This window comes from Pseudomonas sp. LW8 (assembly GCF_041956865.1).
Lineage (GTDB): Bacteria > Pseudomonadota > Gammaproteobacteria > Pseudomonadales > Pseudomonadaceae > Aquipseudomonas > Aquipseudomonas siliginis.
Window position 1 is genome coordinate 3474733 of record NZ_CP168138.1, and the last position, 56310, is coordinate 3531042.

At 59.6% G+C, this 56310-nt stretch carries 55 protein-coding genes and 1 pseudogene; 31 read left to right on the forward strand and 25 right to left on the reverse strand.

Annotated features, from left to right (window positions below; genetic code table 11):
• Position 1: 1 nt before the first annotated feature.
• Both AB9L16_RS15730 and AB9L16_RS15735 read left to right on the forward strand, forming a co-directional pair.
• Positions 2-1105, forward strand: a complete 1104-nt coding sequence (locus tag AB9L16_RS15730; RefSeq protein WP_315436158.1) for a polyamine ABC transporter substrate-binding protein — start codon at positions 2-4, stop codon at positions 1103-1105.
• Positions 1106-1178: 73 nt separating this feature from the next.
• A complete protein-coding gene (locus AB9L16_RS15735) occupies positions 1179-2303 on the forward strand; it encodes a P1 family peptidase (RefSeq protein WP_375122365.1) in 1125 nt (374 codons plus the stop codon).
• Positions 2304-2520: 217 nt separating this feature from the next.
• Here AB9L16_RS15735 and AB9L16_RS15740 read toward each other — a convergent pair whose 3' ends face one another.
• A complete protein-coding gene (locus AB9L16_RS15740) occupies positions 2521-3153 on the reverse strand; it encodes a TetR/AcrR family transcriptional regulator (protein ID WP_095182036.1) in 633 nt (210 codons plus the stop codon).
• A gap of 158 nt (positions 3154-3311) precedes the next feature.
• Between AB9L16_RS15740 and AB9L16_RS15745 the strand changes: the two genes are divergently transcribed.
• Positions 3312-3752: a hotdog fold domain-containing protein gene (locus AB9L16_RS15745; protein WP_252878494.1), complete on the forward strand. Its 441-nt coding sequence runs from the start codon at positions 3312-3314 to the stop codon at positions 3750-3752.
• Positions 3753-3814: 62 nt separating this feature from the next.
• Here AB9L16_RS15745 and AB9L16_RS15750 read toward each other — a convergent pair whose 3' ends face one another.
• The 4 genes from AB9L16_RS15750 to AB9L16_RS15765 all read right to left on the reverse strand — a co-directional run bounded on the left by AB9L16_RS15750 (position 3815) and on the right by AB9L16_RS15765 (position 7681).
• On the reverse strand, positions 3815-4501 hold the full coding sequence (locus AB9L16_RS15750; RefSeq protein ID WP_110600861.1) for a GNAT family N-acetyltransferase: 687 nt from the start codon (positions 4499-4501) through the stop codon (positions 3815-3817).
• An 87-nt stretch (positions 4502-4588) separates the two neighbouring features.
• The gene (locus AB9L16_RS15755; RefSeq protein ID WP_236168589.1) at positions 4589-5146 is read right to left on the reverse strand and encodes a YceI family protein; all 558 of its coding nucleotides are present in this window, start codon (positions 5144-5146) and stop codon (positions 4589-4591) included.
• A gap of 62 nt (positions 5147-5208) precedes the next feature.
• Entirely contained in the window at positions 5209-6234 is a 1026-nt protein-coding gene (locus AB9L16_RS15760; RefSeq protein WP_375122366.1) for an acyltransferase family protein, read from the reverse strand.
• A gap of 88 nt (positions 6235-6322) precedes the next feature.
• Positions 6323-7681, reverse strand: coding sequence for an MATE family efflux transporter (locus AB9L16_RS15765; RefSeq protein WP_095182040.1), 1359 nt, complete (start codon positions 7679-7681; stop codon positions 6323-6325).
• Between the two features lie 198 nt (positions 7682-7879).
• Between AB9L16_RS15765 and AB9L16_RS15770 the strand changes: the two genes are divergently transcribed.
• Complete coding sequence (locus tag AB9L16_RS15770) at positions 7880-8449, forward strand: chorismate mutase (RefSeq protein ID WP_375122367.1); 570 nt, start codon at positions 7880-7882, stop codon at positions 8447-8449.
• 124 nt (positions 8450-8573) lie between these two features.
• On the forward strand, positions 8574-9131 hold the full coding sequence (locus AB9L16_RS15775) for a phage infection protein (RefSeq protein ID WP_375122368.1): 558 nt from the start codon (positions 8574-8576) through the stop codon (positions 9129-9131).
• Positions 9132-9205: 74 nt separating this feature from the next.
• Here AB9L16_RS15775 and AB9L16_RS15780 read toward each other — a convergent pair whose 3' ends face one another.
• A complete protein-coding gene (locus tag AB9L16_RS15780) occupies positions 9206-9541 on the reverse strand; it encodes a hypothetical protein (RefSeq protein WP_095182042.1) in 336 nt (111 codons plus the stop codon).
• Positions 9542-9718: 177 nt separating this feature from the next.
• Here AB9L16_RS15780 and AB9L16_RS15785 point away from each other — a divergent pair, with 177 nt between their 5' ends.
• The gene (locus tag AB9L16_RS15785; protein ID WP_252876550.1) at positions 9719-11374 is read left to right on the forward strand and encodes a diguanylate cyclase; all 1656 of its coding nucleotides are present in this window, start codon (positions 9719-9721) and stop codon (positions 11372-11374) included.
• A 532-nt stretch (positions 11375-11906) separates the two neighbouring features.
• On the opposite strand, the gene AB9L16_RS15790 is transcribed toward AB9L16_RS15785, so the two are convergent.
• Together AB9L16_RS15790 and AB9L16_RS15795 are read right to left on the reverse strand one after the other, a co-directional pair.
• Complete coding sequence (locus AB9L16_RS15790; protein ID WP_375122369.1) at positions 11907-12284, reverse strand: c-type cytochrome; 378 nt, start codon at positions 12282-12284, stop codon at positions 11907-11909.
• Positions 12285-12324: 40 nt separating this feature from the next.
• Positions 12325-13658 (reverse strand): annotated as a pseudogene (locus tag AB9L16_RS15795) (PLP-dependent aminotransferase family protein).
• Positions 13659-13747: 89 nt separating this feature from the next.
• Here AB9L16_RS15795 and AB9L16_RS15800 point away from each other — a divergent pair.
• Complete coding sequence (locus AB9L16_RS15800) at positions 13748-14641, forward strand: DMT family transporter (protein WP_305381069.1); 894 nt, start codon at positions 13748-13750, stop codon at positions 14639-14641.
• Between the two features lie 3 nt (positions 14642-14644).
• Here the strand turns inward: AB9L16_RS15800 and AB9L16_RS15805 are convergent, their stop codons facing one another.
• Positions 14645-15460: an AraC family transcriptional regulator gene (locus tag AB9L16_RS15805; protein ID WP_150741130.1), complete on the reverse strand. Its 816-nt coding sequence runs from the start codon at positions 15458-15460 to the stop codon at positions 14645-14647.
• 131 nt (positions 15461-15591) lie between these two features.
• Between AB9L16_RS15805 and AB9L16_RS15810 the strand changes: the two genes are divergently transcribed.
• Positions 15592-16110, forward strand: a complete 519-nt coding sequence (locus AB9L16_RS15810; protein ID WP_095182048.1) for a carboxymuconolactone decarboxylase family protein — start codon at positions 15592-15594, stop codon at positions 16108-16110.
• 186 nt (positions 16111-16296) lie between these two features.
• Positions 16297-18528 (forward strand): response regulator, encoded by a 2232-nt coding sequence (locus AB9L16_RS15815; RefSeq protein ID WP_375122370.1) that lies wholly within the window; start codon positions 16297-16299, stop codon positions 18526-18528.
• On the opposite strand, the gene AB9L16_RS15820 is transcribed toward AB9L16_RS15815, so the two are convergent.
• Positions 18496-19941 carry a SulP family inorganic anion transporter gene (locus AB9L16_RS15820; protein ID WP_252867857.1) on the reverse strand — a complete coding sequence of 482 codons (1446 nt, stop codon included), beginning with the start codon at positions 19939-19941 and terminating at the stop codon, positions 18496-18498. The genes AB9L16_RS15815 and AB9L16_RS15820 overlap by 33 nt on opposite strands.
• A 160-nt stretch (positions 19942-20101) precedes the next feature.
• On the opposite strand from AB9L16_RS15820, the gene AB9L16_RS15825 reads away from it, so the two are divergent.
• The gene (locus AB9L16_RS15825) at positions 20102-20416 is read left to right on the forward strand and encodes a hypothetical protein (RefSeq protein ID WP_150741133.1); all 315 of its coding nucleotides are present in this window, start codon (positions 20102-20104) and stop codon (positions 20414-20416) included.
• A 156-nt stretch (positions 20417-20572) separates the two neighbouring features.
• Here AB9L16_RS15825 and AB9L16_RS15830 read toward each other — a convergent pair whose 3' ends face one another.
• From AB9L16_RS15830 to AB9L16_RS15850, 5 genes are all read right to left on the reverse strand, one after another.
• Positions 20573-21106 (reverse strand): cysteine hydrolase family protein, encoded by a 534-nt coding sequence (locus AB9L16_RS15830; protein WP_095182052.1) that lies wholly within the window; start codon positions 21104-21106, stop codon positions 20573-20575.
• A 64-nt stretch (positions 21107-21170) separates the two neighbouring features.
• The gene (ggt, locus tag AB9L16_RS15835) at positions 21171-22898 is read right to left on the reverse strand and encodes a gamma-glutamyltransferase (protein ID WP_095182053.1); all 1728 of its coding nucleotides are present in this window, start codon (positions 22896-22898) and stop codon (positions 21171-21173) included.
• A gap of 148 nt (positions 22899-23046) precedes the next feature.
• Complete coding sequence (locus tag AB9L16_RS15840; protein WP_252867859.1) at positions 23047-23634, reverse strand: NUDIX domain-containing protein; 588 nt, start codon at positions 23632-23634, stop codon at positions 23047-23049.
• A 98-nt stretch (positions 23635-23732) separates the two neighbouring features.
• Positions 23733-24368 carry a lytic polysaccharide monooxygenase auxiliary activity family 9 protein gene (locus tag AB9L16_RS15845; RefSeq protein ID WP_095182054.1) on the reverse strand — a complete coding sequence of 212 codons (636 nt, stop codon included), beginning with the start codon at positions 24366-24368 and terminating at the stop codon, positions 23733-23735.
• A 207-nt stretch (positions 24369-24575) separates the two neighbouring features.
• Positions 24576-25016, reverse strand: coding sequence for a hemerythrin domain-containing protein (locus AB9L16_RS15850; RefSeq protein WP_016775257.1), 441 nt, complete (start codon positions 25014-25016; stop codon positions 24576-24578).
• A gap of 152 nt (positions 25017-25168) precedes the next feature.
• Between AB9L16_RS15850 and AB9L16_RS15855 the strand changes: the two genes are divergently transcribed.
• Positions 25169-25594: a GNAT family N-acetyltransferase gene (locus AB9L16_RS15855; RefSeq protein ID WP_315435882.1), complete on the forward strand. Its 426-nt coding sequence runs from the start codon at positions 25169-25171 to the stop codon at positions 25592-25594.
• Between the two features lie 102 nt (positions 25595-25696).
• Here AB9L16_RS15855 and AB9L16_RS15860 read toward each other — a convergent pair whose 3' ends face one another.
• Positions 25697-26047, reverse strand: coding sequence for a hypothetical protein (locus tag AB9L16_RS15860; RefSeq protein WP_041477055.1), 351 nt, complete (start codon positions 26045-26047; stop codon positions 25697-25699).
• 133 nt (positions 26048-26180) lie between these two features.
• Here AB9L16_RS15860 and AB9L16_RS15865 point away from each other — a divergent pair, with 133 nt between their 5' ends.
• The 8 genes from AB9L16_RS15865 (at position 26181) to AB9L16_RS15900 (ending at position 31425) form a co-directional block, all read left to right on the forward strand.
• Positions 26181-26510 (forward strand): DUF6388 family protein, encoded by a 330-nt coding sequence (locus tag AB9L16_RS15865; protein WP_041477057.1) that lies wholly within the window; start codon positions 26181-26183, stop codon positions 26508-26510.
• A 349-nt stretch (positions 26511-26859) separates the two neighbouring features.
• A complete protein-coding gene (locus AB9L16_RS15870; protein ID WP_150638880.1) occupies positions 26860-27855 on the forward strand; it encodes an IS110 family transposase in 996 nt (331 codons plus the stop codon).
• A 102-nt stretch (positions 27856-27957) separates the two neighbouring features.
• Entirely contained in the window at positions 27958-28350 is a 393-nt protein-coding gene (tusD, locus tag AB9L16_RS15875; protein WP_041477377.1) for a sulfurtransferase complex subunit TusD, read from the forward strand.
• Between the two features lie 2 nt (positions 28351-28352).
• The gene (gene tusC, locus AB9L16_RS15880) at positions 28353-28709 is read left to right on the forward strand and encodes a sulfurtransferase complex subunit TusC (protein ID WP_375122371.1); all 357 of its coding nucleotides are present in this window, start codon (positions 28353-28355) and stop codon (positions 28707-28709) included.
• A complete protein-coding gene (gene tusB / locus AB9L16_RS15885; protein ID WP_056788919.1) occupies positions 28709-29002 on the forward strand; it encodes a sulfurtransferase complex subunit TusB in 294 nt (97 codons plus the stop codon). Before tusC ends, tusB begins: the two co-directional genes overlap by 1 nt.
• The gene (locus AB9L16_RS15890) at positions 28999-29334 is read left to right on the forward strand and encodes a TusE/DsrC/DsvC family sulfur relay protein (RefSeq protein WP_016770652.1); all 336 of its coding nucleotides are present in this window, start codon (positions 28999-29001) and stop codon (positions 29332-29334) included. The genes tusB and AB9L16_RS15890 overlap by 4 nt, the downstream gene beginning before the upstream one ends.
• A complete protein-coding gene (locus AB9L16_RS15895; RefSeq protein WP_375122372.1) occupies positions 29331-30332 on the forward strand; it encodes a glycosyl transferase family protein in 1002 nt (333 codons plus the stop codon). The genes AB9L16_RS15890 and AB9L16_RS15895 overlap by 4 nt, the downstream gene beginning before the upstream one ends.
• Before the next feature lie 91 nt (positions 30333-30423).
• Complete coding sequence (locus AB9L16_RS15900) at positions 30424-31425, forward strand: glutathione S-transferase family protein (RefSeq protein WP_150634945.1); 1002 nt, start codon at positions 30424-30426, stop codon at positions 31423-31425.
• Positions 31426-31519: 94 nt separating this feature from the next.
• On the opposite strand, the gene cysG is transcribed toward AB9L16_RS15900, so the two are convergent.
• From cysG to ftsK, 6 genes are all read right to left on the reverse strand, one after another.
• The gene (cysG, locus tag AB9L16_RS15905; protein ID WP_041477064.1) at positions 31520-32914 is read right to left on the reverse strand and encodes a siroheme synthase CysG; all 1395 of its coding nucleotides are present in this window, start codon (positions 32912-32914) and stop codon (positions 31520-31522) included.
• Positions 32915-34195, reverse strand: coding sequence for a serine--tRNA ligase (gene serS, locus AB9L16_RS15910; RefSeq protein ID WP_375122373.1), 1281 nt, complete (start codon positions 34193-34195; stop codon positions 32915-32917).
• Between the two features lie 15 nt (positions 34196-34210).
• Complete coding sequence (gene crcB / locus AB9L16_RS15915) at positions 34211-34585, reverse strand: fluoride efflux transporter CrcB (protein WP_016775261.1); 375 nt, start codon at positions 34583-34585, stop codon at positions 34211-34213.
• A complete protein-coding gene (locus AB9L16_RS15920; protein WP_051600478.1) occupies positions 34585-35907 on the reverse strand; it encodes a replication-associated recombination protein A in 1323 nt (440 codons plus the stop codon). Before AB9L16_RS15920 ends, crcB begins: the two co-directional genes overlap by 1 nt.
• A gap of 195 nt (positions 35908-36102) precedes the next feature.
• A complete protein-coding gene (gene lolA, locus AB9L16_RS15925; protein ID WP_016775262.1) occupies positions 36103-36723 on the reverse strand; it encodes an outer membrane lipoprotein chaperone LolA in 621 nt (206 codons plus the stop codon).
• 67 nt (positions 36724-36790) lie between these two features.
• The gene (gene ftsK / locus AB9L16_RS15930) at positions 36791-39199 is read right to left on the reverse strand and encodes a DNA translocase FtsK (protein ID WP_041477069.1); all 2409 of its coding nucleotides are present in this window, start codon (positions 39197-39199) and stop codon (positions 36791-36793) included.
• Positions 39200-39720: 521 nt separating this feature from the next.
• Between ftsK and aat the strand changes: the two genes are divergently transcribed.
• From aat to infA, 3 genes are all read left to right on the forward strand, one after another.
• Complete coding sequence (aat, locus tag AB9L16_RS15935) at positions 39721-40401, forward strand: leucyl/phenylalanyl-tRNA--protein transferase (protein WP_353187553.1); 681 nt, start codon at positions 39721-39723, stop codon at positions 40399-40401.
• A 58-nt stretch (positions 40402-40459) separates the two neighbouring features.
• Positions 40460-41167, forward strand: a complete 708-nt coding sequence (locus tag AB9L16_RS15940; RefSeq protein WP_041477071.1) for an arginyltransferase — start codon at positions 40460-40462, stop codon at positions 41165-41167.
• Positions 41168-41279: 112 nt separating this feature from the next.
• Complete coding sequence (gene infA, locus AB9L16_RS15945) at positions 41280-41498, forward strand: translation initiation factor IF-1 (protein ID WP_002553999.1); 219 nt, start codon at positions 41280-41282, stop codon at positions 41496-41498.
• An 806-nt stretch (positions 41499-42304) separates the two neighbouring features.
• Here the strand turns inward: infA and clpA are convergent.
• On the reverse strand, positions 42305-44575 hold the full coding sequence (clpA, locus tag AB9L16_RS15950) for an ATP-dependent Clp protease ATP-binding subunit ClpA (RefSeq protein ID WP_016775266.1): 2271 nt from the start codon (positions 44573-44575) through the stop codon (positions 42305-42307).
• 30 nt (positions 44576-44605) lie between these two features.
• Positions 44606-44989 carry an ATP-dependent Clp protease adapter ClpS gene (clpS, locus tag AB9L16_RS15955; protein ID WP_011334948.1) on the reverse strand — a complete coding sequence of 128 codons (384 nt, stop codon included), beginning with the start codon at positions 44987-44989 and terminating at the stop codon, positions 44606-44608.
• A gap of 224 nt (positions 44990-45213) precedes the next feature.
• Between clpS and AB9L16_RS15960 the strand changes: the two genes are divergently transcribed.
• Positions 45214-45495, forward strand: coding sequence for a cold shock domain-containing protein (locus AB9L16_RS15960; RefSeq protein WP_236168574.1), 282 nt, complete (start codon positions 45214-45216; stop codon positions 45493-45495).
• Positions 45496-45573: 78 nt separating this feature from the next.
• Here the strand turns inward: AB9L16_RS15960 and icd are convergent, their stop codons facing one another.
• The gene (gene icd, locus AB9L16_RS15965) at positions 45574-46830 is read right to left on the reverse strand and encodes an NADP-dependent isocitrate dehydrogenase (RefSeq protein WP_024013414.1); all 1257 of its coding nucleotides are present in this window, start codon (positions 46828-46830) and stop codon (positions 45574-45576) included.
• A gap of 481 nt (positions 46831-47311) precedes the next feature.
• Between icd and AB9L16_RS15970 the strand changes: the two genes are divergently transcribed.
• The 8 genes from AB9L16_RS15970 (at position 47312) to AB9L16_RS16005 (ending at position 56211) form a co-directional block, all read left to right on the forward strand.
• Positions 47312-49537, forward strand: coding sequence for an NADP-dependent isocitrate dehydrogenase (locus AB9L16_RS15970; RefSeq protein WP_375122375.1), 2226 nt, complete (start codon positions 47312-47314; stop codon positions 49535-49537).
• A 203-nt stretch (positions 49538-49740) separates the two neighbouring features.
• The gene (locus tag AB9L16_RS15975) at positions 49741-50187 is read left to right on the forward strand and encodes an NUDIX hydrolase (RefSeq protein ID WP_016775271.1); all 447 of its coding nucleotides are present in this window, start codon (positions 49741-49743) and stop codon (positions 50185-50187) included.
• A 59-nt stretch (positions 50188-50246) separates the two neighbouring features.
• Positions 50247-51371, forward strand: coding sequence for a tRNA 2-thiouridine(34) synthase MnmA (gene mnmA / locus AB9L16_RS15980; protein WP_375122376.1), 1125 nt, complete (start codon positions 50247-50249; stop codon positions 51369-51371).
• Complete coding sequence (hflD, locus tag AB9L16_RS15985) at positions 51368-51991, forward strand: high frequency lysogenization protein HflD (RefSeq protein ID WP_039763308.1); 624 nt, start codon at positions 51368-51370, stop codon at positions 51989-51991. The genes mnmA and hflD overlap by 4 nt, the downstream gene beginning before the upstream one ends.
• 126 nt (positions 51992-52117) lie before the next feature.
• Positions 52118-53488 carry an adenylosuccinate lyase gene (gene purB, locus AB9L16_RS15990; protein WP_095182064.1) on the forward strand — a complete coding sequence of 457 codons (1371 nt, stop codon included), beginning with the start codon at positions 52118-52120 and terminating at the stop codon, positions 53486-53488.
• Positions 53489-53574: 86 nt separating this feature from the next.
• Complete coding sequence (locus AB9L16_RS15995; protein WP_016775274.1) at positions 53575-54744, forward strand: cupin domain-containing protein; 1170 nt, start codon at positions 53575-53577, stop codon at positions 54742-54744.
• Positions 54737-55162, forward strand: coding sequence for a GNAT family N-acetyltransferase (locus AB9L16_RS16000; protein ID WP_375122377.1), 426 nt, complete (start codon positions 54737-54739; stop codon positions 55160-55162). The genes AB9L16_RS15995 and AB9L16_RS16000 overlap by 8 nt, the downstream gene beginning before the upstream one ends.
• Positions 55163-55449: 287 nt before the next feature.
• Positions 55450-56211, forward strand: coding sequence for a secretin N-terminal domain-containing protein (locus AB9L16_RS16005; protein WP_150634939.1), 762 nt, complete (start codon positions 55450-55452; stop codon positions 56209-56211).
• The last annotated feature ends 99 nt before the right edge of the window (positions 56212-56310 follow it).

Below are 56310 nucleotides of genomic sequence, written 5' to 3' on the forward strand. Positions count from 1 at the left end.
CATGCGTCGTCACCGTGGATCTATCAACCCGGGCCTGCTGGCCTGTTTTTGTCTCTCCTCGGTCGCCATGGCGGCAGACATACCGAGCGTGCATGTCTACAACTGGTACGACTACATCGGGCCGAACACGCTGCACGATTTCCAGCGCGACAGCGGCATCCGGCCGGTGTACGACACCTTCGACAGCGCCGAAGTGCTCGAAGGCAAACTGATGACCAGCCGCAGCGGCTACGACGTTGTCGTGGCGAGCAACTTCAGCCTGCCGACCCTGATCAAGGCCGGAGCCCTCGCTCCATTGCCTCGCGATCAACTGCCAGGCTGGCAAAACCTCGACCCAGAGCTGTTGAAGAAACTCGCGGTCAACGATCCGGGCAATCAGTACGCCGTGCCTTACCTGTGGGGTACCAACGGCATCGGCTACAACGTCGAAAAAGTCCGCGCCGCGTTGGGTGACAAAGCGCCGGTGGATTCCTGGGAGTTGCTGTTCGACGAAGCCAATCTTGCCAAACTGAGCGAGTGCGGCGTGGCGATGCTCGATTCGCCGTCGGAGATGCTGCCGGTCGCCCTGCATTACCTGGGTTTGCCGCCCAATAGCACCGATCCCGAGGACTACAAAAAAGCCGAAGCACTGCTGCTCAGGCTGCGCCCGCACATCGCCTACTTCAACTCTTCGAAGTTCATCAGCGATCTGTCCAACGGCAATATCTGCGTGGCGGTTGGCTGGTCCGGGGCGATGCTCGAAGCCAAGACCAACGCCGAGCAGGCCAATAACGGCGTAAAGATCGCCTACAGCCTGCCAAAGGAAGGCGCGCCGGTGTGGTTCGACACTCTGGTACTGCTCAAGGACGCGCCCAATCGCGCCCAGGGCCTGGCGTTTATCGATTACCTGCTGCGACCGGAGGTGATCGCGCCGGTCAGTGATCACTTGTCGTACCCGAATGGCAATCGGGCCGCGACAAAGCTGGTGGCAGCAGCAACTCGCGACAACCCGGCGGTCTACCCGTCCCCCGCCGCCATGGCCACCCTCTACACCCTCGAACCCTTGCCCAAAGCCGCCGAACGCGTGCGTACACGGGTGTGGAGCAAGGTCAAGAACGGCCAGTAACCCGCGCAAGAAATCTGCCTGCCTCATCCGAGCGGTAAGCCGCCCGACCTTTTCAATGAAGAGACTGAACCTTATGAATCCGCGTGCCCGTGATCTCGATATCCTGATTGGCCAGATGCAACCCGGCCCGCTCAACGCCATTACCGATGTGCCGGGGGTGCGCGTCGGTCACAGCAATGTACGTGGTCGCAGCAGCAGCGGCCGTGACATCTGCACCGGCGTCACGCTGATCGAGCCGCGCCCCGGCTCGACCTGCCAGCAACCGTGCTTTGCCGGCGTGCATGTACTCAATGGCAACGGTGATGCGACCGGCCTGGAATGGATTCGCGAGGCCGGTCTGCTGACCAGTCCGATTGCCTTTACCAACACCCACAGCCTGGGTGTGGTGCGGGATGCGCTGATTGTGCTGGACCGTGAGCAACAGCCGGATGATGGGCGGCTTTACTGGAATATGCCGGTGGTGCTGGAAACCTTCGATGGACTGCTCAATGACATCAACGGCTTTCACGTCAAGCCCGAGCATGTCGCCGAGGCACTGAACGGCGCCGTGGATGGGCCGGTAGTCGAAGGTGCGGTGGGTGGTGGCAGCGGCATGATCTGCCATGAATTCAAGGGCGGTATCGGCACCGCATCGCGCCGTTTGAGTGCTGCCCAGGGTGGCTGGACCGTTGGCGCGATCGTGCAGGCCAACCACGGCATTCGCAGTGAACTACGCGTCGATGGCTACCCGGTCGGACGCTATATGGAACTGAAGAATTCACCGTTCCTGCGGGCAGCGCTGCCGCACCCGGGCATGGGCTCGATCGTCGTCTGCCTGGCGACTGATGCGCCGCTGCTGCCCCATCAATGCACGCGCCTGGCACAGCGTGCCAGCCTGGGCCTGGCGCGTACCGGCGGCGGTAACGAAGACCACAGCGGCGACATCTTCATTGCCTTCGCCACCGGCAATGATCACGTCCCGCCCGCCGCTTATGAGGCTAAACGCGCAGCCACCTGTGACGGTTTGCGCATGGTCAACAACGACCACATCAGCGAGCTGTTTCTGGCCGCGACCGAAGCCGTTGAAGAAGCGATCATCAATGCCCTGCTCGCCAGCGACAGCAGCGAGGGCAACGGCCATTCGGTGCCGGGCCTGGATGCGCAGACGCTTCTGGCAGCGCTGAAAAAATCCGGTTGGCCGGGGTCGCGCCCGGCATGAACCGGCATTGTGCAAGGACGACTGGCGGTACTTGAGTCGTCCATTGCACGCTCCCAGGATGAAGCTACGCGGTGCCTGGATTGATCCGGCGCTGCGTAGGCGTGGGTGTACTGACTCCCAATCAAGCCCAAGTTCTGCTTCACACGCCTCTTGAGCCTCACGGGCTCTACTTCCTCCCCATCAAAGAGCTTGGAGGCTCTTTTTTTGTCTGCGTATTTCAGTTCTCGGCGAGACCTTCGGCGCGAATCGACCGCCATGCCGCCTGCGCAAGCACTTCGCGATAAGCCATCGGACTGCCCTTAACTCGCCCTGCCAGCCAGGCCCGGCAGTAACTGTCCGCCTGGCCGATGATCAGCGATGGCAGCAACTCCGCAGGCAAATCCTTAAGCTCAGCGGCGCGACCCGATTCGGCCAACCACTGGCCCAAGCGCAGGTTGCGCGTCTTGTTGCGCTCGGCCAGCTCTTCCTTGAACGGGCCTTTGGTCACTGCGAATCGTGCGTGGTACTGAAAACGCGCCCACTGCGGCTGCTGCTCGACCCAGTCGACATAGCTGAAGACCAGCGCCTGCACTCCTTCCTCCGTGGTAATGGCCGCGTCCAGATACGCATCACGCAGACGCGCCTGATCCTCCAGCGCGGTGAAAAACAGCGCCGCGACCAGCCCTTCCTTGTTGCCGAAATGGTGGTAGATCGCGCCAACGCTGGTGTCGCACTCGGCACGGATCATTTCGATGGTGGTGGCTTCGATCCCCTGTTCATTGAACAGGCTCAGGGCCTTGCGAAAGATATCGCGTTTGAGTTCGGCGCGGCGGCCGGGGTAGCTGCGTTCCAGTAGATCGGCGGTGTCCATGCTGCTCGGGTCCAAAAACGGAGATTGAAAAAGGCATCAAGTGCCCGTGAACAAATCGCGCCTAGGTTGACAGATTTGCCGCGAACAGAATACCGTTCCGTTACAGAACATTATTCTGTAACGGAACATAATTCTGCAAACCACCCAGTGAGGCTTCCATGAGTCAATCTCTCAGCATGTTCAACAGCGTCGGCGCGGATGCATTCAGCAAAATGGCCTGTCAGTTCGCCCCGTACTTCAGCACCATCAATCCGCTGATCAGCGAATTGCGCCCGAACGCCGCCACCGTACAAGTGCCGTTTCGCAAGGAAATTACCAATCACCTTGGCACGGTGCATGCGATCGCCCTGTGCAACGCGGCGGAACTGGCCGGCGGAATGATGACCGACGTCTCGATCCCGTCCGGCGCGCGCTGGATTCCAAAGGGCATGACCGTGGAATACCTGGCCAAGGCGAAAACCGACGTCACCGCCGTGGCCAGCGCCGAAGGTGTGGATTGGCAAAGCGATGGCGACAAGGTGGTCAACGTCGACATTCACGATGCCGAGGGCAAAAAAGTCTTCACCGCGCGCATCACCATGAACGTCAAGATCGGTTGAAATTGCAGGCACAAAAAAGCCCTCGTTGCGCAATGCGCAGCAAGGGCTTTTTACTGGCCGGGTCAGTGCAGAGTCAGGCGCTGACGGACAAATTCTTCTACGTGGCGGCTGGTCTGGTCCAGATGGCGGTCGCGTTGTTTTTCCGCATCGAGCATCGCGCGCTTGCCGTTTTTCTGCAGCAAGTAAGTATGAATCTGCTGCACTTCCAGCGAGCGATAGATCGGCGTGGTGTCGATGAACCCGCGCAGGCCGTTGCTGCGGTAATGCCGCGTGCTCATCAGCACCTGCGTTTCGCGCTGGCCGATCACTTCGAAACCCAGCGCCTCGAAATACGGCACCTTGCCAATGCTGCAGGCCAGTTCCGCATGCGGATAGCGCCCGACCATGTCCGCGAGCATCGCCCGCGCCACACCTTGGCGCCGATGACCTTCACGCACCGCCATGTACGCGACGCTGCACGCCTCCCAATCGCCCTGCACTGGCAGACAGATGAGAAATCCGATGACTTGCTCTGGATCCTCATCGTCAGTGGCCACCAGCAATTCCACCTCGGTGCCCTTCTGGCCGTTCAACGCCTCGAGGTACAGATGCACCTCATAACCCACCGCGTACTGATAAACGTTGTACAGCAGATTGCTCGGGCCGAGGCCGACAGCACTGATGTCGGTCAGGTAATCGACGACCATTTGCAGGATCTGGCTGTTGACGCTTTCCGGGCATGGGGAGGTGTAGTGGGTGATGCGTGGCATGGGCAAACTCCGGCGATAAAAAACGTTGCCGATGATCAGAGCCGTCGACGAACCGCGACATCATACCGCGCCGAATCTATCGAACCGTCACTGTTGTGGCGCCACCACCCTGAATTTGATGTTGATGTCCCTCGACACCACGCTGTCAGCCCACTCCCCTGCGCCGAGGCCGAACTCCTCACGGTTGAGCACCAGCTCGCCGTCGAAAATGCCAATAGCGTTGTCCGGTTTCAGCTCTACCGGCACCTCGACATCGCGAGTGATGCCTTTGAGCGTGAGCTGACCGGCGACCTGGTAACGATGCTCGGCCACCTGGGTGAAACGACGGGACTCGAATACCGCGAGCGGGAATTTTTCAGTATCGAACCAGGCGGGTTTCACCAGCTCGGTATTGGCGTCTTCGCTGCCGGCGTCAATGCTGCTCAGGTCGATATGCAAGGTGGTGCGGGCGTTGGCAAGGTTTTCGGTATCTAAATCCAGAGCCGCCTCGAACTTGCCAAAGGTGCCGTACATTCGCGAGCCCATCTGGTTGTAGGTGAAACTGATCTGGCTGGCGCTGGTGTTGACCCGGTTATATTCAGCGGCCTGCGCACAGGCCATGACAAAGGATGTAAACGCGGCAACCAGCAGCAATCGCGACGTCATGGAATTCTCCGGGCGGCGTGTGTCGTCGAGGGCCTTGGTTGACTTAAGCAAACAGCCGAGCGTTATGCCAGTTCACGCTCACCCAAACGGGATACAATTTTCTCGGCGCTCCCCGGTTGAACCGGCCTTTCCTTCGCCCTGCCGCGCAGGTGGTGACGCAACTTCAGCGCCGGTCGCTCGACGCAGTAATACGTCAGGCCACTGCAGAAAAATGACAACGCCAGCACCGCTCCGACAACGTAGGCGTCATACGCGACGGGCCAAAAACCCCGCAGTAGATACATCACCACAAAGTGGTTAAGAAACACGCCATAACTGATATTGCCCAGGAACTCGTCCATCCGGTGGAATTTCAGTTTGGTCAACAGGTAGACCAAGGGAATGCCCACGGCGATACCCAGAGTGACTTCGGCATTGAACGGACGACGCTCAATCCATCCGACCATGATCGCTACAAACAGCAGTCCCGCCGCAACGGCTGTGCCGGTGACAACGACCATTGCTCTGATATTGCGTTGGTATAGATAACAGCCGCACAGGAAGATGAACAACACGCCCGGCAACAGACGATATCCATAGACGTCGGTATTGATGAAGCCCAGGCAGGCCAGCAGAAAAACCCCGACCGAGACAGCAAAGGCGACACCCTGCGCCTTGCAAATCAGCAGAAATGGAATCAGCAGGTAGAAACTCATTTCCAGCCCCAGCGACCAGCCCGGTGGCAGGATCTCGGTCCCGCCGACGCCGAACATGTAATAGCCAAGCGGTAGCATGAGCAAACTGGTGGACAGGGTCTTCCATGTCAGCTCAGCCGCTTGGGGCGTACCGGGCAACAGAAAATGAATAACCAGACACGAGGCGACGAAGTAGACCAGAAATTGCGGATACAACCTCAGAGCCCTGTCGATATAGAACAGACCGATCTTCCTCGGCTCACGGTAGTTTCGCTCGATGAGCGAAGCCATGACGAATCCACTGATGATCAGGAACGAGATGACGGCGATCACACCAGGATTCAGTCCGGCGAACTTTTTGCCCATATGAGATACAGCGACCAACACCGCCAACAGCAGTCGAAAAGCTCCCACTTGAACCCTCGTCATTCCCTTATTGTTGTGGGCGCATACGCTACGATGCTTTCGTCTCGGGGGACAGAGAAATGTTTGTCCGCCGTGCCTAAATCAACCGCTCGATCTTCTGGTGTTTCCAGACCAGTTTGTAATAGAGCGTCTGCAGTATCAGCATCCCCAGATAGGCAACCGGAAAAGCCATCCACACACCCTGCAAACCGAACTGCCCATCGAGCCAGTACGCCGCCGGCAACTGCACGCCGACCACGCAGACAATCGAAATGACCACCGGCACCAGGACGGTGCCGCTGGCGCGCATGATCCCGCCGATGATGGCCTGGAAGCCGAACACCAACAGGCTCCAGAGCATGATGTGCAGCAGATGCTCGGCCATCGCCCGGGTCGAGTCCTCGGTCAGGAACAGGCCCAGCAACCAGTGCGATAGCAGATAACCCAACACAATCAGGCCACCGGTCAGGCACACGTTGATCAACAGCCCGGTGCGCAGGATCGGCCCCATGCGTTGCAAATGCCCGGCGCCGATTGCCTGGGCACCGAGAATCGATGCGGTGATCGCAATCGACAGCGCCGGAAACTGCACATAGTTGACGATCTGCGTTACTGCGCCATACGCCGCCGTCGCTTGCGAGCCGTGCTGGTTGACCAGTGCCAGGATCACCAGCTCCGATAACGACAGCACGATCATCTGTACGCCGGTGGGCAGGCCGATGCGCAGGACCTTGCCGAGAATGACCCGATCCAGTCGCAATGCGGCAAAGAACTCTCGATCCGGCGCCAGCGGATGGCCCTTGCGGATCAGCCGCCAGGCCAGCCACGCCATTGCTGAGAGATTCCCCGCCAGCCCGGCATACGCCGCGCTCTGAATGCCCAACGGTGGCAAGCCCAGCCAGCCGCGAATCAATGCCGGCGTCAGCGCCAGCCCCACGGTGGTGGAGACGATCAGCGCGAGTAATGGCGACAGCGTATCGCTGACACCACGCAGCAATTGGGTGAACAGCACGAATACCAGTAGCGATGGCAGAATCCACAACATGACGTGGGCATAGTCCACCGCGTCGTCGAGCACATCCGCCGGCGTGCCCAACCCCGTCAGTGCCTGTCGCGCAAACACCGTGCCCAGCACCGCCGCGACCAAACCGATCAACACACCCAGTAGCAACGTCGCTCCGGCAATCGCCTTGACCATGTGCGTTTCGCGCGCGCCCCACGCCTGACCGATCAACACGCCCGCGCCAGCTCCAAGGCCGATGACCAGGGCGATGAAAAAGAACACGACGGGAAACATGCCGGATACCGCCGCCAGCGCCTGTGTGCCGAGCATCTGGCCGATATAGATGCTGTTGACCGTCCCGGACATCGATTGCAGGAAGTTCGACAGCACCATCGGCGCGAGAAACAGCAGATAGGTTTGCCAGAGCGGCTTGGCGAAGGTGGCGCTTTGCATTGAATGGAGGTCCATCTCGACGGCGGCAGGCCTGATTGACGATAGCTTCGGTGAGTTGCGTGCAGCGTGCAATCAACATTTCCCATCGGCGTTGATTGCCTGTTTTGCATTTGTGTAAATGCCAGGCATCGCTTTGTGTCAGTGTGCGGCTGTGGTAAATCAGCGATTCTCTCGACACTGACTATTGAGGCTCGGTTCATGCGTAACGTTGCAAATTTTCTGCTTGGCTCCCTCCTCGCTCTGTCGGCCGCCTACGCTCAGGCGGGCGCACCCGCAGCGGCGCCTGCTTCATTGAAACCGCTACTGGCCACTTTGAATGAACGCCTGAGCATCGGCGATCTGGTTGCGTTGACCAAGTGGGACAGCGGCAAGCCGATCCAGGACAGCCCGAGAGAGGCGCAGGTCATCGCCAATGCCCGAACTCTGGCCGCCGAACATCAACTCGACGCAGACGATGTCGCGCAACTGATCGCCGCACAGATGGAAGCGAACAAACTGGTGCAATACGGTCTGCTCGCGCAATGGCAAGCGGCAGGTGCTGCACCGGACACACCGCGTCCGGATCTGGGCAAACAGATCCGCCCGCGCCTGGATGAACTGCAAAAGCGCTTGTTGCAGCAGTACGCCGCCTTCGCGCCCTATCGCCAGGATCCGAATTGCCCGGCATGGCTGGCCAATGTCCGCAACGGTCTGGCCGCCGATGCGCTGCATGACATGGCGCTGATTCGTGCCAGCGGCGAGTTGTGCATTCGGGCAAAAGCCCTCTGAATCGCCGCTCATGGCAAACATCATCGGCGTCGATGTTCACCATCACGTCAATGAAGTTCTCATAAAAACTGCGCGGCGTAACATCGGCTCCAGACAAACAAACAACTTTCTGGAGCACACGATCATGAAACGCCAAACCCTTCTCGGCATCGCTTTCTCGGTTTTCGCAGTTAACGCTTTTGCAGTAACGCCTGCTCACACCCTGGTCGCTGAAGGCGGCTCGGACAAGCTGATCGAAAGCCGTCTGGCTGAAGGTGGTTCAGATCGTCTGCTCGAACGCCGTGTTGCTGAAGGCGGTTCGGATCGTCTCATCGAACGCCGTGTTGCCGAGGGTGGCTCCGATCGCTTGATCGATCGCCGCGTTGCTGAAGGAGGCTCTGATCGTCTGCTCGAACGCCGTATTGCCGAAGGTGGTTCCGATCGTCTGATCGAACGCCGCGTTGCTGAAGGTGGCTCTGATCGCTTGATCGAACGCCGCGTTGCTGAAGGTGGCTCTGATCGCTTGATCGAACGCCGCGTTGCTGAAGGTGGTTCCGATCGTCTGATCGAACGCCGCGTTGCCGAGGGTGGCTCTGATCGTCTGATCGAACGCCGCGTTGCCGAAGGTGGTTCGGATCGTCTGCTCGAACGCCGTGTTGCCGAAGGTGGTTCTGATCGTCTGATCGAACGCCGTGTCGCCTGAATCATCTGCATGACCGCAACACCCATGAAAAAGCCCGGCCTGATCAGCCGGGCTTTTTTGCATTCAACCGTCGCTTATTGCGCGGTTTTCAGCTTGACCACATCACCGGAGATGGTGGTGGTGTAACCGGTCAGGACCCAGGCCCAGAACCAGTTTTCCTGAACCTGCGTGTTGATCATTGCATCGCCGCCCTTGGCTTGGATGGCCGCGTTTTGCGCGCGCACAAATCGGCTGTTCTGGCGGATCGGGATGATGCCAAACAGCAGCAGGCCGGTGGCCGATGCTTCGCTGTGGCCAACCACGGTGTATTGGTTGCTGTCGTAATGGGCGGTTTTCATCGGGGCGCCGGTGCAACCTGCCAGAACCACACCGAACAGTGTGGCGGCGACTACTTTGCTGAGGTATTTCACGGTAAAACTCCATGGGAAAAAGCCCGGGATCCGTCTCTCGGGCGGCGCGCATTCTAACCAAAATGATGGCTCATTGGCATCAATCTTCTTTGTATTTACATGAACCCGTTCGCTGGCCGCCCATCGGCGATGTCGCATACCATGGCGCCACTTCAATAAAGACAGACACCCGCCTCCATGTTCAAAGCCAGTCTGCGTAGCCATCTCACCCTGTGGTTCGGCGGTTTGTCCCTGCTGACGTTATTGAGCGTCGGCTTTTATGTCGGTCACATCGCCACCGAACAAATGAAGCAGGCCAGCGGCAACGCCTTGCTGAACACCGCGCGTGCAGCGGCGACGCTGTTGGGCGAACAGCTGCGCGAACGGCAACTGGAGGTCTACCTGCTCAGTCGCGCACCGCATCTGGAGCGCGGAGATCTGGACAACCCAGCCATCCTCAAGTCGATGCAGTTGCGCACCCAGGCGCGCGCCGAATATGCGTGGATGGGCGTCACCGACGCCGAGGGCAACGTCCGCCAGGCCGTCAATGATCTGCTGGTCGGTCAATCAGTGCAGAAACGCCCGTGGTTCCAGATCGGCCTGCGCCGGCAATACACCGGCGATCCCCATGAAGCAGTGTTGCTGGCCAAGTTGTTGCCGGGCCTGCCCAATGGCGAGCCGCTGCGCTTCATCGATTTCGCCGCGCCGATCCACAATGCCGAAGGACAGGTGATTGGCGTGCTGGGCGCACATGCACACTGGAGTTGGGTAACGCGCATCGTCGAGTCGGCAGCGTTTTCCCACAAGAACTCGGCGCCGGATATCCAGGCGCTGATTGTCGATCACGACGGCAAGGTGCTCTACCCCGAAGCGCTGATGGGCCAACAGCTGGCGACCAACGATCCGGTATTGTCGGGCTGGACGGCGGCCAACGGTTACCTGACCAGCATGGTCACTGTGCCGACGCCATCGGGCACGGCGCTGTCGTGGTCGATCGCCATTCGCCAGCCACTGGAGACTGCGCTGCAACCGGCGCGGACGCTGCAATACGAATTGCTGATACTCGGCGTTTTCGCCGCCATCGTTTTCGGTCTGGTGGCTTATTACCTGGCGCTGTACCTGAGCCGCCCGATCGAACAACTCGCGCACTCGGCCAAACAGGTGCAAAACAACCAGTCCGGCGCGCAGTTCCAGCTGCAGCATCCGGTGCTGGAAATCGCCCAGCTCGGCCAGTCCATCGACGCAATGACGCAGTCGCTACTAGGCAAGGAGCGCGAACTGCAAGAAGCCAACGCCTCGCTGGAAGCCACCGTGGCGCAACGCACCGCCGCACTCACCGAGGCCAACGCCGAACTGCTGAGCCTGGCCACACACGACGGCTTGACCGGCGTTTACAACCGTCGCCGTTTTGACGAAAAAATCACTGAGTATTCGCTGCTGTCCCGACGCACCGGACGCCCGTTCGCCCTGCTGCTGATCGATGCCGACCACTTCAAACGCATCAATGACAGCCACGGCCACGCGGTCGGTGATGAGGTCCTGCAACAACTGGCGACCTTGATCCAGAACAGCGTGCGCAGCACCGATTTCGTCGCCCGCTACGGCGGCGAAGAGTTCGCCGTACTGCTGCCGGAAGTCGCGCAACCCGACACCCCGGAAGTCGTTGCCGAAAAAATTCGCATGGCAGTCGCCGAAGCGCAGTTTCCCGGCGTCGGCAACGTCACGGTGAGTATTGGCCTTGGCCTGGCAGATCCGGCAGACAACAACCACACGGCCCTGATCAAACGCGCCGATCAGCAGCTGTATCAGGCGAAAGCTGCGGGGCGCAATCAGGTGGCGTTCCATGCTCACTGACACCGCGTATATCAACCTGAGACAGGTCGGCCCGCCGGCCTCGCTGGCCAGCCAGCTCCTCCAGGGATGGGGGAAAACCGCAAATATGGGTCGGCAGGAGAACCGCTTTCGCGAGCAGGCTCGCTCCCACAGAAAAGCAAAGCAGCGCAGCTGCCCGCGGCGAAGCCGCCCCACTCAACAATGAGCGTTAGCTCGAGTGCTTTTGATCTTGCTTTTGATCCACCGGCGACGTCGGAAGGCTGAGCGGAGGGATTGATCCGGGGGTGGGAGCGCAGCGACCGTCTGGCGCAGCCAGACACAGCGAGTGTAGGTGCAGCGAAGCAAACCGGAGCCGCTGCGCCCGGATCGATCCCGCAGCGAAGGGACCCGAGCCTGCGAGGGCCGAACGCAGGAGCAAGCCTTTTGGGTTACCTTTTTGCTGGGCCGGCACTCCGGCGTTTGAAAAAGGTGACCCGCCGTAAGGGCGGAACCCTAAGCAGCCGTTACCGCAGCAATGGATATGTACTCAATCAGCCAGGAAACCATCGCCCGACTAGGGCTCAGCACTGAACTTCTGCAGATAAGCCAACAAATTATTCAACTTCTCCTCATCACTCAGCCCCCAGAAAATCATCCGCGTCCCCGGCACCACCCCTTTCGGATCCTTCAGATAAGCCTTCAACGTCGCCCGATCCCAAGTAATCCCCGAGTTCTTCATCGCAGCGGAATAAACATAATTGGCCGAAGCCCCCGCAGCCCGGCCAACGATGCCGTTCAACTGCGGACCAAACCCCGAACGAGCCGACTCGCCAACCTGATGGCAACCGCCGCACAGACGCGGAAAGATTTTCGCCCCGGCTTCAGGATCGCCCTCAGCCTGAGCGCTGGTGCTGAAGATCAAGGCGAGAAGCAGTGCTGTGGTGAATTTCATTAAACAGTCCAAACCTGGCTTTGCATGGCGTGAACGCAGTTTACAGATAAGCGCCGACAATCGTTCCGACAGTGATCAACGCCTGACACAACACCTTCATGTCCACCGAACCCAACGCCAGACGAATCGCATGGGGCGTATTGGCCGACAGCGAAAACGGCTCGGCGGTGGTGACCGAAATCTGCTGCTGCATCAACTCGACCACGATCTGATCGGCACGCACATCTTCGGGCAACGGCAACCACAGAAAATACGAGGCCGGATGAGCAATGTAGCGCAGCCCCTTCAGCACCTCGGCGGCCAAGGCCTGTCGCGCCATCGCATCACTACGCTTCTGCTCCTCAAGCACGGTGACGGTGCCGTCGTCGAGCCAACCGCACGCAATGGCGGTCATCACCCCGGGCGTGTTCCACGTTGTCGCGCGAATGATTCGTTCCAGTGCGGGCACTTGAGGCAGCGGCGCCGCGATGAAGCCGACCCGCAATCCGGTGGCGATGTTTTTCGACAGGCCCGATACGTAAAACGTCCGTTCCGGTGCCAGATCGATCAAGGTTCGCGGCGGATTTTCCACCAGAAACGCGTAGGCCGCATCTTCGATAAGTGTCAGATCATAGCGCCGGGCAATCGCCACCAATTGCTCGCGCTGTTCCAGTGGCATGACCCAGCCCAGCGGATTGTGCAGCGTCGGCATGCTGTACACGGCGCGCACCGCACGCTGGCGGCAGAGCCTGTCCAGTGCCGGCAAATCCGGGCCGTGCTCCGTCATCGGGATCGCCAGCACTTCCAGATGCAACGCGTCGGCCAGCACCTTGAACCCGGAATACGTCAGCGCATCGGCGGCGATCACATCACCGGGTTTGAGCAGGGCCATCAGCGTCACCGCCAAACCTTGCTGAGCGCCATTGACGATCAGCACTTCGGTCGGCTCCAACGGTCACGCCGCGTGTCGACAAGATGTCGCGCCACCGAGGCGCGTTCGTGGGCACGTCCGGCGTGGGGTTGATAACGCAGCAACGCTTCGAGATCGCCGGACAACGCCAGTTGCCGCAACGCCGTGCGCAACAGCTCAGCCTGACCGGGCAACGACGGATAGTTGAAATTCAGGTCGATCATGCCGACCGCTACGTCTTTCTGATCGATGCCCTGCCCCGGCGCCAGCGACGTTTCCCGCACAAAAGTGCCGCGCCCGGCTTCGCCACTGACCAGGCCCATCGCCTCAAGCTCGGCATAAACCCGTGAAGCGGTAACCAGCGCCAGTCCTTCCTGCGCCGCCAGTTGCCGATGCGTAGGCAATCGCGTGCCCGGCGGCAGTCGTCCGCCACGAATATCCGCCGCGTAACGGTCAACCAAGGTCTTGTAACGGGATCGGGGCATGCCGGCTGTATCCATGACAATTTTTTGATTGTGCTGATTCTCAGCCCTAGGATCGCCGCAATACAACCCACTATTTGAGCGCGACCGACATGCACACAACATCGACTGCGGCCAACCCGGCGCTGGAAAAAACCAGCGGCTGGATCAACGGTTTTATCGGCGTGCTGATTTTCAGCGGTTCACTGCCGGCCACACGCTTGGCGGTGCTGGAATTCGATCCGGTGTTTCTGACCGTGGTGCGAGCAGCGATTGCCGGCGCACTGGCGGTCGGACTTCTGCTGTTGTTCAAGCAACCGCGACCGTCGCGCCATCAGTGGCTGTCGCTGGTGATTGTGGCGCTGGGCGTGGTGTTGGGTTTTCCGCTGCTGACCGCGTTGGCATTGCAGCACGTAACGTCAGCGCATTCGATCGTGTTTGTAGGATTGCTGCCGCTGGCCACGGCAATGTTTGGTGTCTTGCGTGGCGGTGAGCGGCCACGGCCGGTGTTCTGGATCTTTTCGGTGCTGGGCAGCGCATTGGTGGTGGGCTTCGCTCTGTCGCAAGGCCTAAGCGCCTCGCCCATCGGGGATCTGCTGATGCTCGCGGCGATTCTCGCCTGCGGCCTCGGTTACGCCGAAGGCGCGAAACTGTCACGCAGCCTCGGCGGCTGGCAGGTGATCTGCTGGGCGCTGGTAATGTCGTTACCGCTGATGGCAGTGCTGAGCCTGTGGCTGGCGCCCGCCTCGTTCGGCAACATCAGCTTGCCTGCGTGGATGTGCCTGGGCTACGTGTCGCTGTTCAGCATGCTGATCGGCTTTGTGTTCTGGTATCGCGGCCTGGCCCAGGGCGGGATTGCGGCGGTCGGGCAGTTGCAGTTGCTGCAGCCGTTTTTCGGTCTGGCGCTGGCGGCGACGTTGCTGCATGAGCAGGTCAGCGTCGGCATGCTCGGCGTAACGCTTGGGGTGATTCTTTGCGTGGCCGGAGCGAAGAAATTCGCCAGGTAATGTTCAGTGTCCGGCTTTCCATTGCCGAGGACTCAGCCCGGTCTTGCGCCGAAACGCCCGGGCCAGCGCCGACGGACTTTCGTAACCGACCTCTTCGGCAATCAGCGCAATCGGCCGGCCTTCGCGCAGGCGTTTCTGCGCAAGACTGACGCGCCAGCTCAGCAGATAATCGGCCGGCGTCTGCCCGACCACGCGGCGAAACTGCTCGGCGAAACCGGCGCGGGACTGGTTCGCCGCCGCCGCGAGATCGGCCACACTCCAAGGCTTGTGCGGCTGCTCATGGATCAGGTTCAAAGCGCGAGACAAGCGCGGGTCAGCCAGCCCGGCCATCATGCCCGGTTGCTGATCTCGACTGCCGATGAGATGGCGCAGCAACAGAATCACCAGCAATTCGAACAGGCGATCCATCACCGCCACGCGCCCGCAATGCCCTTCAAAGGCTTCATTGAACAGCCAGTCAAGGGTGCTGCGCAGTTCCGGGATGTCGGTGAGTTTCAATACCAGATAGTCGGGTAGCGCGGCGGCCAGGGCATTGCCCGAGCCGCCGTCGAAGGTCAGCGATGCACAGACAATCTGACTGGCCATGGCTTCGTCGGCAAACATTCGATGGGTAAACGGCCGGGGAAAGAAAATCAGTGACGGTTCGTCCAGACGGATCTCCCGCTCGTTGCCCGGTTTGAGCAGCAACGCCCCGGCTTGCAGAACATGCACGTGCCCGACCGGCTCGCCTTCGTGAACGCTCACGCCGCAAAACGCGCCGCTATGGAAGGTGCCGGCGTTCACGCCGAAATGACTGAGTAATGTGGAAAGGCGATCCATGGCTGACTCCCGAAGGCATATCTGGACGATCTGCCGCATATCCTCGACGATTTGCCGCCAAAGCGCCATTGGCAGCCCCTAAGATCTCTCCATCGCCGCTGCACTTCGCTGCGGAATTTCGGAGAATCACCATGAGCCGCATCCCCGCTATCAGCCTCGACACCGCCACCGATGCCACCCGTCCTGCACTGGAAGGCGTGAAGAAAAAAATCGGCTTCCTGCCCAACGTCTTCACTACCCTCGCCCAAGCGCCAGTTGCATTCGACACTTACCTGCAAGCTTCGGCGATCCTCGGCAAGACCTCGCTCAGCGCCCAGGAAAAAGAAGCCGTCTACCTCGCCACTTCGCAAGTAAACGGCTGCGACTACTGCCTGTCCGCACACACAATGTTCGCCGGCAAGGCCGGGCTCTCGCCACAGGACATCGTCGCGGCCCGTCACGGCGAACTGAATGCCTACGCCGCCCTCGCCCGCCAACTGACCGAAACCCGTGGCCACTTGAGCGATGAACAATTGGCCGCTGCCCGCGCTGCCGGTATCGATGACCGCAAGATCATCGAAGTGATTGCCCTAGTGGCCGTGCAGACATTGACCAACTACCTGAACAACACGGCGTTGACCGACATTGATTTCCCGACCGTCGAGGCCTGAGCAGTCGCTCACGAACTGAAGAAAAATCCGCTGGCGAAAAGATGCTCTTTTCGCCAGCGCTGTTTTTTGCTGCCATGATGTAGGTCAGAATAATTCGCAGCGCAAACAGTGTCTGGTGCGCTGAAACCAAACACCCTGCGCGCAGGTCTTTGTTCTCAGACAAATGCCCGGAAAGATACGAACCCCATGACAGACTGGTTGCAAGACAACGGCGAGATGGCCGGGCAGATCCGCCGTCACGACTGGGCGAATTCGCCCCTCGGCCCGTTGGAACACTGGCCCGATGTACTCAAGACCACTGTCTCGCTCAGTCTCGCGTCGCATTTCCCTCAGGCGATCGTCTGGGGTCCGCAACTGATCACCCTTTATAACGACGCCTTCGTGCCGATTCTCGGCGACAAGCCGCATGCGCTGGGACGTCCTTTCAGCGACATCTGGAAAGAAGCCTGGCATGAGATCAGCCCGATAGCCGAGGCGGCCTATGCCGGCCAAGCCACCTACATCGAAAACTTTGCCCTGAAGATCGAACGCGGCAACGGTCCGGAGCAGGCGTTCTTCACTTTCTGCTACAGCCCGATTCGTGACTCGCTGGGCAATGTCGTCGGCATGCTCGACACGGTCACCGAGACCACCCAGACCGTTTATCTCAACCAACGCCTGGCCGTCCTCGATGCCATCGGCGAAGCGGTGACCAATGCCACCGATGCGCAAGCAATCCTGGCGGCGAGCACCCGGCTGATGGTCGAGCAGTTGCAATTGTCCAACTGCGCGTACGCCGACATGGATGCCGACGAGGACGGCTTCACCATTCGCGGCGACTATGCGGCACCGGGTTCGCCAAGCATCGTCGGCCACTACCGCCTGCGCGATTTCGGTGAGAAGGCAGTGCGTCTGCTGCGCGCCGGGGAACCGCTGGTCATCCATGACAACCGCAGCGAGCTACCACCGGAAGAGTCGGCGACCTTTCAGGCCATCGGTATTACCGCGACCATTTGTGTACCACTGATCAAGCAGGGCCGTCTGACCGCATTGATGGCCGTCCACGACAAAGTGCCGCGGGTCTGGTCGCAATTTGAGCAGGCATTGATGAGCGAAGTGACCGAACGGTGCTGGGCGCACATCGAGCGGGTGCGCGCCGATGCCAATGTGCGCGAAGGCCTGCTGGCGCTGGCTGAGCTCAACGCCACGCTGGAGCAACGGGTCGAAGAGCGCAGCTTGCGCCTGGCCCAGGCCGAGTCGGCGTTGCGCCAGTCGCAGAAGCTCGAAGCCATCGGCCAATTGACCGGCGGCGTCGCCCACGACTTCAACAATCTGCTGACGATCATTCGTTCGTCGGTGGATTTTCTGCGCCAGCCCAACCTGCCGGAAGAACGCCGTCAGCGCTACATGCGCGCGGTGTCCGACACCGTCGAGCGCGCCTCCAAGCTGACCAGCCAGTTGCTCGCCTTCGCCCGCCGCCAGCCGCTCAATCCGCAGGTAGTCGACGCCGGCGAACGTTTGGCAAACATCGGCGAGATGCTCGAATCGGTCACCGGCGCGCAGATTCACGTGTGCGTCGAACGCCCGGATCACCCCTGCTACATCCGTGTCGACCTCAGTCAGTTCGAAACCGCGTTGATCAACATTGCGCTTAACGCCCGCGACGCCATGAATGGTCAAGGTGAGCTGAAATTGCGCCTGGAGTGCCACAAAGCGCTGCCGCCGATTCGCGGTCACGCCGGGTCCAGCAGCCATTTCGTGTCGATTGCCCTGGCCGACACCGGTGCCGGCATCGACGCACACACCCTTGAACACATCTTCGAACCGTTCTTTACCACCAAGGCTGTCGGCAAAGGCACGGGGCTGGGGCTGTCGCAGGTGTTCGGCTTCGCCAAGCAATCGGGCGGCAACGTCGACGTCTCCAGCGTCCTTGGACAAGGCACCGAGTTCACCTTGTATTTGCCGCAAGTGCCGGCGGACGAGGCTGAACAGGACAACATTGAGGACGATGGCGAGGTGCAGCCGGCCTGCGAAAAACGCCGGGTACTGGTGGTCGAGGACAATCTCGATGTTGGTCGTTTTGCCAACCAGATCCTCCAGGATCTGGGCTATGAAACCGCATGGGCAACCAACGCTGAAGAAGCCCTGCAGTTGGCGGGCGGCGATGCCAGCGCGTTCGATGCGGTGTTTTCCGACGTGGTCATGCCGGGCATCACCGGCGTCGCGTTGGCCAGGGAGCTGCGCCAGCGCCGCCCCGATCTACCGGTGATTCTGACCTCCGGCTACAGCGAAGAACTGGCCCGCAGCGGGTACGAAGGTTTCGAGTTTCTCGCCAAGCCCTATTCCGCCGAACAGGTCTCGCGGATTCTCGGCAAGACCTGGCTCAAGGACGCAAAACCAGCGGCGTCAGTCGTGATCGACGCCGGCGCGCTTGAGTAATTTCTTGCAGCGTTCCGACAGGTGAAACACCTGTAAATGCTTGCCAGCCTTGGCGTAGCGTTCACGCAGGGTTTTCAACGCGGCAATCGCCGAGTAATCGACAAAGCTCAGGTGCCGGCAGTCGAGAGTGACTTTCGCCGGATCGTTGGCCGGATCGAACTGATTGAGAAACGGCGTGGTCGAGGCAAAGAACAGCGTCCCGTGCAGGCGATAGAGCTTGCTGCCGTCGGCCTCCAGGTGTTCATCGGCGTACAGTTCGCGCGCCTGCTGCCAGGCGAAGTTGAGCGCGGCGATGATGATCCCGCACAGCACGGCCGTGGCCAGATCGGTGAACACGGTGATGGTGGTCACGGCGATGATCACCAGCACATCGTGCAGCGGCACCTTGTTGATCACCCGCAACGACGCCCAGGCGAACGTCTGCTGCGATACCACAAACATCACCCCCACCAGTGCGGCCAGCGGAATACGCTCGATCAGCGGCGACAGAAACAGAATGAACAACAGAATCAGCACACCGGCAACAACACCGGACAAGCGCCCGCGCCCGCCGGAGCTGAGGTTGATCACGGTCTGGCCGATCATCGCGCAACCGCCCATGCCGCCGAACGCACCGGACACCATGTTGGCCGCGCCGAGCGCCACGCACTCACGATCCGGATAGCCACGGGTCTCGGTGATTTCGTCGGTCAGGTTCAGTGTCAGCAAGGTTTCCAGCAGGCCGACCATCGCCATCAGGACCGCGTACGGAGCGATGATGCGCAGCGTTTCCAGGCTCCACGGAATGTCCGGCATGGCGAAAGTCGGCAGACCGCCGGCAATGTGCGCCATGTCGCCGAGGGTGCGGGTCGGCAGGCCGAAGAGGTAAACCAGCAGGCCGACACCAAGGATCGCCACCAGCGCCGGCGGTACCGCTTTGGTCAGGCGCGGCAGGATGTAAACGATGGCCATGGTCAGTAGCACCAGCCCGGTCATCAGATACAGCGGCGTACCGCTGAGCCAGTGCTCGCCGCTTTTGAAGTGCTCCAGTTGCGCCAGGGCAATGATGATCGCCAGGCCGTTGACGAAACCGAGCATCACCGGATGCGGCACCATGCGCACCAGTTTGCCCAAGCGCAACAGCCCGAACGCCATCATGATCAGACCGCCGAGCAGCACCGTTGCCAGCAGATATTGCACGCCGTGTTGCACCACCAGCGCGACGATCACCACCGCCATCGAGCCCGCCGCGCCGGAAACCATGCCCGGCCGGCCGCCAAACAGCGCCGTCAGCGTACAAATGATGAAAGCGCCATACAGGCCCATCAGCGGATTGAGATGCGCGACCAGGGCGAAAGCAATGCATTCGGGCAACAGGGCGAACGAGGTGGTGAGTCCGGCGAGGACATCGGCGCGCAGACGAATCGGTTTCATGGCTTACCTGACTGAGCGGCCGCTGGGCACGGCTGCTGTTTTCGCGAAAAAAGAGGGAGGCGAATGTTACGGAATTGTTCGGCCTCGGGCCAGTGAAACGCTGACATGGAGTGGCGCGGGCCTTATCCTTGCAGGCTTGTCCATCGAATCGAGTCGCAGCATGTCAGCGTTTTTGTCCGCCCGGGATGTGTGTCAGCGTCTGCGCGAAGCTGCGCTGGGCGTGCTTGCGTTCGAAGTCTGCGAGGTAATGTCCCAGTCCGGGCTGATTGCCGTTTACATCGAGGGCTGGCATCTGCTGTTGGACTTCGCCGAGGGACACTTGCATCACTGTGAATACGCGCGCAACTGCGCCGGGGACGAAGCGACGCTGGACACTTGGCAGCGTTATGGCACGGACCCGGTGAGTCTGCTCAGCACATGGGAACTGGCGCAGATCGAGCGGTTGCTGCGTGATGCGAATCGCGTCCAAACCTAGTGCATCGTTTCCGACTGCGGTGCTCTCTGATGTTGAGACCGACCAAATGCCTGTGGGAGCGAGCCTGCTCGCGAAGGCGGTATATCAGTCGGTTTGATGTTGGCTGTCATAGCGCTTTCGCGAGCAGGCTCGCTCCCACAGGGGGTTTGTGTGAGTTCAGAAGGTGATTTGGGCTGCCGGTTTGACGTCGATCCGTGCCACGGAACTGGTCAGGGCGGCGAAGTCCTTGTTGTGTTGGGCAATGATGTCTTCGGCGCTCATGTTGCCGTTATCGACCGTCGAATGTGCATCTTGCGCGACTACGACGTCGTAGCCCAGCTTATGCGCGCTGCGCACCGTGGCGTTGACGCAGTAATCGGTTTGCAGGCCGCAGATGATCAGGCGTTCGAAGTCCTCGCTGGGCAGCAGCTTGCCGAGATCGGTCTGGTAGAAAGAATCCCCGGTAGTCTTGCCTACACGCAGGTCTTTCGTCGAAGTCAGCAAACCTTCGGCCAGTTGCCAACCGTCCGCGCCATGCACGAACGGACCGTCCTTTTCTTCGTGCTGAATCAACACCACCGGAACGCCAGCCGTGCGGGCGCGTTGGCTGAGATCATTGATCGTGGCGATCACGCGGTCGATTTCAAAACACTGATATTCACCAGCACACAGCGCCTGCTGGACGTCGATGATCAGTAATGCGGTGGTCATGTCGAGCCTTCCTTGATCAGTCCTTGAGATGGGGCGGACCTGAGCCCGCCCCTTTTTACTCCGCTCAGTAACCCAGTGACAAGCCGGTATTACGCCGTGGATCATTGGCGCCGTAGAAGCGATTCTTGCCAACCGGTTTGCCGTCCAGTGACGGCGCGCCGACCAGAATCGCGGCGATGTGGTTGGGATCCTGCGGGCCGGCAAACTTGTGGCCCCAGCTCTCGAGGAGCTTTTTCGTATCCGGGCTGGCGGCGAAGTCTTCGAGGTTGGTTTCCTCCGGCATCCACTGCTGATGGAAGCGCGGCGCGTCGACCGCTTCCTGCAGCCCCATGCCGTAATCGATCACATTGAGCATGGTCAGCAAGGTCGCGGTGATGATCCGGCTACCGCCCGGCGTGCCGACCACCATCACCACTTTGCCATCCTTGGTGACGATGGTCGGACTCATTGACGACAGCGGCGCCTTGCCCGGCGCGATGGCATTGGCTTCCCCCTGAACCAGACCGTACATGTTCGGCACGCCGACCTTGGAGGTGAAGTCGTCCATTTCGTCGTTGAGGATCACCCCGGTCTTGCTCGCCATCACGCCAGCGCCGAACCAGTCATTAAGGGTGTAGGTGACCGAAACGGCATTGCCCCACTTGTCGACGATCGAATAGTGCGTGGTGTTGCTGCCTTCATGCGGCGCTACACCGGGTTTGAGCTCAGCCGACACGCCGGCCTTTTGCGGCTGGATGGCGTTGCGCAGTTTGGTCGCATAGTTCTTGTCCAGCAGGTGCTCGATCGGATTCTTCACGAAATCCGGATCGCCGAGGTAGCTGTTGCGATCAACGTACGCGTGGCGCATCGCTTCGATCTGGTAGTGCATGCCCTGAGCGGAATGGAAGCCCAGGTCCTTCATCGGATAGCCTTCGAGGATATTCATGATCTGGCAGATCACCACCCCGCCGGAGCTGGGCGGTGGCGCCGAGACTACGTGATAGCCGCGATAATCGCATTCCACCGGGGCCAGTTCGCGAGTCTTGTATTTGTCCAGGTCGGCCTGGCTGATGATGCCTTTGTTGGCTTGGCTGGACGTGACAATGGCATCGGCGACCCAACCTTTGTAGAAGCCGTCGGCGCCCTTCTCGGAAATCGTCCGCAGGGTTTTCGCCAGATCCTTCTGCACCAGTTTCTGCCCGACCTGCATCGGCTCGCCGTTGCTGAGGAAGATCGAGCCGGAATCGCGCATGTCCTTCTTGAACACATCCGTCGCGTATTCGAGCAGCTCGACATCGCCCTGCTGCAGCTCGAAACCGTCTTCGGCCAGTTTGATCGCCGGGGCAATCATGTCCTTGCGCTGTTTGGTGCCATATTTGCTCAGCGCCAGCTCCATGCCGGACACAGTGCCCGGCACCCCGACGGCCAGATGGCCGCGCGTGCTCAGTTCCGGAATGACGTTACCGTCCTTGTCCAGATACATGTTGGCGGTCGCTGCCAGCGGGGCTTTCTCGCGGAAGTCGAGAAAGGTCTTGCGCCCGTCCGCCAGTTGAATAGTCATGAACCCGCCGCCGCCAAGGTTGCCCGCAGCCGGATAGACCACCGCCAGCGCATAGCCCACGGCCACTGCCGCATCCACGGCATTGCCGCCGTTTTTCAACACATCGACGCCGACATGGGTCGCCAGATGTTGCGCGGTGACCACCATGCCGTTTTCCGCCGCAACCGGCGCCACTGATGCCGCGTGAGCCATGAGACAGCTGAGCGCCAGGGAGGTCGCAATGAGCGATCTGGCCAAAGGTTCGTACTTCATGAGTCGATCTCTTTTTGTTTTTGGGGACTGCGCAAAACGCAGGGCAGCGCTTCAGGAGCAACAAGCAGTATGGCCGGCTTTGCGTATTGCGCCTCCCCGTTCAGCCAGTATGCTGAGCCATCGCAGCCGTTGGCAGCTCCTGCCCGAATCAAGCGAAGAGGTTATTCATCGCTGCGTATTGCAACAGCATGATGGTCTTGGCGTCACAGATCTCGCCGCGTTGAAATGCTGCCAGTGCCTTATCGAAGCCCCATTCGAGCACTTCCAGTTCTTCGGTTTCCTCTTCCAGCCCACCACCGTCGCTGACTTTGGACGCGGCGTCGTATTCGGCGATAAAAAAGTGCAGCTTCTCCGTCACCGAGCCGGGGCTCATATACGCCTCGAATACTTTCTTCACGTCATGCACGCGATAACCGGTTTCCTCCTCGGCTTCGTCACGAATGCGTTGCTCCGGCGCGGCACCTTCCAGCAACCCCGCCGCCACCTCGATCAACAATCCATCGTGGCCGTTGACGAACACCGGCAAACGAAACTGGCGGGTCAGCACCACCGTGCGCTTTTCGCGGTTGAACAGCAGAATCGCCGCGCCGTTGCCCCGGTCGTAGACCTCGCGGGTCTGGCGCTGCCATTCGCCGTTGTTGCGGTGGTAATCGAAAGTGATTTTCTTCAACAGATACCAGTCGTGGGACAACACCTGAGTGTCGACGATGTTGACCCGTTCGGCTGTGTTGGACATCGCGTCTGATCCTGTTTTCATGGGGGACTGCCATGGTCGGACAATTGCGCCGACAAAAAAAGCCCGGCAGCGCTACCGGGCTCGTTCAGCCTGGGTTGTTACTGGAAGTCGACGTCGAAGGCCTGGTAGAAGGCGTTGCCGGTGTTGGCGACGATCCACATCAGCACAATGACGTGATGACCCTTCTTGTTCGTCGGCAGTTGCACTTGGTGATCAACCTTGGCCTTCAATTCGCCGGCATGGCTGTAATACGGCACTTGCGGGTAGAAGTCTTCGAAGAACGGCTGGGTTTCGAGCTGCGCACGGCTGATGCGTTGCTGTGGATCCCAGCCGTCTTTGGTGATCAGCCAGCGATAACCACGGGTGGTGTGCGGCGCGGTGTACGCCCAGCTGACCTCGAGAATCTGCCCCGGATCGACATTAAGCAGCGGCCAGTTGAATGAACGGCCGAGCTTCTTGCTCATCTCGTCGTCGGTGTAATTGACGCAATCGCGGGCATCGGTCTTGCCGCCGCTGAGAATGTAGCCATCGGCCGGCGGCGCGACGCTGTCCGAGTCGGTCTCGAAGGGTTGCGGGAACGGCCCGGCATTCACGGCCGGAAAGTTTTTGCCGCCCTCCATTTCATTGACTTGCCAAGCGCCGAGCAAGCCGAGGTCAATGGCCACTGCGCCGCGACTTGCTGGCGAGATGACACGACCGTGTTTGAGTTGGGTTTGTGGGATTGCCTGATTCATCATGTTCACTCCGTTGATTTGAGAACTCTCCTTCCCGAGGAGAGGCCTTCAAGCTAACGGAGGTGAATTTTTTGTCCATCGGCGCTTTTGTCACAGTCCCACCGTGCAAGACGTAAAACGCCCGGAAATACTGGATGCATAACCAGTGCCCGACGACGCATCGCACTCAACGTGTAGCTGAACACCTACACGCCGAGTCGCCTTTGGTCATTCAGACAGTTGCGCCTGATACTCCTTTTCGTACTGCCCGGCGAGTTGCGTTTTCTGTTTATCGTCGAGCAGCTTGCCGGCCATTTGGAAGAACTTGTGCTCTTCTTCCTCGAGGTGATGATGAACCTTGTCGGAGAGCTTCTTGGCCGTGGCCAGCCACGCCGGACTGGACATCTCGGTCTCGTCGAGTTCTTCCATCATCTCGTCCATTTCGTGGTGCTCGGCGATGGCGTGGCGGCTCAGGTCAACGCCTTCGTCGATTTCCATCAACGGGATGTAGAAGTGCCGCTCTTCAGCGGTTTCATGCGCTTGCAGTTCTGCTTTGAGCTGCTTGTAGGCCTCGACCCGCTCAGGGCTGTCGCCGCTGGTCGCGATCAGAGCCTTGGCGTAAGTGCGCTGGCGCTCGTGGCTTTCGCGCAGGGCTTCAAAAATATTCACGGGATTTCCTCATCAATCGCGCTCAGGGAAAGACGCGATAAAAGCCTAGACCGCAACGCTGGTTTGACGGTTCCGCTTGTTCGATCGAAGGGCTTGGAGGCGTTTGCCCGGACGGGTTAGGCTGGGCGTTCAATCACACAAGGAAGTCATGCATGAATTTGCGTATCGAGTTGACGGACAATCCTACCGAGGAACAGCGTCAGGCCATTCTCCAACCGTTGATTGAATACAACGATGCGAAGACCGGCATATCGAAAACCGAACCGTTCGCCTTGATGGTAAAAGATGAGTATGGCGCGATACTGGGCGGGTTGTACGGGCGAGTGACTTTGCGCTGGATGTTCATCGATTTGCTGTCAGTACCGGAACAAAGTCGCGGACAGGGGATTGGTTCCAGGTTAATGGCACAGGCAGAAGCATTGGCCGAAGACAGGAACTGCTACGGAATCTGGCTCGACACCTTCGATTTTCAGGCGCCGGAGTTCTACAAGAAGCTGGGCTTCAGCCAGTTCGGTGAGATCGTTGACTATCCACCGGGGCACAAGCGGCATTTTTTCCAGAAGCGGCTGATCGACTGACTGTATCGCCCTTTGCGCGAGCAGGCTCGCTCTCACACTGGAAAGCATTCAACCTGTGGGAGCGAGCCTGCTCGCGACAGCGCCAGCCGCCTCGACACACAATCAGAGGCAGGTCGCCATCGCCGCCATGCGCCGCATCGCGACAAAATCACTCTGCTGTGCGTAGTAATTCAAAGTCGTACCCGAGGCTTCGGTAATCACATCGACAAACGACTCCGCTGAACGCGTGTAGACCGTCGTGCCGCCAGACTCGCGCGGCTCCAGATAGGCCGCCGCGTCGACGCCGAAAACCGCTTCATCCTGCCAGGCGAATTGCACGCACCGGGCGACGTCTTTCTCCGGCTTGTCCGAGGTCAGGACCTTGTCCGGGCTCTTGCTGCGAGCATCGTTCATCACCGAACCGGCGCACCCGGCCAACAGGGCCGCCGCCAGCACTACCATCAGCATTCGCATTGCATTTGCTCATCGAGAAAAAAGCGGACTGTAGCACTGCAACGCGGCAAATCGTTCTGCTTTACTGTTTTTATGCGCGACACGCGTGAGCAGCTGCGGCACTCTGAGATCTTCAGCCACACAAGGACATTACATGGCGCCTAGCGACCAACGACATGAACACGCCCTGAAACTGTTTCTCGATGCGCGACCCGAACTGCGCGAGACCCTCGACCATCTCAACCCGCTGCTGGCTCAGGCCAAGGGTGAAACCCAGGCGCAGTACCGCGAAGAACGCTTGCATGAAGCATTCGAGGCTGAGGCAGAAAGCCAGGGGTTGTTTGCCTGGGAGCTGACGTTGCAGCTGACCGCTGATTCACCGGAGGACTATCAGGCGCAACGCCTGGAAGTGCATCGGGAAGTGGCGGAAATGGCGGGGATGGACTGGATCGAGTATTGCGATCTTTACGGCATCACCCCGTAATCGATGTAGGAGCTGCCGAAGGCTGCGATCTTTTGATTTTGCTCTTCAAGATCAAAAGATCGCAGCCTTCGGCAGCTCCTTGTATGTTCCCCACACACCAGCATGAATGAGATCTAAGCTCGCTGGTGCGACATACGAAGATGTGTTTCTGGGGGAGACCGATCGCTCCTTAAGGCAGGACTTGCTCCTGACCTTGTATGTAGAGAGGTCCCCCCGCCTCATTGCCCACCACGAAGAGTATCGAGAAGCCGACGAGTCGGACTTCGCATTACAAGGTTGCAGTGGCATGAAGTTCGAGGTCAGGGGAACCAGGAAGCATTTTTAACTCAGTTCTCTTGGAGTTGAAAGCATGAACATGCACGTCGGTTTGGATGTGGGATCTCGCACTACAGCGATGGGCTGGCGCAATGGCGGCCGTTTTGCAGGTCAGTGCAATATCGACCAGACACCGGCGGGGCGCAAAGCTGCTGTCGGCAAGTTACTTGAGCTCAAGCCTATATCTGTGGTGATGGAAGCCACCGGAATCTACTACCTGGACTTGGCCATGGAGCTCGCTGCGGCGGGTTTGCCAGTCTCGGTTATCAATCCGAAGAGTTTTCACAACTTTGCAAAGCTGATGCTGAAAAACAGCAAAACGGACGCAATCGATGCCCAGTTATTAGCTGAGTACGGCGAACGCATGAGCCCAAGGTTGTGGACGCCGCCCACTTCAATACAGCTTGAGCTACGCGCTATCGGTCGCCACATCAATCGTTTGACGGGTCATCGCACCCGCGCCAAAAACGAGCTGCATGCACTAAAAGCCACTCAAACAACTCTTCTGATGCTGATTGAAGACGAAGAAGAAGCCATCAACGCCTTTGACAAACGAATCGAGCGTTTCCGACTAGCGGGTCGTGCATTGATCGACAACTGCCCAACGTTGAGCGCCCAGTTCGCCCACATGATCGCCGCCCCTGGCATGGGTGAGATCTCAGTATTTGCGGCGCTGGCTGAACTGACGACCTTACCGGTAACGCTCAAGTCAGCGCAGGTCAGCCGCCATGCCGGACTCGATGTCCGACTCACGCAATCAGGCACCAGCATTGATAAACCCGGCCGGATAAGTAAGGGCGGCAATGCCTATTTGCGATCAGCGATGTACATGCCTGCGCTGACCGCCATACGTTGCGACCCGAACGTTAAAGCGTTTTACGAAGCCTTGGTGGCTCGAGGAAAGAGGAAGATGCAGGCTATCGTCGCAGTCATGCGCAAATACCTGACCGGACTATGGGCCTGCATGCGGGCAGGCGAAGACTTCAGTACAGCCAAGCTTTTTAGCGATAAACACACCCAAAAAGCTTGACCGTGAACAGAGTATCTACAAAGGTATCTGCGTAAAACTCGGGTTTCGCGGCACGAGCGATAAAGCTTTATCATGGCCGCAGTTTCGCTGATCGAGTCCATCATGAAGTTCGCCATCGCGCTGTTTTCCGCCGCCCATGCGCCCTCCTCGCGCCGTGCCCTGCTGTTTGCCCAGGCCGCGCTGGCCGGCGGCCATGAGATTGTCCGGCTGTTCTTCTATCAGGACGGCGTGTTCAACGCCTCCGATGCAGTGGTGACGCCGCAGGATGAACAGGATTTGCCCAAGCAATGGCGCGCCTTCATCAACGAAAAGCAACTGGATGGGGTGGTCTGCATCGCCGCCGCTCTGCGCCGTGGTGTGTTGAACGAAGAAGAAGCCAAGCGTTACCAGCGTGAAGCGATTTCGCTCAGCGCGCCGTGGGAATTGTCCGGTCTGGGTCAATTGCACGATGCCGTGCAGGACGCTGACCGTCTCATCTGTTTCGGAGGCGCTTGAACATGGCCAAATCGCTGTTGATCATCAGCCGCCAATCGCCATGGTCCGGCCCCGGTGCGCGGGAAGCGCTGGATATCGTGCTCGCCGGTGGCGCCTTTGATCTGCCGATCGGTTTGCTGTTTCTCGATGACGGCGTGCTGCAACTGGCCGCCGGGCAGAACGCCAAGGCCTTGCAGCAGAAAGACCTCAGCGCCAATCTGCAGGCGCTGCCGATGTTTGGTGTCGAAGAGCTGTTCTATTGCGCCGAAAGCGCCAATGCTCGCGGTCTTGGCAAACTGTCGCTGGACGAGGCACAGCCGCTTGCTGCTGACCACATCACCGCCCTTATTGACCGTTACGATCAGGTGATCACCCTCTGATGTCGACTTTGCATGTGTTGTCTCATTCCCCGTTCGGCGACGATCGTCTGAGCAGTTGCCTGCGCCTGCTCGGCAGCGCCGATGCGGTATTGTTGTCCGGCGATGCGGTGTATGCGCTGCAACCGGACACTGTGCCGTTCTCAACCCTTCAAGAGCGAGCAATCAGACTGTTTGTATTGATTGAGGACGCACAGGCGCGTGCGATCGAGATTCCAGACTGGGCCGAGGCCATCGACTACCCGGCGTTTGTCGAACTGTCGATCCATCACGCCAAGGTCAACAGCTGGCTATGAATTCAATGACCGTCGGCGCCCGCGCCATCGAACTGGACAAGGATGGCTTTCTCGTTGACCTCAGCGACTGGTCGGCTGAAGTCGCCAGCGCCCTCGCCGCCGCTGAAGACATCGAGTTGACGCCCGAACACTGGGAAGTCCTTGAGCTTCTGCGTAGCTTCTACGCCGAATTCCAGCTATCGCCGGCCACGCGGCCGCTGATCAAGTACACCGCGTTGAAACTTGGCGCGGACAAAGGCAACAGCCTGCACCTGAACCGACTGTTCAAAGGCACCCCTGCCAAACTCGCCGCGAAACTGGCGGGCCTGCCCAAACCGACGAATTGCCTATGAACGACTTTCCAGCTTTGACCCTCGAAACGCCTGCCGAGCATCCGTTCGCGCAATTCGTGCGCATTCTCGGCAAGGGCAAGCGCGGCGCCCGCGACCTGACGCGCGAAGAAGCCCGCGAGGCCATGGGCATGGTGCTCGATGACCAAGTCGAGGATACGCAACTCGGCGCCTTCCTGATGTTGCTGCGGCACAAGGAAGAAAGTGCCGAGGAAATGGCCGGATTTACCGAAGCCCTGCGCGCACGCTTGCACGCGCCCGCATTGAATGTCGACCTGGACTGGCCGACCTACGCCGGCAAAAAACGCCACCTGCCGTGGTATCTGCTGGCGGCCAAGTGCCTGGCGCAAAACGGCGTACGCATCTTCATGCATGGCGGCGGCGCGCACACGGCCGGGCGCCTGTATAGCGAACAACTGCTGGGCGAACTGAACATTCCCCTGTGCCGCAATTGGCAGCAGGTCGGCGCGGCACTGGACAACGGCGGCCTGGCGTTTATGCCGCTCGTGGACTGGGCGCCGCAGTTGCAAAAGATGATCGACCTGCGCAATACCTTGGGCCTGCGGTCGCCGATCCACTCGCTGGCGCGGATTCTCAATCCGTTGGGCGCACGCTGCGGCCTGCAAAGCATTTTTCACCCGGGTTACCAGGCGGTGCATCGCGATGCCAGCGGCTTGCTCGGCGACGCGGCAATTGTGGTCAAGGGTGATGGCGGTGAAATCGAGATCAACCCCGACGCCACCAGCCACCTTTACGGCACCAGCGGCGGTCAGAGCTGGGACGAAGAATGGCCGCAGCTGTCAGCGCAGCGCCACGTCAAACCCGCTTCGCTGGAAATCGAGCACTTGAAAGCCGTGTGGCGTGGCGATGTGGTCGACAGTTACCCGCAAATGGCCTTGATTGCGACCATGGCCCTCGCCCTGCGCGGTCTCGGTCAGAATCGCGAACAGGCCTTTGCGACCGCAGAGCAATATTGGGCGGCACGCAACACATCGATCTAACCGATCATTAGCGCCCGATCTTTGCGCTTTTTGTTCGAACTCATCGGAATAGACTCGACTCCAACGAATATTGGTTTTGGGAGTCTTGATCATGGGTTTACTCGTCGACGGCCACTGGCAGGACAAGTGGTACGAAAGCAGCAAGGACGGCGCGTTCCAGCGCGAACAGGCGCAACGCCGCAACTGGGTGACCGCCGACGGTCAACCAGGCCCCAGCGGTGAAGGCGGTTTCACTGCTGAAGCCGGGCGCTATCACCTCTATGTTTCCCTCGCCTGCCCTTGGGCGCATCGCACGCTGATTCTGCGCAAACTCAAAGGGCTGGAAGGTCTGATCGACGTGTCGGTGGTCAGCTGGCTCATGCTGGAGAACGGCTGGACCTTCGACAAGGCGTTGGGTTCGACAGGCGACAAACTCGATGGCTTCGATTTCATGCATCAGCGATACACCGCCGACACGCCTGATTACACCGGGCGCGTGACGGTGCCAGTGCTGTGGGACAAGAAACTCAAGCGCATCGTCAGCAATGAATCGGCGGAAATCATCCGCATGTTCAACAGCGCCTTCGACGGGATCACTGGTAACGATCTGGACTTTTATCCGGCGCCGCTACGCAACGAGATCGATGCGCTGAACGAGCGGATCTACCCGGCGGTGAACAACGGTGTCTATCGTGCCGGGTTCGCCACCTCGCAACAGGCATACGAACAGGCGTTCGATGAAGTATTCGCCGAACTGGATCATCTGGAGCAACTGCTGGGTGCCAATCGCTACCTGAGCGGGGAATACCTGACCGAGGCCGACGTGCGCCTGTTTACCACGATGATTCGCTTTGACGCGGTGTATCACGGGCACTTCAAGTGCAACCTGCGGCGGATTGCCGATTACCCGAATCTGTCGAACTGGCTGCGCGAGATGTATCAATGGCCGGGTATTGCCGAGACGGTGGATTTCCAGCACATCAAGCATCACTACTATGGCAGCCACAAGACCATCAACCCGACCGGCGTGGTGCCGAAGGGGCCGCAGCAGGATTTCAGCGTAGCGCATGACCGGTCGCGGTTGATCGGGAAAGGGGTTTGGTTAAAGGGCTAACAGCAGAAGCAAAAGATCGCAGCCTTCGGCAGCTCCTGCATGAGAATGCGTTCCTCTGTAGGAGCTGCCGAAGGCTGCGATCTTTTGATCTGACTCAGACCTGCGCTTGAGCCCCTTCAAACCACGCCAGCTTCTCGCGCAGTTGCACCACTTCGCCGACGATCACCAGAGTCGGCGCATGCACTTCATGCTCCGCCACCATTCGCGGCAGATCCGCCAGCGTGCCGGTGAAAACCCGCTGATTGACTGTAGTGCCCTGCTGAATCAACGCCGCCGGGGTATCCGCCGCGCGACCATGCTTGATCAACTGCTCGCAGATAATCGGCAGGCCCACCAGGCCCATGTAGAACACCAGCGTCTGCGCCGGAGCCACCAGGTCAGCCCATGGCAGATCGGTGGAACCATCCTTCAAGTGGCCAGTGACAAACCGCACGGACTGCGCATGGTCACGGTGGGTCAGCGGGATCCCCGCATAAGCGGCGCAACCGCTGGCCGCCGTGATGCCTGGCACCACCTGGAATGGAATACCGTGGGCCGCCAGTTCTTCGATCTCTTCGCCACCGCGGCCGAAGATAAACGGATCGCCGCCCTTCAACCGCACCACACGCTTGCCAGCCTTGGCCAGATCGACCAGTTGCTGGTTGATCTGATCCTGCGGCACGGCGTGTTCGGAGCGCCGCTTGCCGACATACACCCGCTCGGCATCGCGACGGCACAACTCGAGAATCGCCGGCGCCACCAGGCGGTCATAGAGCACCACATCGGCTTGCTGCATCAGACGCAGTGCGCGGAAGGTCAACAGATCCGGATCACCCGGACCGGCACCGACCAGATAAACCTCGCCAGTGGTGACCATTGGCTCGCCATCGACCTTGGCCTGCAACAGGCGCTCGGCTTCAGCGCCCTGCCCGGCCAGTTGACGATCGGCGATCGGGCCCTGGAAAACGTCTTCCCAGAAGCCGCGACGCTGCTGAACATCCGGAAACAGGTTTTTCACCTGATTGCGAAAACGCGCAGCCAGCCCTGCCAATTGACCGTAGGTCGAAGGAATCCAGGTTTCGATTTTCGCGCGGATCAGACGCGCCAGTACCGGCGCATCGCCGCCGCTGGACACGGCGATGATCAACGGCGAGCGATCGACGATCGCCGGGAAGATCACGCTGCACAAGGCCGGCGCATCGACCACGTTGACCGGCACGCAACGGCGGTGGGCGTCGGTGGAGACTTGCGCGTTGAGCGTTTCGTCGTCGGTAGCGGCAATGATCAGCCCGCAACCGTCCAGATCCGTTTCGGCGTAACCGCGCAACAGGCATTCACCGCCGCTGGCAGCGACCAGTTCGGCCAGTTGCGTTTCGATTTCAGGTGCGACCACCCGCAGCAGCGCACCGGCATCGGCCAGCAGGCGGGATTTGCGCAAGGCAATTTCCCCCCCACCGACAACCAACACACGACTGCCGCGCAGGTTGTGAAACAGCGGCAGATATTTCATTTAGCCGATGACCTCAAGGCCACCCATGTACGGCTTCAGCACGTCCGGCACGCGGATCGAACCGTCGGCCTGCTGGTAGTTTTCCAGTACCGCAACCAGAGTACGACCGACCGCCAGACCAGAGCCGTTCAAGGTGTGCACCAGCTCAGGCTTGCCGGTTTCCGGGTTACGGAAACGCGCCTGCATGCGACGCGCCTGGAAGTCACCGCAGTTGGAGCACGAGGAGATTTCGCGGTATTTGTTCTGGCTCGGAATCCACACTTCGAGGTCGTAGGTCTTGACGGCGCTGAAGCCCATGTCGCCGGTGCACAGCGCCAGGGTGCGGTAAGGCAGGCCGAGCAGTTGCAGAACCTTTTCGGCGTTGGCAGTCAGGCTTTCCAGCGCTTCCATCGATTGCGACGGCTCGACGACCTGGACCATTTCGACTTTGTCGAACTGGTGCTGGCGGATCATGCCACGCGTGTCGCGACCCGACGCGCCGGCTTCGCTGCGGAAGCATGGGGTGTGGGCGACAAACTTGATCGGCAACAACTTCGAATCGACGATTTCGCCGGCAACGATGTTGGTCAGCGACACTTCGGCGGTTGGAATCAGGTACAGATCAGCTTCGCCTTCGCGGGCAATCTTGAACAGATCTTCTTCGAACTTCGGCAGCTGGCCGGTACCTTGCAGCGCCGGAGCCTGAACCAGATAAGGCGTGTAAGCCTCTTCGTAGCCATGTTCGGTGACATGCAGGTTGATCATGAACTGCGCCAGTGCGCGATGCAGACGCGCGATCGGGCCACGCAACAAGGCGAAACGAGCGCCGGACAGCTTGGCGGCGGTTTCGAAGTCCAGCCAGCCGAACTTCTCGCCGAGGGCGACGTGGTCTTTCACTTCGAAATCGAACTGGGTCGGGGTGCCCCAACGGCGCACTTCGACGTTGTCGTCTTCGTCCTTGCCGACCGGAACCGATTCGTGCGGCAGGTTGGGGATACCGAGCAGGATCGAATCGAGTTCGGTCTGGATCGCGTCCAGCTCGACCTTGCCAGCGCTCAGCTCGCCTGCCATGCGCTCGACGTCCGCCATCAGCGGCGCGATGTCTTCGCCGCGCTGCTTGGCCTGCCCGATGGATTTGGAACGCGCGTTACGCTCAGCCTGCAGTGCTTCGGTGCGGGTCTGGACGGTCTTGCGCTGTTCTTCCAGCGCTTCGATGCGCGCAGTGTCCAGGGCAAAGCCACGGGAAGCCAGGCGGTCCGCTACGTCCTGAAGGTTGCTACGTAACAGTTTGGAATCGAGCATGTCGGTTTCTCGTTATCAAAGTTTGGTCAGGGACAGGCCGGCCCACGTCGCGAGCAGCCCGCCGAATACGCTGAGTGCCGCGTAGCCCAGGGCCAGCAACACTTGCCCGCTTTCCAGCAGGCGCACCGTATCCAGTGAAAAGGATGAAAAAGTCGTCAGCCCCCCGAGGAAGCCGACCATCAACCCGGCGCGCACCTCGATCGGCACCTCCGGGCGTATCAGAAACAGGCCGTACAACACGCCAATCAGCAGGCAGCCCACGATATTAACGGCCAGCGTCGCGGTATAGAAGTGCCGCGGCCAATTGGCGCTGACCCAATTACCGGTGGCGAAGCGCAACAAGGTGCCGGCAACACCGCCGACCGACACTGCGAGTATCAATGGAACCACTATTTTCTCCGCTGCCGAGGGCTCAGACGATCGAGTTGAGCGAGGTGATTGAGTTTTTCGCCGATCTTCAACTCCAGGCCGCGGGGTACGGGCTGATAGAACGGAATCGGCTCGAGTTCTTCCGGAAAATAGTCTTCACCGGCAGCATAAGCGTCCGGCTCGTCGTGGGCGTAACGGTATTCGTCGCCATAACCCAATTGCTTCATCAGCTTGGTCGGTGCATTGCGCAAATGCAGCGGCACTTCCAGCGAGCCGTTTTCGGCAGCCGCGCGCAGTGCAGTTTTGAAGCCCATGTACACCGCGTTGCTTTTCGGTGCACAGGCCAGATAAGTGATGGCTTGGGCGACCGCCAATTCGCCCTCGGGGCTGCCGAGACGCTCCTGCACCTCCCACGCGGCCAGGCACAGGCTCAATGCACGCGGGTCGGCGTTGCCGATGTCTTCGCTCGCCATGCGCACCACGCGTCGCGCCAGGTACAGCGGATCGCAACCGCCGTCGATCATCCGCGCAAACCAGTAAAGCGCGCCGTCGGGATTGGAACCGCGCACGGATTTGTGCAGCGCCGAGATCTGGTCGTAGAACGCTTCACCGCCCTTGTCGAACCGCCGGCGCGTATCGCCGAGCAGACTTTGCAGCAGCTCGATGCCGATTTCGCTGTTGTCTTCGGCCAGATCGGAGGCGTTTTCCAGCAGATTGAGCAGACGCCGGCCATCGCCATCGGCGGCCGACAGCAGCATCTGGAAGCCTTCATCGCTCAGGGTCAGGTTGCGCTTGCCCAGGCCGCGCTCTTCGGTCAAAGCCCGATGCACCAGTTTGCGCAGCGCCGCTTCGTCGAGGCTTTTCAGCACGTAGACGCGGGCACGCGATAACAAAGCGTTGTTCAGTTCGAACGAAGGGTTTTCGGTGGTGGCGCCGATGAAGATCAGCGTGCCGTCTTCAACGTAGGGCAGAAACGCGTCCTGCTGCGACTTGTTGAAGCGGTGCACTTCATCGACAAACAGGATCGTGCGCTTGCCGTACTGGCCGGCCTGCTGCTTGGCGATTTCAACGGCCTGGCGGATTTCCTTGACCCCGGCGAGCACCGCCGAAACCGTTTCGAAGTGCGCATCGGAGACTTCTGCGAGCAAGCGCGCCAGGGTGGTCTTGCCCACGCCCGGCGGTCCCCAGAAGATCATCGAATGCAGCGCGCCCTGCTCCAGCGCCTCACGCAAAGGCTTGCCGCGAGCGAGCACGTGTTCCTGACCGACGTACTCATCCAGATTGGCCGCACGCAGACGGGCGGCCAAGGGTTGGGCAATCGGTGCACTGCGAAACAGATCCATCACGTAGCGTTGAAACCTCTGATTTTCTGAAATCTGCTGAAGTACCTGTGGTGAGGGGATTTATCCCCGTTGGGCTGCGAAGCGGCCCCAAAAGCGACGACTGCTGCGCAGCCGGACGGGGATAAATCCCCTCGCCACAATAGCCCCTCAATAGCAGGCCCTCACCACAAAGGCCCTGACACAAAGGGCCGGTGTTTATTCCTGGATAACGTCGGCACCCTTGGGAATGTCGAATTTGAATTTGGACGCTGGCACCGCTTCGTTGGCCTTGACCCCGGTAAACAGGATATTGGTGCGCTGGCCGACGCTGTCAATCAATTGCATGTCATTGAGCAGGCCGTTGCGGAACGACAGGCGCAGATTGTCGAACAGGGTGTCCTTGGTTTTCGGCTTCAGGGTGAAGTCGATCACGCCGCCCGCCTCTTTCGCGCTGATATCGAAGCTCTGGCTGATCTTCGAGACATCGCCGGACAACAGCAAGGCCGGCGTCTGGGTCAGACGCTCATCGAGCTTCTTGATGGTTGCCTGCTCCAGATCCGGGTCCCACAGGGTGACTTTCTTGCCATCGGAGACCATGGTCTGCTCGGCCGGCGCATTGGTGTGCCAGTAGAACAGGCCCGGACGCTGCAGGGTCATGTTGCCGGTGGTTTCCTGCAACTGGGTGCCGGTGCCATCGAGGGTCAACTGCGAGAAGTTCGCCGACAGGGTTTTCGATGTTTCGAGCAATTGGGTCAGACGCGCCACGTCCTTTTCATCGGCGTGGGCCGTGAGTGTGGTCAGCGCCAGTACTGGCAACAGCATGCGGATAAGGCGCATGAGAGTCCTCTTGAATACTCGTGGGAGAGCGAGTGGCGCGTCATTGCGCCACTCGAGTCGTTGCGTTTCAGTCGCGTACCGGGCCTGGGGCCAGGACTTCACGCGAACCGTTGGTGTTCATTGAGGTAACGACGCCAGCCATTTCCATCGCCTCGATCATCCGCGCGGCACGGTTGTAGCCGATCTTCAGCTTGCGCTGCACAGCGGAAATCGACGCACGACGACTTTCGAGGACGAACTGCACCGCTTCGTCATACAGCGCGTCGGCTTCCGGATCATCACCGTCGCCACCACCGCTGCTGCCTTCAAAGCCGCTGCCCGCCTCTTCGACACCGTTGAGAATGTCGTCGTTGTACTCAGGCGCACCGCGCAATTTCCAGGCCTCGACCACGCGGTGAACCTCATCGTCGGAGACGAACGCGCCGTGAACCCGGATCGGCAAACTGGTGCCCGGCGGCATGTAGAGCATGTCACCGTGCCCGAGCAGTTGCTCGGCGCCACCCTGGTCGATGATGGTTCGCGAATCGATCTTGCTCGATACCTGAAACGCCATACGTGTCGGGATGTTGGCTTTGATCAGACCAGTGATCACGTCCACCGACGGGCGCTGGGTGGCAAGAATCAAGTGAATCCCCGCCGCACGCGCCTTTTGCGCAATACGCGCGATCAGTTCTTCAACCTTCTTGCCGACGATCATCATCATGTCGGCAAATTCGTCCACAACTACGACGATGGTCGGCAGTTTCTGCAGCAGCGGCGCTTCGTCGTGAATGCTTTCGCGCTTGTACAGCGGATCGCTCAACGGCTCGCCGGCATCCTGGGCTTCCTTGACCTTGGCGTTGAAGCCGGACAGGTTACGCACGCCCATTTTCGCCATCAGCTTGTAGCGACGCTCCATCTCGGCAACGCTCCAGCGCAAGGCGTTGGCGGCGTCCTTCATGTCAGTCACAACCGGGCAGAGCAGGTGCGGAATGCCTTCGTAGATCGACAGCTCAAGCATCTTCGGGTCGATCATGATCAGCTTGGCATCGTCCGGGCCGGACTTGAACAGGATCGACAGGATCATCGCGTTCACGCCCACGGACTTACCGGAACCGGTGGTACCGGCCACCAGCAAGTGCGGCATCTTCGCCAGGTCGGTGATGACCGGCTTGCCGCCGATATCGTGACCGAGCGCCAGGGTGACCGGGGATTTGAAGTTGTCGTACTCGGGGGTCGACAGCACCTCGGAGAAACGTACGATCTGGCGGTCTTCGTTGGGAATCTCGATACCGACAGTGGTCTTGCCCGGAATCACCTCGACCACCCGCACACTGGTCACCGCCAGCGAACGCGCCAGGTCTTTGGCCAGGTTGGCGATGCGGCTGACTTTTACCCCGGCGGCAGGCTGGATTTCGTATCGGGTAATCACTGGACCCGGATGGATCGAATCAACGGTGACTTCGACGCCGAATTCCTTGAGCTTGATTTCCAGCAAGTGGCCGACCGCTGCCAAGGACTCAGGCGAATAGTTGAGCTGTTTCTTTTCCGCAGGATCAAGAATGGAGATCGGCGGCAAGGTGCCTTCGACCGCGCTGTCGACGAACAACGGCGCCTGCTTCTCTTTCTGCACGCGCTTGCTCGGCTCCGGCGCCTTGGCCGGTGCCGGCGCGATCACCGGTGGCACCTGCTTCTCGCGGTCGGACATGTGCTTGCTCAACGCTTGCTCACGCTCGATCAGGCGTTCCTTGACCTTGGCCTGTTCGCGTTTGTCGGTGACAGTCGGTGCGACCACATCGTGGACGCGGTCATCAACCTCACGCAGTTGCGCAACCAGTTGCTTGCGTTCAGTGCGCGCCGACCACCAGCGGTTGAGCGCGCCCTGGAACAGCTCGAACAGATCGAGGGTGATCTTGCCGGTGACGTCCATCACCTTGAACCACGACAGGTCGGTGAATACGGTCAGGCCGAACAGGAACAGAGCGATGAACAACAGCGTGCTGCCCTGGATGTTCAGCGCATTCTTCGCCAGATCGCCAAGGCTTTCGCCCAGGGCACCGCCAGCACCGGCCGGCAGACCGGTCGCGGCATGGAAATGAATGTGCGCCAGCGCAGCACCGGAGAGCACGAGGAATACCAGGCCGATCAGACGCCAGGAAAACAGCCAGCCGCTCCACTGCCATGGTTCGTGGCGTTGACGGAAGATCTGGTACGCCTTGACCGCCAGCAGCAACGGAAAGATATAGGCGAAGTAACCGAGCACCATGAACAGGATATCGGCGCTGTACGAGCCGGCCGGGCCGCCGAAGTTCTGCACATCGTCGATCTTGCTGTTATGGCTCCACCCCGGATCGTCCTTGCCGTAGGTCAGCAAAGCCATCATCAGGAACAGGCACAAAGCGCCAATGGCGATCAATGCACCTTCCTTGAGCCGGTAGTGCAGTTGCTGGCGCCAGAGCGGAACGACTGTTTTGGGTGCTTCGGTGGTCTTCTTCAAAACGCTTCTTTTCCTGCGCCCGAGGCGCGTCCATCTATTGAATGACGATAAAAAACTGCCCAATCCAGGCAGGTAAAAAAGGTGAAAAGCTCAACTGGGACTACTTTTAACACTGTGCCACTGGTTTTATAAACACAGCCATAAACACTGTGCGCAGCGTATAGCCTGTCACAACCCGGCATTGTACGGGTTTGTGCGTCCGATGCCATGTTTGAGACCCCAGCCTTGAGCATAGCCAAACGTACATGCACTGCGTTGCAATTGGAGCATGCATTGTCTTTTGTGACAAAGGCTTATGAGCTGTATTTGATGAACGTAGCGAACCTGGCCGGATCAGGCTCACAGGAATGCTCGACAGCATCGGTACGGTGACGCTTACGACCACGGGCGACACATCAAGTTGCAGCTCAATGCTCACTGCAGCAGACATCTGTGCAGGACAGCGGCGCCGTTTCGCGGCAAACTCTTTCGCGGGGCCTGCACGCCCCTGACTGCCCTCCCCTTCTGCAAGCCTGGATGCCATGCTGACTTGGTTACAACGTAACTCCCTGACCTTTCCGCCACTGGAAAAAGCCATGCGCGAGCCGAACGGATTGCTCGCCGCCGGCGGCGATCTTTCCGCCGATCGACTGATCCAGGCCTATCGCCATGGCTGCTTCCCCTGGTTTTCCGAGGGCCAGCCGATTCTCTGGTGGTCGCCAGACCCTCGCACCGTGCTGTTTCCCGACGAACTGCACGTCTCGCGCAGTCTCGGCAAGCTGCTGCGCAAGCAACGCTATCAAGTGACCTTCGATAAGGATTTCGACGCCGTCATCCGCGCCTGCGCTGCACCGCGTGATTACGCCGACGGCACCTGGATCACCGAGGCCATGCAGGATGCTTACGTAGAATTGCATCGGCGCGGTTTCGCGCATTCGGTTGAGGTCTGGGACGAGGGACAGCTGGTCGGCGGCCTGTACGGCCTGGCGATGGGCAAACTGTTTTTTGGCGAGTCGATGTTCAGCCGCGCTGACAACGCGTCCAAATATGGCTTTGCCACGCTGGTCCAGCATTTGAAAGCCGCCGGATTTGTGCTGATCGACTGCCAGATGCCGACCGATCACCTGCACAGCCTCGGTGCGCGGTCGATTCCGCGCGGCGAATTCGCCGACTATCTGCGGCGCCATCTCGATCAACCGAATTCAGCGACCTGGGTTTGCTGAGCGACTTTTGCGCAGGTGGCTTACACTTAATCCACCAGCTTATCCCGAGGGTTGATTCATGACCGAGTTGGCGCGTTTGAAGTTTTATGCCACTCAGCCCCACTCTTGCAGTTATCTGCCCGAGGAGCAGGCCACGACGCTGTTTCTCGACCCGAGTCAGCCCATGGATGTGCATGTCTACGCAGACCTGTCGGAAATGGGCTTTCGCCGCAGCGGCGATCATTTGTACCGGCCGCATTGCCAGAATTGCAATGCGTGCGTGCCTGCGCGCATTCCCTCCGCACAATTCATCACCAATCGCCAGCAAAAGCGCATCTACAAACGCAACGCGGATTTGCAGGTGCAGCCGGTCAAACCGCACTTCAGCGAAGAATATTTCGACCTGTACCAGCGCTACATTGAACAGCGCCATGCCGACGGCGACATGTACCCGCCAAGCCGCGATCAGTTCTCGACGTTCCTGGTGCGTGACCTGCCCTTCTCGCGCTTCTACGAGTTTCGACTCGACGGACGGTTGCTCGCGGTGGCGGTGACCGATCTGCTGCCCAACGGTTTGTCAGCGGTGTACACCTTCTACGAACCGAACGAAGAACGCCGCAGCCTCGGCCGTTACGCAATCCTCTGGCAAATCGCCGAGAGCCAGCGTCTGGGCCTTGAGGCCGTGTACTTGGGTTACTGGATCAAGAACTGCAAAAAGATGAACTACAAAACGCAATATCGGCCCATCGAATTGCTGATCAATCAGCGCTGGGTCATCCTGAACTGAACCCGCGGCCTAAACCCCTTGGCGTAAACACCATTTTTCGGGCACAATGCACGCCGCTTTTGCCTGGCGCAGTTGCACCGGGCCATTCATTGGATACCGAGGGCTTTACTGCATGTCGAAAGAAGACAGCTTCGAAATGGAAGGCACTGTCGTCGACACCCTGCCCAACACCATGTTTCGTGTGGAGTTGGAAAATGGGCACGTCGTAACCGCGCATATTTCCGGCAAGATGCGCAAGAACTACATTCGTATTCTTACCGGTGACAAAGTGCGCGTCGAGCTGACGCCCTATGACTTGAGCAAAGGGCGGATCACTTACCGCGCTCGTTAATCAAGTCAATACAGAACGCCCGGGTTATGCCGGGCGTTTTTGTTTGTCTGGAAATTGGGTTTTGTGGGCATATCCGTTGGTGCGGGCGCTGCCGCTGGCGGCTTCGCTCTTACAGCGAGTCACCTTTTCCAAACGCCGGAGTGCCGGCCCAGCGAAAAGGTAACCCAAAGGCTTTGCCCCGGCGTACGGCCCGCTCGCTGGGGCTCGGGGTACCTTCGTTACGGGACCGATCCCGTAACGAAGCCTGCCGAAGGGGCAAAAGATCAAGAGCCAGAGCTAAAGCAGAAGCCAGATCAAAAGATCGCAGCCTTCGGCAGCTCCTACAGTTGGATCGCGCCACTGCTCAAGAACAGATCGGCTGTCAGGCCGCCTTCGCGAGCAGGCTCGCTCCCACAAAAAGGCAAAGCAGCGCAGCTGCCCGCGGCGAAGCCGCACCACTCAACAATGAGCGTTAGCTCGAGTGCTTTTGATCCACCGGCGACGTCGGAAGGCTGAGTGGAGGGATTGATCCGGGCGTGGGAGCGCAGCGACCGTCTGGCGCAGCCAGACACAGCGAGTGTAGGTGCAGCGAAGCAAACCGGAGCCGCTGCGCCCGGATCGATCCCGGAGCGAAGGAACCCGAGCCTGCGAGGGCCGAACGTAGGAGCTAGCGTTTTTTGCTTACTTTTTTTGGCGCTTGTAAAAAAGTAAGTCGCCGTCAGGCGAAACCGTCAGTGGCCACTACCGAAGCAACGGATATTCACCCAAACCCACCAAACAACGAGCAACAAAAAGGCGCCCGAAGGCGCCCTCTTGATATACGACCGTCAGGCCATCTCAGCCGTGGTTTCGAAGTCGAACGTCAACTCCCCATCCTTGATGTCGATGTGCACCACACCGCCATGCTCGGCCAGCTCGCCAAACAGAATCTCCTCCGCCAGCGGACGCTTGATCTTGTCCTGGATCAGACGCGCCATCGGACGTGCGCCCATCGCCGAGTCATAACCACCCGCCGCCAGCCAGCTGCGTGCCGCATCAGTAACCTCAAGCAACACACGCTTGTCTTCCAGCTGCGCCTGAAGCTCGGTGAGGAACTTGTCCACCACACTTTTGATGACCTCATGGCTGAGGCGACCAAACTGGATAATGGTGTCCAGACGGTTACGGAATTCCGGCGTGAAGCTCTTCTTGATCACTTCCATCGCATCGGACGAGTGGTCCTGATGGGTGAAACCGATCGAAGCCCGCGCTGCCGTCTCGGCACCGGCGTTGGTGGTCATGATCACGATCACATTGCGGAAGTCCGCTTTGCGCCCGTTGTTGTCGGTCAGCGTGCCGTGGTCCATGACCTGCAACAGCAGGTTGAAGACTTCCGGATGCGCCTTCTCGATTTCATCGAGCAGCAATACGCAATGTGGCTGCTTGGTGATCGCTTCGGTCAGCAGACCGCCCTGATCGAAACCGACATAGCCTGGAGGCGCACCGATCAGACGCGATACGGTGTGACGCTCCATGTACTCGGACATGTCGAAGCGAACCAGCTCGATGCCCAGCGCCTTGGCCAGTTGTCGCGCGGCCTCGGTTTTACCGACACCGGTAGGCCCGGCGAACAGGAACGAACCGACCGGCTTGTCTGGCGACTTGAGCCCGGCACGCGACAGCTTGATCGCAGTGGACAGCGAATCGATCGCCGCGTCCTGACCAAACACCGTAAGCTTCAGGTCACGCTCCAGGTTACGCAGCAGCTCTTTGTCGGAACTGGTGACATGCTTCGGCGGAATCCGCGCGATTTTCGCGACGATGTCCTCGACCTGCGGCACTTCGATACGCTTGACGCGCATTTCCACCGGTTGCAGACGCTGGTAGGCGCCCGCCTCGTCGATCACGTCGATGGCCTTGTCCGGCATGTGCCGGTCATTGATGTAGCGCGACGCCAGTTCGGCAGCGGCACGCAACGACTCATCGCTGTACTCGATATTGTGATGCTGCTCGAAACGCCCTTTCAGGCCACGCAGGATACCGATGGTGTCTTCCACCGACGGCTCGACGACATCGACCTTCTGGAAGCGACGCGCCAAGGCACGGTCCTTCTCGAAGATGCCGCGAAATTCCTGGAACGTGGTCGAACCGATGCAGCGAATGTCGCCAGACGACAGCAGCGGCTTGAGCAGATTGGATGCATCCATCACGCCACCGGACGCTGCGCCCGCACCGATGATGGTGTGGATCTCGTCGATGAACAGGATCGCCTGCGGACGTTTCTTCAGCTCATTGAGCAGCGCCTTGAAGCGCTTCTCGAAATCACCGCGATACTTGGTACCCGCGAGCAGAGCGCCGAGGTCGAGCGAATAAACAACCGCATTGGCCAGCAGATCCGGCACCTGATTGTCGACGATGCGCTTGGCCAGGCCTTCGGCAATCGCGGTTTTACCCACGCCTGCCTCACCCACCAGCAGCGGATTGTTCTTGCGCCGGCGCGCAAGAATCTGCGCGACACGCTCGACTTCCGACTCACGACCAACCAACGGATCAATGCGACCCTGGCGCGCGAGTTCGTTGAGGTTACTGGCATAAGCATCCAGAGGATTGCCTGAAGAAGAAGACTCACCGCCCTCGTCGTCCTGCATATCTTGTTCACCTTCAGAGTGATCGCCGTGCCCCGGTACTTTCGAAATGCCGTGGGCGATGTAGTTGACGACATCGATGCGCGCCACGCTCTGCTGTTTCAGCAGGAACACGGCCTGACTCTCTTGCTCACTGAAGATGGCGACCAGCACGTTGGCGCCGGTCACTTCGCGCTTGCCCGAGCTCTGTACGTGAAAAACAGCACGCTGCAGGACACGCTGGAAGCCCAGGGTTGGCTGGGTTTCGCGATCCTCGTCATGCACGGGGATCAATGGCGTGGTGGAGTCGATGAACTCCTGCAGATCATGCTTGAGTTTGTCGAGGTTTGCGCCGCAGGCACGCAAAACGGTGGCGGCAGCCTCATTATCCAATAGGGCCAGCAGGAGATGTTCGACGGTCATGAACTCATGACGCTTCGAACGAGCCTCCTTGAAGGCAAGATTGAGGGTGACTTCGAGCTCGCGGTTTAACATAGCTTCACCTCATACCCAAGTGGTCGGCGATTAACCGTCCTTCTCGATTTCACAGAGTAGCGGATGCTGGCTTTCCCTGGCGTACTGGTTGACCTGCATGGCCTTTGTCTCGGCGATGTCGCGGGTAAACACTCCACATACTGCCCGTCCTTCTGTATGGACGGCCAGCATGACCTTGGTCGCCAGCTCGCGATTCAGGTTAAAAAACACCTCGAGCACTTCGACGACGAAATCCATCGGTGTGTAGTCATCGTTGAACAAAACCACCTTGTACATCGGCGGCGCCTGTAACGCGGGCTTTGCTTCCTGAACAGCAACGCCTGCCGAATCGTCGTCGTGCTCCTGTGGAAGATCCTTTTGGAGAAGCGGGCGATCCTGATTGAATGTTAGTCGAATCTGGCTGATTGCATGCATGGAAAAAAAGGTTCGTCAGTTGTGCGAATACAGTGGTGGGGGCGGTTGCACACGTTTTCAACTACGACTGCCCGGTCACCTTGACTATCGGGAAAACGGTGTTACAACCAATAGAGCCCACAGTGGGTAAAAAAGATCCGCGGAGTCAATTCTTTTATCGAATTCGATTGCGGATGTCGTGGATGATACTCCAGCGATGGAGTCTGTTGCAGAGGGATTTGAGCATGGCTGTCGGCAAGGTGAAATGGTTCAACAATGCCAAGGGATTCGGCTTTATCAATACCGACGCCCGGGAAGGTCGCGATGAGGATGGCAAGGACATTGATTTCTTTGCCCACTACTCGGCCATTGAAATGGATGGGTACAAGACCCTGAAAGCGGGTCAGGCGGTGAACTTCGAGATCGTTCAAGGCCCTAAAGGGCTGCATGCCGTGAAGATAACTTCGGTCGAAGTCGCTTCGGCGCCGAGCGCGATTGCCACGGAAAAACAAACGGCAACCAGTTGAAGCCTCAAAACATTCGGTCATAAAAAAACCGCCTGACTCAACCCATCGAGTCAGGCGGTTTTTGCGTGCCTGCAACTTTTACATATGCGAAATCAGCGCATCTCCGAACCCGGAGGACGAAACCAGCTTCGCGCCATCCATCAAACGCTCGAAATCATAAGTAACAGTCTTCGCGCCGATCGCACCGTTGGTGCCCTTGATGATCAGGTCCGCCGCTTCAGTCCAGCCCATGTGACGCAACATCATCTCGGCCGAGAGAATCAGCGAGCCCGGGTTGACCTGATCCTTGCCGGCGTATTTCGGTGCGGTACCGTGGGTCGCCTCGAACATCGCTACGGTGTCGGACAGGTTGGCACCCGGCGCGATGCCGATACCGCCCACTTCCGCCGCCAGGGCGTCAGACAGGTAGTCACCGTTGAGGTTAAGCGTTGCGATGACATCGTATTCGGCCGGGCGCAGCAGGATCTGCTGGAGCATGGCATCGGCGATGGCGTCCTTGACCACAACGTTCTTGCCGGTTTTCGGGTTCTTGAACTGCATCCACGGACCGCCATCGAGCAGCGTCGCACCGAATTCTTCGGCCGCCACTTCGTAGGCCCACTCCTTGAAGGCACCTTCGGTGAACTTCATGATGTTGCCTTTGTGCACGATGGTCAGCGAGTCGCGGTCATTGTCGACCACGTATTGCAGAGCCTTGCGCGCCAGACGCTTGGTGCCTTCGCGGGAGACCGGCTTGACGCCGATGCCGCAGTTTTCGTCGAAACGGATCTTGGTGACGCCCATTTCTTCTTTAAGGAATTTGATGACCTTGGTGGCTTCCGGCGAACCGGCCTTCCATTCGATACCGGCGTAAATGTCTTCGGAGTTCTCGCGAAAGATGGTCATGTCGACATCGCCGGGCTTTTTCACCGGGCTTGGCACGCCTTCGAACCAGCGCACCGGGCGCAGACAGACGTACAGGTCGAGCTGCTGACGCAGGGCCACGTTCAGCGAGCGGATGCCGCCACCGACCGGAGTGGTCAGCGGGCCTTTGATCGAAACCACGTAATCCTTGACCGCGTCGAGGGTTTCCTGCGGCAGCCAGGTGTCCTGGTCATAAACCTGAGTGGCCTTTTCGCCGGCATAGACTTCCATCCAGGAAATCTTGCGCTTGCCGCCGTAGGCCTTTTCAACAGCAGCATCGACAACCTTGATCATCACCGGACTGATGTCGACACCAATACCGTCACCTTCGATGAAGGGGATGATCGGGTTATCAGGAACATTGAGAGAATGGTCTGCATTGACGGTGATTTTGTCGCCGACGGCTGGAACCTGAATCTTCTTGTAACCCATGCTGAACTCCATTGTTTGGATTGAACACCTGGCTTGCTTCGAGCGTAACCCAGTTGAATCAACACGCAAACCCTATGTTCCTGCGCCGCGCACATCTCGTTTCGTACAAGCCTGAAAGCAAAGGGAAAAGCGCCAAACTCCAGCATTCGTAACGAGTCTTTGCCCGGTCGCGCCCTGCGACCTTTAGACCAATGGACGAGAATCGTTGCATATGAACCATCGGCAGATTGCCAGCTACCTATGTATAATGCCGCCCGCTGACCACAGGGTCACGACGGCTGGCCTCTCTAGCACGAGACTTTCCGCCTGATTGGTCGGGTTGTTACCGCAGCCTGACTGCTTGACGCTCTACTGATGCACCCAACATCACCGCGAAGAATCTCGACATTCGGTTCATGGATGACTTTGAACGAACGCGCTTACCCGGCGCCCCTCGAGTTTCTGCGCACGCTTTAGCAAAGAAGAGAGAGTTAATCCGAATATGCCCACCCGCTCGAAGATCATCTATACCTTCACCGACGAAGCTCCTGCCCTCGCCACCTATTCCCTGCTGCCGATCATCGAGGCTTACACCGCCTCGGCCGATATCGCCGTGGAAACCCGCGATATCTCTCTTGCAGCGCGCATCCTGGCAAGCTTCCCCGAGCAACTGGGCGACAAAGCCGTAGCCGATCACCTCGCCGAACTGGGCGACCTGGCCGTTACGCCTGAAGCCAACATAATCAAGCTGCCGAACATCAGTGCTTCGGTGCCACAGCTGCAAGCCGCGATCAAAGAGCTGCAGGCGCAGGGCTACAACCTGCCGGACTACCCGGAAACCGTGACCAGCGACGCCGACAAAGACGCCAGGGCGCGTTACGACAAGGTCAAGGGCAGCGCCGTGAACCCGGTTCTGCGTGAAGGCAACTCCGACCGCCGCGCTCCGCTGTCGGTGAAGAACTATGCGCGCAAGCACCCGCACAAAATGGGCGCCTGGGCCAAGGACTCCAAGTCCCACGTCGCTCACATGAGCACCGGCGATTTCTACGGCAGCGAAAAAGCTGTCCTGATCGACGCCGCTGACGCTGTGAAGATCGAACTGATCGCCAAGGACGGTGCCGCTACCGTTCTGAAAGAAAAGACCACCGTTCAGGCTGGCGAGATCCTCGACTGCGCCGTGATGAGCAAAAACGCCCTGCGTGCGTTCATCGCTGCCGAGATCGAAAACGCCAAGGCCCAGGGCGTACTGCTCTCGGTTCACCTGAAAGCGACCATGATGAAGGTCTCGGACCCGATCATGTTCGGCCAGATCGTTGCCGAGTTCTATAAAGACGCACTGACCAAGCACGCTGACGTGCTGAACCAGATCGGCTTCAATCTGAACAACGGCATCGGCGATCTGTACGCGCGCATCAAGGCCCTACCGGCCGAGCAGCAAGCGCAGATCGAAGCCGATATCGCAGCGATCTACGCCGTTCGTCCGTCGCTGGCGATGGTCAACTCCGACAAAGGCATCACCAACCTGCACGTGCCGAGCGACGTCATCGTTGACGCCTCGATGCCAGCGATGATCCGTGACTCCGGCAAGATGTGGGGCACCGACGGTCAGCTGCACGACACCAAGGCTGTGATCCCGGATCGTTGCTACGCGACCATCTACCAGGCTGTGATCGAAGACTGCAAAGCCAACGGCGCTTTCGACCCGACCACCATGGGCAGCGTGCCGAACGTCGGTCTGATGGCGAAGAAAGCCGAAGAGTACGGTTCCCACGACAAGACCTTCCAGATCAAGGCTGACGGCGTTGTTCGCGTCACCGACAGCAAGGGCAAGCTGCTGATGGAACAGGCTGTCGAAGCCGGCGACATCTTCCGCATGTGCCAGACCAAAGACGCGCCGATCCAGGACTGGGTCAAACTGGCCGTCAACCGTGCTCGCGCGAGCAGCACGCCGGCGATCTTCTGGCTCGACCCGATGCGCGCTCACGATGGCGTGGTGATCGAGAAGGTTCAGGCCTACCTGAAGGACCACGACACCAGCGGTCTGGACATCCAGATCATGGCGCCGGTCGACGCGATGAAGTACACCCTGCAGCGCACCCGCGAAGGCAAGGACACCATTTCGGTGACCGGCAACGTACTGCGCGACTATCTGACCGACCTGTTCCCGATCATGGAACTGGGCACCAGCGCCAAGATGCTGTCGATCGTGCCGCTGATGAACGGCGGTGGTCTGTTCGAAACCGGCGCCGGCGGTTCGGCTCCGAAGCACGTGCAGCAACTGGTTGAAGAAAACTTCCTGCGCTGGGATTCGCTGGGTGAGTTCCTTGCCCTCGCCGCTTCCCTTGAGCACCTGGGCGTGAACTACAACAACCCGAAAGCACTGGTGCTGTCGAAAACCCTGGACCAGGCCACCGGCCAGTTCCTCGACAACAACAAGTCGCCATCGCGCAAGGTCGGCAACATCGACAACCGCGGCAGCCACTTCTATCTGGCGATGTACTGGGCTCAGGCCCTGGCTGCCCAGACCGAAGACGCTGCACTGCAAGCGCAGTTCGCGACTCTGGCCAAAACCCTGACCGAGAACGAGGCAACCATCGTTGCCGAGCTCAACGCCGTTCAGGGCAAGCCAGTCGACATCGGCGGTTACTACCACGCCGACGCCGAGCTGATCAGCAAGGCCATGCGTCCAAGCGCAACCTTCAACGCGGCGATTGCTGCGCTGGTTTAAGGCTGTAATGCGGTGAACAGACCCCGGCCTTGTGCCGGGGTTTGTGTTTCCGGGTTTTGTGATCACCACAAAACTTTGTGGGAGCTGGCTTGCCAGCGATGGCGGTTTATCATCCAGCATGGATGGTGACTGAACCACCGCTATCGCTGGCAAGCCAGCTCCCACAGGGATTGGGGTTTAACCAATAGATTGAGGAAGGTTTTATGGAATGGCTCCCCCACATCACCGTCGCCACCATCGTCGAGGACAACGGTCGCTTCCTGATGGTCGAAGAGCACAAAGGTGGGCGTAATGTGCTCAACCAGCCCGCCGGCCATCTCGATCCGGATGAAACCCTGATCGATGCGGCCATTCGCGAAACCCTCGAAGAAACCGGCTGGGACGTCGAACCGACAGGCGTGATCGGCATTTATCTGTACACCGCACCGAGCAACGGCGTGACTTACCAGCGCATATGCTTCAGCGCCAAAGCCGTGCAGCATCACCCGGATTACCAGCTTGACGACGGCATCGTCGGCGCCAAGTGGCTGACCCGCGACGAATTAATCGCCCAGCGCGATAACTGGCGCAGTGAACTGATCATCCGTTGCATCGACGATTATCTGGCCGGTCATCACTTCAGCCTCGAACTGATCCGCCCTTCTCTTTAGCCTTGCGGCCGCGAGCCTGATAGAATCGCGCCCTTTTCCAAGACACTCATTGAATCCCTATGCGTGATCCAGCCCCTTCTGACACATCCAAGAAGCGCGTCATTGTCGGCATGTCCGGCGGCGTGGACTCTTCCGTTTCCGCCCTTCTCCTGATCGAGCAGGGTTACGAAGTGGAAGGCCTGTTCATGAAGAACTGGGAAGAAGACGACGGAACGGAATACTGCACCGCGATGGACGACCTGGCGGATGCTCAGGCTGTCTGCGACAAGATCGGCATCAAGCTGCACACCGCCAACTTCGCCGCCGAGTACTGGGACAACGTGTTCGAGCACTTCCTCGCCGAATACAAGGCCGGGCGCACGCCGAACCCGGACATCCTGTGCAACCGCGAGATCAAGTTCAAAGCGTTCCTCGACTACGCGATGATGCTCGGCGCCGACCTGATCGCCACCGGCCACTACGTGCGCCGCCGTGATATCGATGGTCGCACCGAACTGCTCAAAGGCCTCGATCCGAACAAGGATCAGAGCTATTTCCTGCACGCCGTCGGCGGCGAACAGATCGCCAAGACCCTGTTCCCGGTCGGCGAACTGGAAAAGCCTGAAGTGCGCGCGATTGCCGAGAAATACGAACTGGCCACCGCCAAGAAGAAGGATTCCACCGGAATCTGCTTCATCGGCGAGCGCCGTTTCAGCGATTTCCTCAAGCAATACCTGCCGGCACAACCGGGCGAGATCAAGACCACCGAAGGCGAAGTCATCGGCCGTCACCACGGCTTGATGTACCACACCATCGGCCAGCGTCAGGGCCTCGGCATCGGCGGCTTGAAGGATGCCGGCGATGAGCCGTGGTACGTGCTGCGCAAGGATCTGCAGACCAACGAGCTGATCGTCGGCCAGGGCAACAACCATCCGTGGCTGTTCTCCAGCGCCCTGCTCGCCTCGGAAATCTACTGGGTCAACCCGATCGACCTGAGCCAGCCGCTGCGCCTGACGGCGAAAGTGCGCTATCGCCAGAGCGATCAGGCCTGCACCCTGGAAAAAACCGCCAGCGGTTATCGCGCCGTGTTCGACGAAGCGCAACGCGCGGTGACGCCGGGCCAATCGGTGGTGTTCTATGACGGTGAAATCTGCTTGGGTGGCGGCGTGATCGAAGTGGCCGAGCCGTGGAGCGGCCAGGCATGAGCCCGACTCAGGAGCAACTGACGGCGCTGGGCGGCGTGTTTCTCGCCGCCGTGCTGGTCGATCGCATCGCCAAGACCGGCCAGACCAACGAGGCCGGCCTGAGTTGCATGCTCGGCAGCCTGCTGGTCCGCGACCCAAAAGATACGCTGGACGTCTACGGCGGCGACGACATCAATCTGCGCGAGGGTTATCGCGCGCTGATTGGCGCCCTTGAGCGCGATCCGAGCACCTTGCAGCGCGAGCCGTTGCGCTACGCGCTGTCGATGCTCGGTCTGGAGCGGCAACTGGCCAAGCGTGACGACATGCTTGAGACGATTGCCAAACGCCTGCCGCAGATCCAGTCGCAGGTGGAGCATTTTGGCCCGGCCCACGAAAACGTCGTGGCCGCTTGCGGTGCGTTGTACCAGGACACTTTGAGCACTCTGCGCCAGCGCATTCAGGTGCACGGCGACATGCGCAACCTGCAACAGCCGAGCAATGCCTCGAAGATCCGCGCCCTGCTCCTCGCCGGTATCCGCTCGGCGCGCCTGTGGCGTCAGCTCGGTGGTCATCGCTGGCAGTTGGTGATCAGCCGCCGCAAGTTGCTTAAAGAGCTTTATCCGTTGATGCGCAGCGAGTAAACGCCGCGTCACGAAGGCTTTGTAGTCTGTAACGCGTAATACGCCGGTCAGTTGGCGACGGACCGGCGGATTTTTTCATGTATGATACGCGCCCCATTTCGTTGCCCGACTGTCCGAGAACACCCCATGCAGCTCTCTTCGCTCACTGCGGTTTCCCCTGTTGACGGCCGCTACGCCGGCAAAACCCAGGCCCTGCGCCCGATTTTCAGCGAGTACGGCCTGATCCGTGCCCGCGTTCTGGTTGAAGTGCGCTGGCTCCAGCGCCTGGCCGCCCACGCTGGCATCCCTGAAGTGCCAGCCTTCTCCGCCGAGGCCAACGCCGTTCTCAACGAACTGGCTGACAACTTCTCGCTGGAGCACGCCGAGCGCGTCAAAGAGATCGAGCGCACCACCAACCACGACGTCAAAGCGATCGAATACCTGCTCAAAGAGCAGGCGGCCAAGCTGCCGGAGCTGGCCAAGGTCAGCGAATTCATCCACTTTGCCTGCACCAGCGAAGACATCAACAACCTGTCCCACGCCCTGATGCTACGCGAAGGCCGTGACGACGTGATGCTGCCGCTGATGCGCCAGACCGCCAACGCTATCCGCGAACTGGCCATCCGTTTCGCCGACGTGCCAATGCTGTCGCGCACCCACGGCCAGCCGGCTTCGCCGACTACTCTGGGTAAAGAACTGGCCAACGTGGTTTACCGTCTCGAGCGTCAGATCGCTCAAGTCGCTGCCGTGCCGCTGCTGGGCAAGATCAACGGCGCTGTCGGCAACTACAACGCACACCTCTCGGCCTACCCGCAGATCGACTGGGAAGCCAACGCCCGCGCCTTCATCGAAGACGAGCTGGGCCTGGGCTTCAACCCGTACACCACGCAGATCGAACCGCACGACTACATCGCCGAGCTGTTCGACGCTATCGCACGCTTCAACACCATCCTGATCGACTTCGACCGCGACATCTGGGGCTATATCTCCTTGGGTTATTTCAAGCAGCGCACCATCGCTGGTGAAATCGGTTCGTCGACCATGCCGCACAAGGTCAACCCGATCGACTTCGAAAACTCCGAAGGCAACCTGGGTATCGCCAACGCATTGTTCCAGCACCTGGCGAGCAAGCTGCCGATCTCCCGCTGGCAGCGCGACCTGACCGACTCCACCGTCCTGCGCAACCTCGGTGTCGGCTTCGCCCACAGCGTGATCGCTTACGAAGCCAGCCTCAAAGGCATCAGCAAACTCGAGCTCAACGAGCAGAAGATTGCCGCTGACCTCGATGCTTGCTGGGAAGTATTGGCTGAGCCGATCCAGACCGTGATGCGTCGCTACAACATCGAAAACCCGTACGAAAAGCTGAAAGAACTGACCCGCGGCAAGGGCATCAGCCCTGAAGCGTTGCAGACTTTCATCGATGGCCTGGACATGCCAGCCGAAGCCAAAGCCGAGCTCAAGCAACTGACCCCGGCCAACTACATCGGCAACGCTGTGGCACAAGCCAAACGCATCTGATCGACCGTTTGCCCCGCTTGAGACGCCCGGCCGCGCCGGGCGTTTTTATTCCCGTCTGAAAAGTGCTTTTTTTCAATAGGTTACATATGAATTCCGATATTCCTCTTCAACTTCTGGGCGGCCTCACAGCACGCGAATTCCTGCGTGACTACTGGCAGAAAAAACCGCTGCTGATCCGTCAGGCGATTCCTGACTTCGAAAGCCCGATCGACGCCGACGAACTGGCCGGCCTGGCCCTGGAAGAAGAAGTCGAATCGCGCCTGGTGATCGAACATGGCGAGCGTCCATGGGAACTGCGTCGCGGCCCGTTCGCCGAAGACGAGTTCAGCAAATTGCCAGAAAAAGAGTGGACCCTGCTGGTGCAAGCGGTTGATCAGTTCGTGCCGGAAGTCAGCGAACTGCTGGAAAACTTCCGCTTCCTGCCGAGCTGGCGTGTCGACGACGTGATGATCAGCTTTGCCGCACCGGGTGGCAGCGTCGGCCCGCATTTCGACAACTACGATGTGTTCCTGCTGCAGGGCCATGGCAAGCGCAACTGGAAAATCGGCCAGATGTGCGATTCCGAGAGCCCGCTCCTGCAGCACGCTGACCTGCGCATCCTCGCTGAATTCCACGAGACCGAAGAATGGGTGCTGGAGCCAGGCGACATGCTCTACCTGCCGCCGCGTCTGGCCCATTGCGGCGTCGCGGTCGACAACTGCATGACTTACTCGGTCGGTTTCCGCGCGCCGAGCGCCGCTGAAGTGCTGACCCACTTCACCGACTTCCTCAGCCAGTTCCTGACTGACGAAGAGCGCTACACCGATGCCGACGCCAAGCCGGCAGTCGATCCGCACCAGATTCAACACGATGCACTGGATCGTCTGAAAAGCCTGCTCGCCGAACACATGAGCGACGAGCGTCTGCTGCTGACCTGGTTCGGCCAGTACATGACCGAGCCGCGCTACCCGGAACTGGTGGTCGGCCCGGAAGACGTCGAAGAAGAAGACTTCCTCGCCGCCCTGCAGGACGGCGCCGTGCTGATCCGCAACCCGAGCGCGCGCCTGGCCTGGTCGGAAGTCGATGACGATCTGCTGCTGTTCGCTAGTGGCCAGAGCCGCTACCTGCCGGGCAAGCTGCGCGAACTGTTGAAGCTGATCTGCGCCGCTGACGCCCTGCACGCCGACAACCTGGGCGAATGGCTGAGCGATGAAGACGGCCGCAGCCTGCTCTGCGAACTGGTCAAGCAAGGAAGCCTGGGGTTTGCCGATGAATAAAATTCGCGTTCGTGTCGCAGACTGGCAGAAGGATATCGCCGAGATCCGGCGCATTCGTGAAACGGTGTTCATCGCCGAACAATCGGTGCCACCCGAGCTTGAGTGGGACGCCGATGACGCGACCGCCGTGCATTTTCTGGCGCTCGAAGGCGACTTCCCGATCGGCACGGCGCGACTGCTGCCCGATGGGCATATCGGTCGGGTTTCGGTACTCAAAGACTGGCGCGGAATGAAGGTCGGTGACGCGCTGATGCAAGCGGTCATCGCCGAAGCCGAAGCGCGCGGCTTGAAGCAACAGAAGCTCAGCGCTCAGGTGCAAGCCACGGCGTTCTATGAGCGCCTGGGCTTCAGCCTGGTCAGCGAGGAGTTTCTCGAGGCCGGCATTCCGCATGTCGACATGGTTCGGCATTCGGCCTGATTCCGAGACCTCTAGATCCCTGTGGCGAGGGGATTTATCCCCGCTGGGCTGCGAAGCAGCCCCAAATCCAGAAAACTCGGTGAGTCAGTTAAATCGAGCGCGCTGGGTCGGCGACTGCTGTGCAGCCGAGCGGGGATAAATCCCCTCGCCACAATGGCCGCGAGCACACCACAAAACGCCCCGCCATTTTCGGATGCCGGGGCGTTTTGCTGTCTACGATTCAACTTGCCCCACCCCGGGCCGACAAACTGGCAATATCAAGCCTTTCGAACGCGGAGATAACGGACATGTCCCTACGCACCCTGCTCACCACCCTGCTGCTCGGCTGCAGTTTTTCGGTGCTGGCAGCCACAGAAATCGTCCCCCTCAAATACCACACCAGCGCTGACATGTTGCCAGTGGCGCAGGATTTCATCGGCCAGGACGGTCAGGTCAGCGCTTACGGCAATCAGCTGATCGTCAAAGCCGAGCCGGGCAAGATACAGGAACTGAAAGATCTGCTGGCGCAACTCGATACCGCACCGAAGCGCTTGCTGATCACCGTCGACACCAACGAAAACAATGGCCGTGGCGACGAAGGTTATTCGGTCAACGGCGCCCAGCCGAACCAGACCCGGATCATCAGCCGCAGCACCACCAGCCGCAACGGCGGCGTTCAGCAAGTGCAGACCAGTGAAGGCACTCCGGCGCTGATTCAGGTTGGCCAAAGCGTGCCGATCACCACCACCCAGAGCGATTCCTACGGCGGTTACAGCAGCGAGACCCAATACCGCAACGTCACCCAGGGTTTCTACGTCACCGCCAGCGTCACCGGCGAGACCGTTCATCTGGCGATCAGTACCAACCGTGACCGCATGAGCCAGGAACGTCCCGATGTAGTGAACGTGCAAAGCACCGACACAACTGTCACCGGACGCCTCGGCGAATGGATCACCCTGGCGGGCGTCAACAGCCAGACTCAGGCCGACAAACAGGGGCTGACCCGCAGCTACTCGACTCAAGGCCGGGATGACATGACCTTGCGGGTGAAAGTCGACACACTGGACTAAAGCACCGAAAACTGACTGATTAGTCGTATTAGACGAAAGATGTAGTGCCTTAAAAAAAGCACTACAAAACGTTTGACGAGGCCAAAAAGCGAAGGCATG

What these genes read in the sequence shown, in the direction of transcription:
- AB9L16_RS15730 (WP_315436158.1), top strand. Translation starts at nt 2, where the DNA reads ATGCGTCGTCACCGTGGATCTATCAACCCGGGCCTGCTGGCCTGTTTT.
- AB9L16_RS15735 (WP_375122365.1), top strand. Translation starts at nt 1,179, where the DNA reads ATGAATCCGCGTGCCCGTGATCTCGATATCCTGATTGGCCAGATGCAA.
- AB9L16_RS15740 (WP_095182036.1), bottom strand. Translation starts at nt 3,153, where the DNA reads ATGGACACCGCCGATCTACTGGAACGCAGCTACCCCGGCCGCCGCGCC.
- AB9L16_RS15745 (WP_252878494.1), top strand. Translation starts at nt 3,312, where the DNA reads ATGAGTCAATCTCTCAGCATGTTCAACAGCGTCGGCGCGGATGCATTC.
- AB9L16_RS15750 (WP_110600861.1), bottom strand. Translation starts at nt 4,501, where the DNA reads ATGCCACGCATCACCCACTACACCTCCCCATGCCCGGAAAGCGTCAAC.
- AB9L16_RS15755 (WP_236168589.1), bottom strand. Translation starts at nt 5,146, where the DNA reads ATGACGTCGCGATTGCTGCTGGTTGCCGCGTTTACATCCTTTGTCATG.
- AB9L16_RS15765 (WP_095182040.1), bottom strand. Translation starts at nt 7,681, where the DNA reads ATGCAAAGCGCCACCTTCGCCAAGCCGCTCTGGCAAACCTATCTGCTG.
- AB9L16_RS15770 (WP_375122367.1), top strand. Translation starts at nt 7,880, where the DNA reads ATGCGTAACGTTGCAAATTTTCTGCTTGGCTCCCTCCTCGCTCTGTCG.
- AB9L16_RS15775 (WP_375122368.1), top strand. Translation starts at nt 8,574, where the DNA reads ATGAAACGCCAAACCCTTCTCGGCATCGCTTTCTCGGTTTTCGCAGTT.
- AB9L16_RS15785 (WP_252876550.1), top strand. Translation starts at nt 9,719, where the DNA reads ATGTTCAAAGCCAGTCTGCGTAGCCATCTCACCCTGTGGTTCGGCGGT.
- AB9L16_RS15790 (WP_375122369.1), bottom strand. Translation starts at nt 12,284, where the DNA reads ATGAAATTCACCACAGCACTGCTTCTCGCCTTGATCTTCAGCACCAGC.
- AB9L16_RS15800 (WP_305381069.1), top strand. Translation starts at nt 13,748, where the DNA reads ATGCACACAACATCGACTGCGGCCAACCCGGCGCTGGAAAAAACCAGC.
- AB9L16_RS15805 (WP_150741130.1), bottom strand. Translation starts at nt 15,460, where the DNA reads ATGGATCGCCTTTCCACATTACTCAGTCATTTCGGCGTGAACGCCGGC.
- AB9L16_RS15810 (WP_095182048.1), top strand. Translation starts at nt 15,592, where the DNA reads ATGAGCCGCATCCCCGCTATCAGCCTCGACACCGCCACCGATGCCACC.
- AB9L16_RS15815 (WP_375122370.1), top strand. Translation starts at nt 16,297, where the DNA reads ATGACAGACTGGTTGCAAGACAACGGCGAGATGGCCGGGCAGATCCGC.
- AB9L16_RS15820 (WP_252867857.1), bottom strand. Translation starts at nt 19,941, where the DNA reads ATGAAACCGATTCGTCTGCGCGCCGATGTCCTCGCCGGACTCACCACC.
- AB9L16_RS15825 (WP_150741133.1), top strand. Translation starts at nt 20,102, where the DNA reads ATGTCAGCGTTTTTGTCCGCCCGGGATGTGTGTCAGCGTCTGCGCGAA.
- AB9L16_RS15830 (WP_095182052.1), bottom strand. Translation starts at nt 21,106, where the DNA reads ATGACCACCGCATTACTGATCATCGACGTCCAGCAGGCGCTGTGTGCT.
- ggt (WP_095182053.1), bottom strand. Translation starts at nt 22,898, where the DNA reads ATGAAGTACGAACCTTTGGCCAGATCGCTCATTGCGACCTCCCTGGCG.
- AB9L16_RS15840 (WP_252867859.1), bottom strand. Translation starts at nt 23,634, where the DNA reads ATGTCCAACACAGCCGAACGGGTCAACATCGTCGACACTCAGGTGTTG.
- AB9L16_RS15845 (WP_095182054.1), bottom strand. Translation starts at nt 24,368, where the DNA reads ATGAATCAGGCAATCCCACAAACCCAACTCAAACACGGTCGTGTCATC.
- AB9L16_RS15855 (WP_315435882.1), top strand. Translation starts at nt 25,169, where the DNA reads ATGAATTTGCGTATCGAGTTGACGGACAATCCTACCGAGGAACAGCGT.
- AB9L16_RS15860 (WP_041477055.1), bottom strand. Translation starts at nt 26,047, where the DNA reads ATGCGAATGCTGATGGTAGTGCTGGCGGCGGCCCTGTTGGCCGGGTGC.
- AB9L16_RS15865 (WP_041477057.1), top strand. Translation starts at nt 26,181, where the DNA reads ATGGCGCCTAGCGACCAACGACATGAACACGCCCTGAAACTGTTTCTC.
- AB9L16_RS15870 (WP_150638880.1), top strand. Translation starts at nt 26,860, where the DNA reads ATGAACATGCACGTCGGTTTGGATGTGGGATCTCGCACTACAGCGATG.
- tusD (WP_041477377.1), top strand. Translation starts at nt 27,958, where the DNA reads ATGAAGTTCGCCATCGCGCTGTTTTCCGCCGCCCATGCGCCCTCCTCG.
- tusC (WP_375122371.1), top strand. Translation starts at nt 28,353, where the DNA reads ATGGCCAAATCGCTGTTGATCATCAGCCGCCAATCGCCATGGTCCGGC.
- tusB (WP_056788919.1), top strand. Translation starts at nt 28,709, where the DNA reads ATGTCGACTTTGCATGTGTTGTCTCATTCCCCGTTCGGCGACGATCGT.
- AB9L16_RS15890 (WP_016770652.1), top strand. Translation starts at nt 28,999, where the DNA reads ATGAATTCAATGACCGTCGGCGCCCGCGCCATCGAACTGGACAAGGAT.
- AB9L16_RS15895 (WP_375122372.1), top strand. Translation starts at nt 29,331, where the DNA reads ATGAACGACTTTCCAGCTTTGACCCTCGAAACGCCTGCCGAGCATCCG.
- AB9L16_RS15900 (WP_150634945.1), top strand. Translation starts at nt 30,424, where the DNA reads ATGGGTTTACTCGTCGACGGCCACTGGCAGGACAAGTGGTACGAAAGC.
- cysG (WP_041477064.1), bottom strand. Translation starts at nt 32,914, where the DNA reads ATGAAATATCTGCCGCTGTTTCACAACCTGCGCGGCAGTCGTGTGTTG.
- serS (WP_375122373.1), bottom strand. Translation starts at nt 34,195, where the DNA reads ATGCTCGATTCCAAACTGTTACGTAGCAACCTTCAGGACGTAGCGGAC.
- AB9L16_RS15920 (WP_051600478.1), bottom strand. Translation starts at nt 35,907, where the DNA reads ATGGATCTGTTTCGCAGTGCACCGATTGCCCAACCCTTGGCCGCCCGT.
- lolA (WP_016775262.1), bottom strand. Translation starts at nt 36,723, where the DNA reads ATGCGCCTTATCCGCATGCTGTTGCCAGTACTGGCGCTGACCACACTC.
- aat (WP_353187553.1), top strand. Translation starts at nt 39,721, where the DNA reads ATGCTGACTTGGTTACAACGTAACTCCCTGACCTTTCCGCCACTGGAA.
- AB9L16_RS15940 (WP_041477071.1), top strand. Translation starts at nt 40,460, where the DNA reads ATGACCGAGTTGGCGCGTTTGAAGTTTTATGCCACTCAGCCCCACTCT.
- infA (WP_002553999.1), top strand. Translation starts at nt 41,280, where the DNA reads ATGTCGAAAGAAGACAGCTTCGAAATGGAAGGCACTGTCGTCGACACC.
- clpA (WP_016775266.1), bottom strand. Translation starts at nt 44,575, where the DNA reads ATGTTAAACCGCGAGCTCGAAGTCACCCTCAATCTTGCCTTCAAGGAG.
- clpS (WP_011334948.1), bottom strand. Translation starts at nt 44,989, where the DNA reads ATGCATGCAATCAGCCAGATTCGACTAACATTCAATCAGGATCGCCCG.
- AB9L16_RS15960 (WP_236168574.1), top strand. Translation starts at nt 45,214, where the DNA reads ATGGCTGTCGGCAAGGTGAAATGGTTCAACAATGCCAAGGGATTCGGC.
- icd (WP_024013414.1), bottom strand. Translation starts at nt 46,830, where the DNA reads ATGGGTTACAAGAAGATTCAGGTTCCAGCCGTCGGCGACAAAATCACC.
- AB9L16_RS15970 (WP_375122375.1), top strand. Translation starts at nt 47,312, where the DNA reads ATGCCCACCCGCTCGAAGATCATCTATACCTTCACCGACGAAGCTCCT.
- AB9L16_RS15975 (WP_016775271.1), top strand. Translation starts at nt 49,741, where the DNA reads ATGGAATGGCTCCCCCACATCACCGTCGCCACCATCGTCGAGGACAAC.
- mnmA (WP_375122376.1), top strand. Translation starts at nt 50,247, where the DNA reads ATGCGTGATCCAGCCCCTTCTGACACATCCAAGAAGCGCGTCATTGTC.
- hflD (WP_039763308.1), top strand. Translation starts at nt 51,368, where the DNA reads ATGAGCCCGACTCAGGAGCAACTGACGGCGCTGGGCGGCGTGTTTCTC.
- purB (WP_095182064.1), top strand. Translation starts at nt 52,118, where the DNA reads ATGCAGCTCTCTTCGCTCACTGCGGTTTCCCCTGTTGACGGCCGCTAC.
- AB9L16_RS15995 (WP_016775274.1), top strand. Translation starts at nt 53,575, where the DNA reads ATGAATTCCGATATTCCTCTTCAACTTCTGGGCGGCCTCACAGCACGC.
- AB9L16_RS16000 (WP_375122377.1), top strand. Translation starts at nt 54,737, where the DNA reads ATGAATAAAATTCGCGTTCGTGTCGCAGACTGGCAGAAGGATATCGCC.
- AB9L16_RS16005 (WP_150634939.1), top strand. Translation starts at nt 55,450, where the DNA reads ATGTCCCTACGCACCCTGCTCACCACCCTGCTGCTCGGCTGCAGTTTT.